The 57,170-nt window shown below is 36.1% G+C and carries 64 protein-coding genes (2 of these 64 cut by a window edge); 26 read left to right on the top strand and 38 right to left on the bottom strand.

Going from position 1 to position 57,170, the window contains the following annotated elements; all coding sequences use genetic code 11:
- The 4 genes from fabF to HNR27_RS05750 all read right to left on the bottom strand — a co-directional run.
- On the bottom strand, positions 1–670 hold the 5' portion of the coding sequence (gene fabF / locus HNR27_RS05765) for a beta-ketoacyl-ACP synthase II (RefSeq protein ID WP_429339084.1). Its footprint begins 566 nt before the window's first position; 670 of the gene's 1,236 nt are visible here — the first part of the coding sequence; the start codon lies at positions 668–670; the stop codon falls past the left edge of the window.
- Positions 671–734: 64 nt separating this feature from the next.
- The gene (locus HNR27_RS05760) at positions 735–1,673 is read right to left on the bottom strand and encodes a beta-ketoacyl-ACP synthase III (protein ID WP_212919268.1); all 939 of its coding nucleotides are present in this window, start codon (positions 1,671–1,673) and stop codon (positions 735–737) included.
- Between the two features lie 117 nt (positions 1,674–1,790).
- Entirely contained in the window at positions 1,791–2,750 is a 960-nt protein-coding gene (locus HNR27_RS05755) for a BMP family ABC transporter substrate-binding protein (RefSeq protein ID WP_429339083.1), read from the bottom strand.
- 25 nt (positions 2,751–2,775) lie between these two features.
- On the bottom strand, positions 2,776–3,390 hold the full coding sequence (locus HNR27_RS05750) for a hypothetical protein (protein WP_429339082.1): 615 nt from the start codon (positions 3,388–3,390) through the stop codon (positions 2,776–2,778).
- 165 nt (positions 3,391–3,555) lie between these two features.
- Here HNR27_RS05750 and HNR27_RS05745 point away from each other — a divergent pair, with 165 nt between their 5' ends.
- Positions 3,556–3,735, top strand: a complete 180-nt coding sequence (locus tag HNR27_RS05745) for a DUF2929 family protein (RefSeq protein ID WP_212919266.1) — start codon at positions 3,556–3,558, stop codon at positions 3,733–3,735.
- 104 nt (positions 3,736–3,839) lie between these two features.
- Here HNR27_RS05745 and HNR27_RS05740 read toward each other — a convergent pair whose 3' ends face one another.
- Complete coding sequence (locus HNR27_RS05740; RefSeq protein ID WP_212919265.1) at positions 3,840–4,223, bottom strand: hypothetical protein; 384 nt, start codon at positions 4,221–4,223, stop codon at positions 3,840–3,842.
- Between the two features lie 98 nt (positions 4,224–4,321).
- On the opposite strand from HNR27_RS05740, the gene HNR27_RS05735 reads away from it, so the two are divergent.
- A complete protein-coding gene (locus tag HNR27_RS05735; protein ID WP_429339081.1) occupies positions 4,322–5,128 on the top strand; it encodes an undecaprenyl-diphosphate phosphatase in 807 nt (268 codons plus the stop codon).
- Between the two features lie 75 nt (positions 5,129–5,203).
- Here HNR27_RS05735 and HNR27_RS05730 read toward each other — a convergent pair whose 3' ends face one another.
- Together HNR27_RS05730 and HNR27_RS05725 are read right to left on the bottom strand one after the other, a co-directional pair.
- On the bottom strand, positions 5,204–5,515 hold the full coding sequence (locus HNR27_RS05730; protein ID WP_212919263.1) for a metal-sulfur cluster assembly factor: 312 nt from the start codon (positions 5,513–5,515) through the stop codon (positions 5,204–5,206).
- Positions 5,516–5,583: 68 nt separating this feature from the next.
- Positions 5,584–6,342 (bottom strand): alpha/beta fold hydrolase, encoded by a 759-nt coding sequence (locus HNR27_RS05725; protein WP_212919262.1) that lies wholly within the window; start codon positions 6,340–6,342, stop codon positions 5,584–5,586.
- A 163-nt stretch (positions 6,343–6,505) separates the two neighbouring features.
- On the opposite strand from HNR27_RS05725, the gene HNR27_RS05720 reads away from it, so the two are divergent.
- The 4 genes from HNR27_RS05720 (at position 6,506) to HNR27_RS05705 (ending at position 8,266) form a co-directional block, all read left to right on the top strand.
- Positions 6,506–7,339 carry a Cof-type HAD-IIB family hydrolase gene (locus HNR27_RS05720; RefSeq protein ID WP_429339080.1) on the top strand — a complete coding sequence of 278 codons (834 nt, stop codon included), beginning with the start codon at positions 6,506–6,508 and terminating at the stop codon, positions 7,337–7,339.
- A 104-nt stretch (positions 7,340–7,443) separates the two neighbouring features.
- Positions 7,444–7,593, top strand: coding sequence for a hypothetical protein (locus HNR27_RS05715; protein ID WP_212919260.1), 150 nt, complete (start codon positions 7,444–7,446; stop codon positions 7,591–7,593).
- Position 7,594: 1 nt separating this feature from the next.
- A complete protein-coding gene (locus HNR27_RS05710; RefSeq protein ID WP_212919259.1) occupies positions 7,595–7,786 on the top strand; it encodes a DUF3813 family protein in 192 nt (63 codons plus the stop codon).
- Between the two features lie 216 nt (positions 7,787–8,002).
- A complete protein-coding gene (locus tag HNR27_RS05705; RefSeq protein ID WP_429339079.1) occupies positions 8,003–8,266 on the top strand; it encodes a NifU N-terminal domain-containing protein in 264 nt (87 codons plus the stop codon).
- A gap of 58 nt (positions 8,267–8,324) precedes the next feature.
- Here HNR27_RS05705 and HNR27_RS05700 read toward each other — a convergent pair whose 3' ends face one another.
- Both HNR27_RS05700 and HNR27_RS05695 read right to left on the bottom strand, forming a co-directional pair.
- Entirely contained in the window at positions 8,325–8,738 is a 414-nt protein-coding gene (locus HNR27_RS05700; protein ID WP_429339078.1) for a hypothetical protein, read from the bottom strand.
- A gap of 8 nt (positions 8,739–8,746) precedes the next feature.
- On the bottom strand, positions 8,747–9,589 hold the full coding sequence (locus HNR27_RS05695) for a YitT family protein (protein ID WP_429339077.1): 843 nt from the start codon (positions 9,587–9,589) through the stop codon (positions 8,747–8,749).
- Positions 9,590–9,687: 98 nt separating this feature from the next.
- Between HNR27_RS05695 and HNR27_RS05690 the strand changes: the two genes are divergently transcribed.
- From HNR27_RS05690 to yppF, 3 genes are all read left to right on the top strand, one after another.
- Positions 9,688–10,548 carry a DegV family protein gene (locus tag HNR27_RS05690; RefSeq protein ID WP_429339076.1) on the top strand — a complete coding sequence of 287 codons (861 nt, stop codon included), beginning with the start codon at positions 9,688–9,690 and terminating at the stop codon, positions 10,546–10,548.
- A gap of 148 nt (positions 10,549–10,696) precedes the next feature.
- Complete coding sequence (locus HNR27_RS05685; RefSeq protein WP_429339075.1) at positions 10,697–12,955, top strand: beta-propeller domain-containing protein; 2,259 nt, start codon at positions 10,697–10,699, stop codon at positions 12,953–12,955.
- Between the two features lie 139 nt (positions 12,956–13,094).
- Positions 13,095–13,280: a YppF family protein gene (gene yppF / locus HNR27_RS05680; protein ID WP_429339074.1), complete on the top strand. Its 186-nt coding sequence runs from the start codon at positions 13,095–13,097 to the stop codon at positions 13,278–13,280.
- Between the two features lie 43 nt (positions 13,281–13,323).
- On the opposite strand, the gene HNR27_RS05675 is transcribed toward yppF, so the two are convergent.
- From HNR27_RS05675 to HNR27_RS05655, 5 genes are all read right to left on the bottom strand, one after another.
- Positions 13,324–13,731, bottom strand: coding sequence for an NUDIX hydrolase (locus HNR27_RS05675; protein ID WP_429339073.1), 408 nt, complete (start codon positions 13,729–13,731; stop codon positions 13,324–13,326).
- 58 nt (positions 13,732–13,789) lie between these two features.
- Positions 13,790–14,206, bottom strand: a complete 417-nt coding sequence (locus tag HNR27_RS05670; protein ID WP_212919251.1) for a DUF1801 domain-containing protein — start codon at positions 14,204–14,206, stop codon at positions 13,790–13,792.
- Positions 14,207–14,310: 104 nt separating this feature from the next.
- Positions 14,311–15,834 carry a PstS family phosphate ABC transporter substrate-binding protein gene (locus HNR27_RS05665; RefSeq protein ID WP_429339072.1) on the bottom strand — a complete coding sequence of 508 codons (1,524 nt, stop codon included), beginning with the start codon at positions 15,832–15,834 and terminating at the stop codon, positions 14,311–14,313.
- A gap of 103 nt (positions 15,835–15,937) precedes the next feature.
- Positions 15,938–17,434: an alpha-amylase family glycosyl hydrolase gene (locus HNR27_RS05660; protein ID WP_429339071.1), complete on the bottom strand. Its 1,497-nt coding sequence runs from the start codon at positions 17,432–17,434 to the stop codon at positions 15,938–15,940.
- Positions 17,435–17,576: 142 nt separating this feature from the next.
- The gene (locus tag HNR27_RS05655; protein ID WP_212919249.1) at positions 17,577–17,942 is read right to left on the bottom strand and encodes a YisL family protein; all 366 of its coding nucleotides are present in this window, start codon (positions 17,940–17,942) and stop codon (positions 17,577–17,579) included.
- Positions 17,943–18,164: 222 nt separating this feature from the next.
- Here HNR27_RS05655 and HNR27_RS05650 point away from each other — a divergent pair, with 222 nt between their 5' ends.
- The 7 genes from HNR27_RS05650 to HNR27_RS05620 all read left to right on the top strand — a co-directional run bounded on the left by HNR27_RS05650 (position 18,165) and on the right by HNR27_RS05620 (position 21,609).
- Positions 18,165–19,358 carry an ornithine--oxo-acid transaminase gene (locus tag HNR27_RS05650; RefSeq protein WP_429339070.1) on the top strand — a complete coding sequence of 398 codons (1,194 nt, stop codon included), beginning with the start codon at positions 18,165–18,167 and terminating at the stop codon, positions 19,356–19,358.
- Positions 19,359–19,616: 258 nt separating this feature from the next.
- The gene (locus tag HNR27_RS05645; protein WP_212919247.1) at positions 19,617–19,829 is read left to right on the top strand and encodes a spore germination protein; all 213 of its coding nucleotides are present in this window, start codon (positions 19,617–19,619) and stop codon (positions 19,827–19,829) included.
- A gap of 15 nt (positions 19,830–19,844) precedes the next feature.
- Positions 19,845–20,045 carry a spore germination protein GerPB gene (locus tag HNR27_RS05640; protein ID WP_212920016.1) on the top strand — a complete coding sequence of 67 codons (201 nt, stop codon included), beginning with the start codon at positions 19,845–19,847 and terminating at the stop codon, positions 20,043–20,045.
- A 96-nt stretch (positions 20,046–20,141) separates the two neighbouring features.
- Entirely contained in the window at positions 20,142–20,741 is a 600-nt protein-coding gene (gene gerPC / locus HNR27_RS05635; RefSeq protein WP_429339069.1) for a spore germination protein GerPC, read from the top strand.
- A complete protein-coding gene (locus tag HNR27_RS05630; protein ID WP_212919245.1) occupies positions 20,742–20,921 on the top strand; it encodes a spore gernimation protein GerPD in 180 nt (59 codons plus the stop codon). It begins immediately after the preceding gene.
- Positions 20,922–20,925: 4 nt separating this feature from the next.
- A complete protein-coding gene (locus HNR27_RS05625) occupies positions 20,926–21,321 on the top strand; it encodes a spore germination protein GerPE (RefSeq protein WP_429339068.1) in 396 nt (131 codons plus the stop codon).
- A gap of 69 nt (positions 21,322–21,390) precedes the next feature.
- Positions 21,391–21,609 (top strand): spore germination protein, encoded by a 219-nt coding sequence (locus HNR27_RS05620; protein ID WP_429339067.1) that lies wholly within the window; start codon positions 21,391–21,393, stop codon positions 21,607–21,609.
- Between the two features lie 50 nt (positions 21,610–21,659).
- Here HNR27_RS05620 and addA read toward each other — a convergent pair whose 3' ends face one another.
- From addA to HNR27_RS05605, 3 genes are all read right to left on the bottom strand, one after another.
- Entirely contained in the window at positions 21,660–25,388 is a 3,729-nt protein-coding gene (gene addA / locus HNR27_RS05615) for a helicase-exonuclease AddAB subunit AddA (RefSeq protein WP_429339066.1), read from the bottom strand.
- Positions 25,381–28,884 (bottom strand): helicase-exonuclease AddAB subunit AddB, encoded by a 3,504-nt coding sequence (addB, locus tag HNR27_RS05610; protein ID WP_429339065.1) that lies wholly within the window; start codon positions 28,882–28,884, stop codon positions 25,381–25,383. The genes addA and addB overlap by 8 nt, the downstream gene beginning before the upstream one ends.
- 75 nt (positions 28,885–28,959) lie before the next feature.
- Entirely contained in the window at positions 28,960–29,616 is a 657-nt protein-coding gene (locus HNR27_RS05605) for a TVP38/TMEM64 family protein (RefSeq protein WP_429339064.1), read from the bottom strand.
- Between the two features lie 281 nt (positions 29,617–29,897).
- Here HNR27_RS05605 and HNR27_RS05600 point away from each other — a divergent pair, with 281 nt between their 5' ends.
- Positions 29,898–30,287, top strand: a complete 390-nt coding sequence (locus HNR27_RS05600; protein ID WP_212919239.1) for a YhjD family protein — start codon at positions 29,898–29,900, stop codon at positions 30,285–30,287.
- On the opposite strand, the gene HNR27_RS05595 is transcribed toward HNR27_RS05600, so the two are convergent.
- The 4 genes from HNR27_RS05595 to HNR27_RS05580 form a co-directional block, all read right to left on the bottom strand.
- Positions 30,235–30,759 (bottom strand): competence protein ComK, encoded by a 525-nt coding sequence (locus HNR27_RS05595; protein WP_429339063.1) that lies wholly within the window; start codon positions 30,757–30,759, stop codon positions 30,235–30,237. The genes HNR27_RS05600 and HNR27_RS05595 overlap by 53 nt on opposite strands.
- Before the next feature lie 119 nt (positions 30,760–30,878).
- Positions 30,879–31,034, bottom strand: coding sequence for a hypothetical protein (locus tag HNR27_RS05590; RefSeq protein ID WP_429339062.1), 156 nt, complete (start codon positions 31,032–31,034; stop codon positions 30,879–30,881).
- 126 nt (positions 31,035–31,160) lie between these two features.
- On the bottom strand, positions 31,161–32,156 hold the full coding sequence (lplA, locus tag HNR27_RS05585; RefSeq protein WP_429339061.1) for a lipoate--protein ligase: 996 nt from the start codon (positions 32,154–32,156) through the stop codon (positions 31,161–31,163).
- A 77-nt stretch (positions 32,157–32,233) separates the two neighbouring features.
- Positions 32,234–32,965, bottom strand: coding sequence for an MBL fold metallo-hydrolase (locus HNR27_RS05580; protein ID WP_429339060.1), 732 nt, complete (start codon positions 32,963–32,965; stop codon positions 32,234–32,236).
- Between the two features lie 100 nt (positions 32,966–33,065).
- Between HNR27_RS05580 and yhfH the strand changes: the two genes are divergently transcribed.
- Together yhfH and pepF are read left to right on the top strand one after the other, a co-directional pair.
- Positions 33,066–33,197 carry a protein YhfH gene (gene yhfH / locus HNR27_RS05575; protein WP_212919234.1) on the top strand — a complete coding sequence of 44 codons (132 nt, stop codon included), beginning with the start codon at positions 33,066–33,068 and terminating at the stop codon, positions 33,195–33,197.
- A gap of 260 nt (positions 33,198–33,457) precedes the next feature.
- Positions 33,458–35,272 carry an oligoendopeptidase F gene (gene pepF, locus HNR27_RS05570; RefSeq protein WP_429339059.1) on the top strand — a complete coding sequence of 605 codons (1,815 nt, stop codon included), beginning with the start codon at positions 33,458–33,460 and terminating at the stop codon, positions 35,270–35,272.
- A gap of 675 nt (positions 35,273–35,947) precedes the next feature.
- Here the strand turns inward: pepF and hemY are convergent.
- From hemY to hemE, 3 genes are read right to left on the bottom strand one after another with little or no spacing between them, the layout of a single operon-like run.
- Positions 35,948–37,354 (bottom strand): protoporphyrinogen oxidase, encoded by a 1,407-nt coding sequence (gene hemY / locus HNR27_RS05565; protein WP_429339058.1) that lies wholly within the window; start codon positions 37,352–37,354, stop codon positions 35,948–35,950.
- A complete protein-coding gene (gene hemH, locus HNR27_RS05560; RefSeq protein ID WP_212919231.1) occupies positions 37,354–38,289 on the bottom strand; it encodes a ferrochelatase in 936 nt (311 codons plus the stop codon). The genes hemY and hemH overlap by 1 nt, the downstream gene beginning before the upstream one ends.
- A gap of 32 nt (positions 38,290–38,321) precedes the next feature.
- Positions 38,322–39,350 (bottom strand): uroporphyrinogen decarboxylase, encoded by a 1,029-nt coding sequence (gene hemE / locus HNR27_RS05555; RefSeq protein WP_429339057.1) that lies wholly within the window; start codon positions 39,348–39,350, stop codon positions 38,322–38,324.
- Positions 39,351–39,801: 451 nt separating this feature from the next.
- Here hemE and HNR27_RS05550 point away from each other — a divergent pair, with 451 nt between their 5' ends.
- Entirely contained in the window at positions 39,802–40,287 is a 486-nt protein-coding gene (locus HNR27_RS05550) for an antibiotic biosynthesis monooxygenase family protein (RefSeq protein WP_429339056.1), read from the top strand.
- A gap of 70 nt (positions 40,288–40,357) precedes the next feature.
- On the opposite strand, the gene HNR27_RS05545 is transcribed toward HNR27_RS05550, so the two are convergent.
- The 7 genes from HNR27_RS05545 to HNR27_RS05515 all read right to left on the bottom strand — a co-directional run bounded on the left by HNR27_RS05545 (position 40,358) and on the right by HNR27_RS05515 (position 45,831).
- Positions 40,358–40,840, bottom strand: a complete 483-nt coding sequence (locus tag HNR27_RS05545) for a thioredoxin family protein (RefSeq protein WP_212919228.1) — start codon at positions 40,838–40,840, stop codon at positions 40,358–40,360.
- A 2-nt stretch (positions 40,841–40,842) separates the two neighbouring features.
- The gene (locus HNR27_RS05540) at positions 40,843–41,271 is read right to left on the bottom strand and encodes a disulfide oxidoreductase (protein ID WP_429339055.1); all 429 of its coding nucleotides are present in this window, start codon (positions 41,269–41,271) and stop codon (positions 40,843–40,845) included.
- Between the two features lie 78 nt (positions 41,272–41,349).
- Positions 41,350–41,988 (bottom strand): response regulator, encoded by a 639-nt coding sequence (locus tag HNR27_RS05535; protein WP_212919226.1) that lies wholly within the window; start codon positions 41,986–41,988, stop codon positions 41,350–41,352.
- A 42-nt stretch (positions 41,989–42,030) separates the two neighbouring features.
- Positions 42,031–43,068, bottom strand: a complete 1,038-nt coding sequence (locus tag HNR27_RS05530; RefSeq protein WP_429339054.1) for a sensor histidine kinase — start codon at positions 43,066–43,068, stop codon at positions 42,031–42,033.
- 11 nt (positions 43,069–43,079) lie between these two features.
- Positions 43,080–43,844 carry a cell wall-active antibiotics response protein LiaF gene (gene liaF / locus HNR27_RS05525; RefSeq protein ID WP_429339053.1) on the bottom strand — a complete coding sequence of 255 codons (765 nt, stop codon included), beginning with the start codon at positions 43,842–43,844 and terminating at the stop codon, positions 43,080–43,082.
- A complete protein-coding gene (locus HNR27_RS05520) occupies positions 43,841–45,100 on the bottom strand; it encodes an MFS transporter (RefSeq protein ID WP_429339052.1) in 1,260 nt (419 codons plus the stop codon). The genes liaF and HNR27_RS05520 overlap by 4 nt, the downstream gene beginning before the upstream one ends.
- 92 nt (positions 45,101–45,192) lie before the next feature.
- On the bottom strand, positions 45,193–45,831 hold the full coding sequence (locus tag HNR27_RS05515; protein ID WP_429339051.1) for a phosphatase PAP2 family protein: 639 nt from the start codon (positions 45,829–45,831) through the stop codon (positions 45,193–45,195).
- Positions 45,832–45,941: 110 nt separating this feature from the next.
- Between HNR27_RS05515 and HNR27_RS05510 the strand changes: the two genes are divergently transcribed.
- The gene (locus HNR27_RS05510; RefSeq protein ID WP_429339050.1) at positions 45,942–47,111 is read left to right on the top strand and encodes a M20 metallopeptidase family protein; all 1,170 of its coding nucleotides are present in this window, start codon (positions 45,942–45,944) and stop codon (positions 47,109–47,111) included.
- Positions 47,112–47,334: 223 nt separating this feature from the next.
- Here HNR27_RS05510 and HNR27_RS05505 read toward each other — a convergent pair whose 3' ends face one another.
- Together HNR27_RS05505 and HNR27_RS05500 are read right to left on the bottom strand one after the other, a co-directional pair.
- Positions 47,335–48,549, bottom strand: a complete 1,215-nt coding sequence (locus HNR27_RS05505; protein WP_429339049.1) for an ABC transporter permease — start codon at positions 48,547–48,549, stop codon at positions 47,335–47,337.
- Positions 48,542–49,285, bottom strand: a complete 744-nt coding sequence (locus tag HNR27_RS05500; protein ID WP_429339048.1) for an ABC transporter ATP-binding protein — start codon at positions 49,283–49,285, stop codon at positions 48,542–48,544. Before HNR27_RS05500 ends, HNR27_RS05505 begins: the two co-directional genes overlap by 8 nt.
- A 564-nt stretch (positions 49,286–49,849) precedes the next feature.
- Between HNR27_RS05500 and HNR27_RS05495 the strand changes: the two genes are divergently transcribed.
- From HNR27_RS05495 to HNR27_RS05485, 3 genes are all read left to right on the top strand, one after another.
- Positions 49,850–50,278 carry an HIT family protein gene (locus tag HNR27_RS05495; RefSeq protein WP_429339047.1) on the top strand — a complete coding sequence of 143 codons (429 nt, stop codon included), beginning with the start codon at positions 49,850–49,852 and terminating at the stop codon, positions 50,276–50,278.
- Positions 50,279–50,426: 148 nt separating this feature from the next.
- Positions 50,427–50,942, top strand: a complete 516-nt coding sequence (locus tag HNR27_RS05490; RefSeq protein ID WP_212919219.1) for a tryptophan transporter — start codon at positions 50,427–50,429, stop codon at positions 50,940–50,942.
- A gap of 158 nt (positions 50,943–51,100) precedes the next feature.
- Positions 51,101–51,460 carry a YtxH domain-containing protein gene (locus tag HNR27_RS05485; protein WP_429339046.1) on the top strand — a complete coding sequence of 120 codons (360 nt, stop codon included), beginning with the start codon at positions 51,101–51,103 and terminating at the stop codon, positions 51,458–51,460.
- 120 nt (positions 51,461–51,580) lie between these two features.
- On the opposite strand, the gene HNR27_RS05480 is transcribed toward HNR27_RS05485, so the two are convergent.
- From HNR27_RS05480 to HNR27_RS05465, 4 genes are all read right to left on the bottom strand, one after another.
- Positions 51,581–52,486, bottom strand: a complete 906-nt coding sequence (locus HNR27_RS05480; protein WP_429339045.1) for a glycine betaine ABC transporter substrate-binding protein — start codon at positions 52,484–52,486, stop codon at positions 51,581–51,583.
- Positions 52,487–52,623: 137 nt separating this feature from the next.
- Positions 52,624–53,547, bottom strand: a complete 924-nt coding sequence (locus tag HNR27_RS05475; protein ID WP_429339044.1) for a glycine betaine ABC transporter substrate-binding protein — start codon at positions 53,545–53,547, stop codon at positions 52,624–52,626.
- 79 nt (positions 53,548–53,626) lie between these two features.
- Entirely contained in the window at positions 53,627–54,484 is an 858-nt protein-coding gene (locus HNR27_RS05470) for an ABC transporter permease (protein WP_429339043.1), read from the bottom strand.
- The gene (locus tag HNR27_RS05465) at positions 54,477–55,676 is read right to left on the bottom strand and encodes a quaternary amine ABC transporter ATP-binding protein (RefSeq protein WP_429339042.1); all 1,200 of its coding nucleotides are present in this window, start codon (positions 55,674–55,676) and stop codon (positions 54,477–54,479) included. Before HNR27_RS05465 ends, HNR27_RS05470 begins: the two co-directional genes overlap by 8 nt.
- A gap of 303 nt (positions 55,677–55,979) precedes the next feature.
- On the opposite strand from HNR27_RS05465, the gene HNR27_RS05460 reads away from it, so the two are divergent.
- Positions 55,980–56,462 (top strand): GbsR/MarR family transcriptional regulator, encoded by a 483-nt coding sequence (locus tag HNR27_RS05460; protein WP_429339041.1) that lies wholly within the window; start codon positions 55,980–55,982, stop codon positions 56,460–56,462.
- A gap of 64 nt (positions 56,463–56,526) precedes the next feature.
- Here HNR27_RS05460 and HNR27_RS05455 read toward each other — a convergent pair whose 3' ends face one another.
- Positions 56,527–56,862: a DUF1878 family protein gene (locus HNR27_RS05455; protein WP_429339040.1), complete on the bottom strand. Its 336-nt coding sequence runs from the start codon at positions 56,860–56,862 to the stop codon at positions 56,527–56,529.
- Between the two features lie 198 nt (positions 56,863–57,060).
- Between HNR27_RS05455 and HNR27_RS05450 the strand changes: the two genes are divergently transcribed.
- Positions 57,061–57,170, top strand: partial view of a DUF3267 domain-containing protein gene (locus tag HNR27_RS05450; protein WP_429339039.1) — the 5' end (the start) only. It continues 433 nt past the right edge of the window; only the first 110 of its 543 coding nucleotides appear in the window; the start codon lies at positions 57,061–57,063; its stop codon lies off the right edge, out of view.

The following is a 57,170-nucleotide window of genomic DNA, read 5'->3' as shown; positions in this document are numbered from 1 at the left end:
TATCAAATGGGCGACTTGCCGTTTTCGGATCCTGATTGAAGGATAGTGCTTTAGCTGAAGAGAACCCAGCAAACGCCATATTTGTAATTGGAGCTTCTGTACCTCCTGCAATAATATAATCAACATCACCTCGTTGTACTGCTTTAAAAGCATCACCTATGGAGTTCGCTCCTGATGCACATGCTGTTACCGTACAAGAGTTAATACCTTTTGCTCCAGTTTGAATAGAAACTTGTCCTGCAGCCATATCAGGGATCATCATGGGAACAAAGAATGGGCTTACTCGGTTTGGTCCTTTTTCCAAAAATTTATGGAACTGTTCTTCATACGTTTTCATTCCTCCGATACCAGAACCAATCCATACTCCAACTCGATGAGCTATATCTTCTGTAATTTCAAGGTTAGCATCTTTTAATGCCATTTTAGATGCAGCAACAGCATATTGTGTAAAGAGATCCATTTTACGTGCATCTTTTTTGTCTACATATAAAGTTGGGTCAAAATCTTTAACCTCTGCTGCAACTTTTGCTGGAAAATCGTCTTTGTTCACTTGAGTAACAAAGTCAATTCCAGACTTACCAGCAAGGAGGTTATCCCACATAGTATTAACATCATTACCAACTGGGGTAAGTGCTCCAAGCCCTGTCACAACTACTCTTCTTTCTGACATGATTAAGTACTCCTCCTAAAAAGTTTTTTCAAATATTGGGAATAGCATGTTCTCGTGCCATAACTTAGCGGCCCCAGCGTAATGCTACTGCTCCCCAGGTTAGTCCTGCTCCAAAACCAACTAATACAACTAAATCATTATCCTTAATTTTACCATCTTTAGCACTTTCTGATAAAGCCATAGGTATAGAGGCAGATGAATTATTACCATATTTTTTAATGGTTTTCGCCATTTTTTCTTCTGGAATACCTAGTTTTTCTCTTGCTGCTTCCATAATTCTAATATTTGCTTGATGCGGAATTAAATAATCCACATCTTCCTTTTTAAGACCTGCCTTCTCAATGACATTTAACGATGATTCCGGCATTTGTCTTACAGCAAATTTAAAGACCTCTCGACCATTCATGTAAATATAGCCTTTATTCTTTTGGTATAAATGCTCGGCACCGGCTCCGTTTGCACCAAGTTCAAAAGATAAAATCCCTTTACCTTCTGAAACCTCTCCCATGACAGCAGCACCTGCCCCATCACCAAACAGCACACAAGTATTACGATCTGACCAATCCGTTATCTTTGAAAGTTTTTCAGCACCAACTACTAAAATATGTTTATATACCTTTGTTTCAATAAATTGCTTTGCTGTTATCATTCCATACATAAATCCTGCACAGGCGGCACTAACGTCCATTGCAGCAGCATTCCAAGCCCCTAGCTTTTCCTGTAAAATGCACGAAACAGAAGGAAACGGAGTATCTGGAGTAACAGTTGCGACTAATATTAAATCTAATTCTTCAGGCTTTACTCCAGCGTTTTCTAACGCACTTAAGGAAGCATGAAGTGCCATATCAGAAGTATTCATATCATCTTCAGCAATTCTTCTTTCCTCAATTCCAGTTCTTGTTCGAATCCACTCATCACTAGTATCTACTATATTTTCTAAGTCCGTATTAGTTAAGACCTTTGACGGAACATAATGTCCTACACCTAGTACTCCTACACCCATGTACCTACATCCCCTTATTTTGTTATCAAATATTATGACTTGGTACTAATTTTAATGCAAAAAAGAAAGACTTGCAAGCTGTTAATTCCCCATGACTATTTCCAAACACCATTCATTTTAATATTGATTAGGTAGCAAGCCTGTCTCTTGATAATGTTCAATGGATTCATTCAATTTGGTTTGAAAGTACTTTGGTACATTTGGACTATACTCCCCTAAAGTAATATAATCATCTTTAAAATCAAAAGACATAATCTGTCCTTGTAATTTTCCTTTGTTAAACATATCCGCTGCAAGTAAATAAAGCTGGTCCACATGCTGAACAGTACTAGTTAAAACAGTATTAGGTTCAACCTTGAATTGATCCGTTACAAAGCCAATTGCATATAAATTATCTATACTAGCTTGCTTAATGATATCCTCATTGAAGGCATCACCTGCTGGATAAAAAACATCAACACCTTTAGCCTTCATCTTTTGGTAGGCATTGATAGCAACTTCTTTATCGTTCCAGTCATAGATAAATTCCATATTGACATTTGTATTTGGATTCTGATATTTTACTCCTTCATAGAAGCCTTCAATTTCTGGTTGCCATTGATATGCAGCTATAATGCCAACCTCATTTGTGGAGGACATTTCACTAGCGAGCATTCCAGCAAAAAAACCCATCGCATTTGAATTAAAAGTCATACTAGTTAAATTAGAATTATAATAATTTCCATTAAAGTAAACAAAGTGTATATCTTTAAAATTCCTTGAAAGTTCATAAAAGGATTCCCCATATGTACTACTATGACCAAAGATTAAGTTAACACCATTATTAACAAGTTCACTAACGGCCTTTGATATTTCTTCCTCTGTTTTTACATTTTCGATAACTTCAATTTCAACCTTAAACTTTTTCTTAACTGCTAATAACCCATCAGACCCTTTCGAATTCCATGGGTTATCATCGATTGAACCTTCTACTATCATCCCTGCTTTATATAGATTACCTTTGTTCTCACTCCCTTGACAGCTACTTAAAAGTAGTCCAACAGCAATTATGAAGGATAAACTGATTATTCTCCTCAAGTCCGGCACTCCATTCAAATTTCGGTTAATATAGATCTTTATAACGCTCATAATGCTCAAATATTTTCTTCATACGCTTCTCTATAGGAATATTGTCACGAATGTAAAGAGAATTTTCAAGTTTTACTGCATCGTCAAGGAAAACTTTTCTTGAAAATACCTTTATCATGGCTTGTGAGGAAGTTTTCTCAAGTAAAGGCAGTGTTGCTTGAATAAATTCTTTAACATGTATCGCAGTGGAACGAAATTCCTCGGAATTGAAAGGTACAGTGCGATTGTCCAAAATGACACCTTCCTCTGTCATGTCCATCCATTCCCCATATAGTATCGGTGTACTTATAGTGACCGTATTTTCTTGTTCTCTCAAAGACTGTATATTGTTGGTGATTCTTATAACTTTGTCCACAGTTATATGATTAGGGATTGGATTATTACCTATTATAATTGCAATCGGAATAGTTAAGCTACTTTGGGGATTCATTAAATGAAATAAACTGTTTCTTCCAAGGAACATTGCCAGGTTTTCTTTCTTATCTGTATCAATATTATCCATACCTACTACTTCTACACCCTGTTCTAGCAAAAAATTAACATAATGAAAACCTATCCAATGAAAACAATTATAAATCAACACCTCCATTGCTGTTCCTCCTTTATAAAAACAGTTAAGCAAGACGTTTAGAGCTATTTAAAGCGTAATAATATTCTTATCGATGTAACGCTATGAATAAATACTTTCCATTTATGTGTTCATTTGGTAAACTTAATAAAGAATTAATGATATGTAAAAAATGAGGTGTAATGTATGCGCTATATTGCTTCAATTTTTTGGGCTATTTTAATTTCCTTTGTGCTTTCATACGTATTATCTAGTATGGCCGGTGCTTCGCTTGATTTAGTTGCTACATTTATTGCAGCAGCTATTATCTCCATCTTTATTTTTATTTTGGGTGATGGTTTATTACGCGAAGAAAAAGAACAATAATATAACATTAGATTTCCTCATAAAGGGAAGTCCCATTAGGGTCTGATTCCCTCATCTTACTACAGCCTTTTTGTAGTAGAGGGCTCAGACCCTTTTTCATTCAATTAATACCAAGGTAATAAGCTTATACCAGTAAGTCCAGATAGAGGTAAAACGAGTCGTCTGAACCTTCTCCTAGGACCATAAAATCCACCATAGGCAGGATAACCAAAACCAGGCGCACCGAATCCACCGTAGGCTGGGTAACCGAAACCAGGTGTACCGAATCCACCATACCCATGCCACCCATAGCCATACTGACGTTGCTCTTGTACATGGGAAGTTATTTGATCAGACATTTCATTTTCTAACGGTATAGCAAAATATACATAATCCTCATCCAAGCCTGTAATGATGCCATCAAATCTTGTGCCATCTTGTAATTGTGCTAACACATAAGCGTGGATATGTGTCTTACATTCATCATACATATTCTTTTCCTGTGCCATTTCTATCAACCTCCTCACATAATAGACTATTCACACGCCTAGATAGAGGTGACAGAAAAACAAATAAATAGCAATCTAGTATCAGGGGGATAATTTTTATGAATCAAGAATTGTTAGAGCTCATTAAATATATTTTCTTAGGACTACTACAAGGATTTACAGAACCAATTCCTATCTCATCTAGTGGCCACCTTGTATTAGCTAGGGAAATCCTTGGTGTACAAGCAAATGGATTATCCTTTGAGATATTGGTTAATTTCGGTTCACTAATTGCAGTCATTCTAGTTTATTGGAATGATATAATACGATTAATCAAAAATGGATTTCGTTACATAATCTCGAGAGATCCTAATACTAAATCTGATTTTCACTTCATTATTATGCTAATAATTGCAACCATACCAACAGGGATTATTGGACTCCTCCTAAAGGATAAAATTGGTGATTTAAGTAAATCCTTTGTGGTTGGAATTACGTTACTAATTACCGGAATTGCGTTATGGACTATTCGTAATTTAAAAGGAGAAAGGGGAGACAAACAGATTCGGTTAAAGGATGCATTAATTATTGGCCTTGCACAATCTGTTGCCCTAATGCCAGGTATTAGTCGTTCTGGTGCAACCATTGTAGGAGCAATGCTATTAGGATTGAAACAGGAAACAGCCTTACGCTTTTCATTTTTGCTATATATACCTGTGAGCCTAGGAGTCGGTATTCTTGATATTGGTGATTTAGTTCGCGATGAAAACTTTAATACAATCCCATATTTATTAGCATTTATTTCCTCAATAATTGCTACATACTTTGCACTTAAGTGGTTTATGAACATCATGGCAAAAGGGAAATTAAAATATTTTGCTTTCTATTGTTTCATTGTCGGTACACTAGTTGTACTCTTTCTTTAATTAATAAGGGACTGCAGCTACAAATTATTGTAGCTACAGTCCCTTTATTCATAACTATTTTGCTTTACTAATAAATTAATCTGGTATCCCTAAGGCAATTTTTGCATAACGTGACATTCTTTCTTTGCCCCAAGGTGGATCCCAAACTATATTCACTCTAGTTTCCTTTACCTCTGGAATATCATATAGTGCACGTTGAATATCTGCTTCGATATGTGCAGATAATGGGCATCCCATAGCAGTAAGCGTCATCGTAACTGTGCAAATACCCTCATCATCCAAATCTACATCATATATTAAGCCAAGGTTAACAATGTCAATTCCTAGCTCTGGGTCAATTACATTTTCAAGAGCCCCCATGAGATTTTCTTTTAAAGCTTCATCCATGGTTTTCCCTCCTCCTATCATCATATTTTCATTTAAACATATTTCCATTGTTTTTTAAATAAATTTAGTTACAGATGTGAATCAAACCATTTAACCGTTTCTAATATAGCGAACCTGCTCACTTTATGATCACGATTTTTTTCCCTTAAAAATTTCAAATTTTCCTCATTTGTATAGTGATCTTTCACCTGTTGATAGAAGGAATAGGAATGGTCAAATGGAACGGTTTGATCGTGATCGCCATGCCAAAATAATAAAGGACGATCCTTCAATTTTTCTTTTTGCTCTGACAAATCGTATGTAAATAATAGATCATATAGCTCTTTTACTTCTTGTTCTGATAAAGGAAGCTCGCCTGATTCAACATAAACATCTACTAATTCTCTAGCAAAAGTCGTGATTTTGGGAGAGCCCATGAGAACTGCGGCAGCTTTTATCCAAGGATATTGTGTTAAAGCAGATGCTGTTGTTATCCCACCCATGCTCGTACCTGCAACACCGATTCTTCCATCTAATAACAGGTTTTGTTTTTCTAAATCATTCTTTATCTCATTAAGCTCTTTAATATTTTGTATAACAATGTTAAATAAGTAATAACGTACATCAGGAATTTCATTTGTTTGTCTTTCTCCATGATATAGACTATCAGGCAAGATGACACGATACCCCTTCTCTGCAAGTAAAAAAGCAAGTGGCAAATTATGCTCCTTTGCACTTGTGATTCCATGATAATAAACAACAGCCGGCAACGCAGAATGTTGCTTCTCTGAATCAACAACAACTAAGCTTGGTATTTCACCAACATTCTGCTTCAATATTCCAATCATTCGCAAAAATCCTCTCATCCAATATTTTGTAATACTTCTATGATAGTATCTTTCATGTAAATGTTAAACTAATTTAACCGATATTTTACGGAAAATTTATTACCTTATGCTTTACAGATGTTGAAAACATGAATACACTAGGATTTAAATGAGGTGAGGAAAAATGAGTAAACAACATTTAATAGCTTTAGACTTAGATGGAACGTTATTAACTGATAAAAGAGAAATCAGTAACAAAAATAAGGAAATATTAATGAAGGCAATGGAAGATGGTCATATTGTTGTAATTGCTACGGGAAGGCCACATCGAGCAAGTATACAATATTACAAAGAACTCGGTCTAAATACTCCTATGGTTAATTATAATGGAGCATTAATTCACCATCCAACGGATACAAAATGGGATGTCCTGCATAATCCAATGCCAAGGCGAACTGCATTAAATATTGTACAGACCTGCTATGATTTAGACACATACAATGTTGTAGCTGAGGTTCAGGACAATGTCTATTTAGATAAGTTTGATCAAAAAATCATTGATATCTTTCATCAAGCATCCAATGATTCTCCATTTATCATTGGAAGCATAAAGAGCAAGCTTACAGAAGATCCAACCAGCCTATTAATCCATCCTAAAGAAGACCATATTTCCTCATTACGTAAACACCTTGATGAATTTCACGCGGAGGTCATCGAACATCGTAAATGGGGTGCACCATGGAACATCATTGAGATTGTAAAAAAAGGAATAAATAAGGCTGTCGGTCTTCAAAAAATTGCCCATTATTTTCAAATCCCACAGGAACGGATTATTGCTTTTGGTGATGAAGATAATGATTTAGAAATGATTGACTATGCAGGAGTCGGCGTTGCCATGGGGAATGCAATCGATCCACTAAAATCAATCGCAAACCATGTTACCGTTACAAATGAAGAGAGTGGAATTGGTTTATTTCTAGAAGAATATTTAAAACTAAACGTAACAAATGTAAAGTAACGGCTTGCATGCCGAATTTTTCCTACTATATTATGATTAGAATTTTTCCATACTACAAGTGAACGGATTACAAAACGTTCACTTTTTAGTTGGGAGGAATCGTCTTGGGCAAAGGGAGTAAGTCAAGAAGATTTAGTCAACTAAGTACTGATGCTGTGAAAAAACATGATGAAAAATTCCCATATCGCTCGAACTTCACAGATGCAGAACGTAAACGGGAAGAAGCAGATAATCATACAGTAGGAGGATTTTAACATGGCGAACAATCTTTTCCAACAAGCTAAAGATGCTGTTACACAATTTGCTAATAATATGACTGGAACGAATGAGCAAGATAAACAAGCTGCACAAAACGCAATTCAAGCTGCTATGAATGAGGCAACTCCTGAGGAGAAGCAACAATTACAGCAGTTACAAAATCAGCTTGAACAGCAAAAGCTTAGCTAACCTCCGTTAGCATGGCGGTAACTCCTTTTTTCAAAATAGAGTGCTTGTGATGGTAATAGCTGATTCATTCCAAAGGATGAGAAGGGATTACTGATGAAACAAGCATTCACAAGGTGTTCCAGGATAAATTCTTGGGACACCTTTTCCTTTAAGGCTTTTTAATTATGTGCTTTTCTGCTAATATAGAGGTAAAGCACGCTTATGGGAGGTATTGAAATGGGAGTTCGAGCTGAAGCTACGCCAAATCCTAATGCAATAAAATTTACAACTGATAAGCTAATTTTCGAAGGGACTAATAGTATTTCAGTAATGCCAGGTACAATTAGCGAGCACGAAATTATGAATGACCTGATGAAACTCGAAGGGGTTGATAATGTCTTCGGTTATCAGAATTTTATTACTGTAAACAAAAGCTTTGATGCCGAATGGGATGATGTTAGTCCACGGGTTAAAGAAGTATTTGAAAAGCATGGATACTGATTGATTAGGCTTTTAAAGGTTAAAGTAAGCTTGCAGAGAAATTCTCCTGCAAGCTTTTTTATTCACTCTCCTCAGACATTTCCATCTGTAGGTCTATAGGAACATAATTAGGATTAATAATCTCACCTTTAGAACTTCGAGTATACAGATTAACAATAACTACCTCATCTAAGTTAATCATTTCTTTCATAATCGGAATCTCAATAATAAATTTACCCCATGTCTTATCTACTCGTACTTCCTTTTCTCTACCAATTTCCTTTTCAGCTTGAACTACAGAGTAATAAAATTTATTATCCGATGCATCCGCTTCACCTGTAATTATGATTTGATTCTTGTCTATCTGAATATCTAAACTTTGAAATTTCGCATAAGTCGTTACCTGCTCTACTTGTTGCTCCTCCTCTGCCTCTCTCCCACATCCTACTAGGATGAGAAACACACTAAATAATATTATTATTTTCTTCTTCATGACATCCCCTACTCTTTTCTAAAGGTACCAAATACACCTGTTGTTTGCACGATATTTACAAAAGCCGATGAATCATTTTCCTTAATTATTTTTTCTAAGTCATATAATTCATAGCGAGTAATGACGAGGTACAGCATATTTTTCTCTTGATTTGTATAGGCACCTACAGCAGGTAGAATAGTTATCCCTCGAACCATTTTGCTTTGAATAGCTTTCTGCAGTTCTTTTGCCTTTTGTGTCACAATCATGACAGTAAGCTTGTTATAACGAGTATGGATGGTATCAATGACACGGGTTGTTACATATAACGCTACCATCGTATAGAGTGCATTTTCTGGTTCATAAAGAATCCCTGCCAGTGCAATAATCACTGCATTTAAGGAAATTATATAAATACCAATAGGTTTATCTTTCATACGCGATAGAACCATCGCGACAATATCCATCCCTCCTGTCGATGCTCCTACCTTCAATGTAATACCAACACTGATCCCCGCAACTAATCCACCGAAGACAGCATTTAAAATAATGTCATTAGAAAGTTGCATTACCGGTAAAAATTGCAGGAATATGGATGAACATATAACAGAAATAATGCTATATACAGTAAATCCCCTTCCAACTTTAAACCAACCTAAGATGAACACTGGAATATTTAATAGAAATAATAGAATTCCTGTTGTTATATGAAACCCTACAAAATCAAGAAAAACACTTGAAATTAACTGAGCTGTACCTGTAAATCCACTTGCATACACATTGGCACTAATAAGGAAGAAATTTAAGGAAATTGCATTTAAAAATGATCCTATAATAACGACTATAATTCGTTTGGCTTCGATTAAAAACATAACAGTCTCCTTTTTGAATCGCAATTATTTTGACTATATCTCATTATAGCTATAAACTAAACTTAATATAATTATTTATAGGGAATGAAGGTGATAAGATGAGTATTAAAATTATGGCAGATTCGGCAAGTGATCTTACAAAGGAATACTTCACGAAATATGACATGGAAATGGTCTCACTAACTGTTCATCTGGATGACAAGGATTATGAAGACGGTATTACGATTTCGCCTAAGAATGTTTTTGATGCAATGCGTGTTGGTAAGTCACCAAAGACATCGCAGGTTTCGCCACAGACGTTTAAATCTATTTTCACCTCTTATGCAGAGTCTAAACAAACATTGATTTATTTGGCTTTTTCATCTGAGTTATCTGGTACATATCAAACAGCAAAAATGATGGAGTCAGAAGTAAAGGAAGAATATCCAGATGCAGATATCCACGTAATTGATACCAAATGTGCTTCCATCGGCTATGGACTTGTGGTACTTCATGCTGCTAAAATGGCGCAGGATGGAAAATCAGCTGCGGAAATTATCGAAGAAGTAAAAAACCACTCAGTAAATATGGAGCATATCTTTACTGTGGATGATTTAGAATATCTATATCGTGGTGGTAGAGTAAGTAAAACAGCTGCATTTGTTGGTTCTTTATTGAATATTAAACCAATCCTCCATGTCGAAAAAGGAAAATTAATTCCACTAGAAAAAATGCGAGGGTCAAAGAAATTATTAGGACGTATGATTGAAATCATGGAGGAACGTGGCGGAGATTTTGAAAACCAAGTTATTGGAATTAGCCATGGTGATGATTTAGAGCGTGCTGAAAAGCTTGCAGACATGATTAAAGAGAAGTTCGGTGTAAAAGAATTTGTTATCGAATTTGTCGGTTCAGCGATCGGTGCTCACTCCGGTCCTGGAACACTTGCACTATTCTTTTTAAATAAAAATTATAAATGATTACGCATTACTGATTCATTTGCTAAAAATGGATCAGTTTTTTTGTCGAAAGAATCTACTATTATGCAAAGGAAATTTGAAACATATTATAATAAAACTTCGTCTTAAGGTTATAGGAAAACAATTCCTTATTAAATGAGGTGAAAACATGAAAAAAATCGGGTTAATTAGTATATTTGGTATTATTGGTATTTGGGCAATCTGTTTTTTTGTCTTTACAGATAAAATAGTTGCAGAGATTCCTTCCTCTACAAGCTACGTATCAACTCAGAAGGATTTTACAGTGCATTTTACCAAGCCAATGGATCCAGACACCTTTACAAATGAAACTGTGATAGTAAAAAAGAAAAACGGTGAGCGTGTAGCAACCGATATAGAGTGGAACGATTCTTACACAGTTTTAATTATAAGGGCACCTAAAAGTGGCTACAGTATAGATGAAGAATACACGATTACCATTTCCGAAAATGTCAAAACTGCATCAGGGAAAAACCTGTCTAAAAGATTCTCATATGATTTTACTGCGGTAGCTGAACTAACGCAGATAAAGGATAAAAAACAGCTTGTCTCTTTATTAAAAGACCAAATAAAGAAGGATCAGCAAATAGGGGTTGAACTTTTTGATGTTAATAAAGAATCTGCAGGTAAAGAAGCAAAGATGGATACCGCTAACTCTGAAGAAAGTGCCAATGATAGCGCTGATACCTCATCCACTAACGTCCAAGTAGCTGGTGTAGATGAAGCAGACATTATCAAGACAAATGGAAAGTCTATATTCTTTGTCAGGGATGGCGATATTATTATTACCTCTGCAAATAAAGAGAATAGTAAGGTTCTTAGTATGATTAAAACAAACGGATTTTCTCCACAAGATATCTATTTACACAATGACCTATTAATTGCGATTGGGCAAAAAGCTGAACCACTTAGAGAAACACCCGAGCCAAAAGATACCCAAGACGGTTCAACTAAAAGTATAGGTATACCAGAGCCAATCTACTACAGTCAAACCGCAATATATATTTATGATATTAATAATCCTAATGAGCCAACAAAATTACGTGAGGTAAGCCTTGAAGGGTATTATAGCAATTCAAGAATTCTTGATGGATATCTTTATTTGATGGCAAATGAAATCCCACCCTACCATATTTTAGAGACACGTGAGGATATTGAGATTAGGCCATATATAAAAGACAGTACTATAAATGAGGAAAGTAAACCAGTTGATTTTGAAAATATGTATTTCTTTCCTGAAAGTAACGACGAACAGTTTTTAATCTTAGCATCTATTGATTTAAATAATTTGGAAAAGGAAGCACATATAGAAACCTACTTAGGAGCTTCAGACCAAATCTATATGTCCCAAAAGAATCTATATATCGCAGTAAATAAATATAAAGAAATCGAAAAGAGTACAAATAATACAACCGATAAATCTGCAGAAATTATGATTTGGCGTCCTCAAGACGTGGATACCGAAATAACTCAATTCCAAATTAAGAATGGAAAATTGAAATACAACGCATCCACTGTAGTAAAAGGAACCTTAATTAACCAATTTGCTATGGATGAGCGAGATAACACCTTTCGTGTAGCAACGACAAAAGGGGAAACGATAAATGAACAACAAAAGTCAACCAATAATATATACACTTTTGATATGAATTTAAAACCATTAGGATCTGTTGAAGGTTTAGCAGAAGGGGAACGCATTTATAGTGTGCGTTTTATGGATCATGTAGCATATATGGTTACCTTTAAACAAGTAGACCCGTTATTTGTCATTGACTTAAAGGATCCTAAAAATCCTACGGTACTTGGTGAACTAAAGATTCCTGGGTTTAGTAACTATTTACATCCTTTAGATGAGAACCATGTCATTGGATTTGGGCAAGATACAACACTTTATAAAGAGAAAGGTATGCAAGAACCATTAATTCGAACAGAAGGAATCAAAATTTCAATTTTTGATGTGAGTGATCCAACGAACCCTAAGGAAAAATATAGTAAGGTAGTTGGTAAGGGAGGCTCGTACTCTGAGCTGTTACACAATCATAAGGTATTATTCAAGCATCCAACTGAAAACCTCTATGGTTTCCCAGCTTCCCTATCGGAAACAAAGCTAGTTACCAAAGATGGTTATGCTTTTGAGGAGTACTTCCCTACATTTGAAGGTGCACTACTCTTCAAAATTACACCTGAAGATGGAATTGAGCTAGTCGATACAATTACACACCAAAAGAATGCAGAAGAATATCCGGAATGGGAAGCTGAAATTAGGAGATTAGTTGCTGTAGATAATACCTTATATACCTTCTCCTACAATCAAATGAAAGCTTTTGATTTAAAGCAAAAACAAGTAATCCAGTCTGTTAATTTACCTGATATAAGCTATGATCGATAATTTAAATAGAGGATGCATAAATAGCATCCTCTATTTTTTATGTACTTTAAAACTTGTTTACTTAGCATGATTTTTCCAGTTGATACATATATTTTTTATAAGTTTGTAATTGGTTATTATACATGAGGGAGGATAGGATATGCTAATACACGAATTAATCACAATATACGAGGCTGAACGCAAAGAATCACCGAAGACATTAAACGACCTACTAGATTACTTCCAAAGAAAATATATTGCAGAAGAAATTGATATAAAATCATACCGTGAAATATTTAATCTTCTTCTTCAAGAAGGTGCAACCTCGGCTCATGAATTAATATAATTGCTATAAATAAACTGGTATAGACAATCCTAACTGCCAGATGTTAACCATGTAACATCTGGCTTTTTACTATGTTCGCTAATATTTTTTCATCTTCAGCATACGTAAGTTTATGGTTTACTATTTCGGATAAGGATTTCCAGTCTACTTCATCTATTATTTCGTCCGGATCCTCTATGCCAGTACTTTCACCAACTATTTCTACTAGAAAATAATGAGCTTTGACATTAACTTCCTCTATCACGCTTGTTTTAACAAATAATAATTTTTTTACCTCAACTGTATATCCAGTTTCCTCTCTTACTTCACGTACACAGCATTCTTCAGGGGTTTCCCCCTCTTCTATACTACCCGATGGGACCTCCCAAGAATCGGATTCTTTTGCTCTTACCATCAAAACTTCATAATTATCATTTACACAAATCGCTGCTGAACCAAACCATTTTTTCATTAGCACACTCTCTACTCAGACATAGAATTTTAATAATAACTATTAGAAAACCAAGTACTTAGGAATACGTATCCTGCAATAATTTGACGGAATGCTGGATTAGTTTCTCCAATACCTTCGTGTCGATATCAGCAAGCTTATTAATATATATACAACCTTTACCACTCGTGTGCTTCCCTAATTTCTCCAGCAACTCACCACGATTCTGGTCACCCGGAGCTAAATATAGACTAATTTTAGCTTTGCGTGGAGAATAACCAACCAGTGGTGCATCTCCCTCATGTCCCGAAGCATATTTATAATGGTATGCGCCAAACCCAATTATGCTTGTTCCCCACATCTTCGCTGGATATCCTGTTGTATTTGTGAAAATATCTAATAATTGGTAAGCATCTTCCCGTTTTCTCGGATTTTCAACTGCTTCGATAAACTCTATTACGCTTCCATCATTTTCTTTTGTTTTTAGTTCGTACATCGTAATCCTCCTAGTTTTATACTTTCCTTTTAACACTCTCCTCCAGCTCTTTTCTGAAACTTCTTACCTACTCGATAAGACCTGTGAGTTATTTCTTTATTAATCTATATATCTTCCATTGTTAGCCCTTTAGGTGATTCCTCCCAGTATTCTTGCTCAGGATTATACCCTTCTTTCTGCCACTTTAATAGGACACTCTGATCCACAATCGTATTCGGTAATAGACGTAAAGCCTTAGGATTCTTAGCTGCTAAGTAATTTTTTGCATCATTAAAATCCTTTATTTGTGACTTTAACACCACCATTTCTGAATAGGTATAGGATTCACCTTGTTTCCCATTGAGGATAAGATACTTTCTTCTTAGAGTCGGTGCATCAATCTCCTGTGATGGTAAAACATATTCCTCTTCCAGTAGAACACGATAAATCTTATCAGTTAGAATAGAATATAATACATGTTCTTCTTCCTTCTGGATTGGTGCATAACCCGTTTTTTCTACGATAGTCTGTCCCTGTCTAGACAATATCCACTCCTTGAAAGGTTGTATATTTGAATTTGTACTTCCAGCTGTCACAGCATATATCTGATAAGTAATTGGATACTCTCCAGTCTTTATTGTTTCTATTGTTGGATATACATCATCAATAGCTAGATGGCGAATCGATTTATTTTGTACCATTTCCATCGAAAAGTTTCGAAAAGAATATCCTATTGCATTTTTAAAATTTTTATAATCTGCTGTTTCCTCAATGATCCCACCCATTAAACTAACAATATCATCTTTTGGCGGATTCATAATCGCTGTATCTCCCATCAATAATTGTAGAGCCGTTTGACTACCACTGTTTGCTGGTCGTTGAAACGCTCTAATAGAATCATTTTCTCCCCCTAATTCTCTCCAATTCTTTATTTCACCTGAATATATTCCTTTTATTTCCTCTAATGCTAAGTTGTCTATTCTATTCTTTGAATTAACAAAGAAAACAAACGCTTCCATTCCAATTGGAGTTAAGGTTAGGTTTACCCCGGAATTAAGGGCCTGTTCAATTTGCTCAGCGGACGGAGCTAGTGCAAAGATTATATCAGCGTCTTGATAAATTATATTTTCATAGGCATAAGGGGTCCTATTGGACATGATTTCACTATCGTACACATCATAATCCTTCTCTGGATAAGTAGCTTGTGCAAAGGCAGCGTATACGGGATAAATAGCAGTTGCTCCGTCAATTATCGGAAGGTCCCCTTCTATTTGAAAGAAAGAAGGTTCGTCTAAGGTTACCGCCTTTGTACCATTCTTAAATGGCTGATAATCATACAGATCAAGATCCGTGTTCATGGTAGGGATTCCTCTAACATATGCATTGATCCCTTCATTAATAACAACAGAAATTACTGCAATCGTAAAAAAACTAATGACATATTTTCGGAGCCTTTTCCCTTGCACAAATGGAAAGAATCCATTAAAAATAAAACATAAGATCCCTATTGCGAACAAGATAAAAAAAGGTATGTAAAAATTGCCCCCACCCAAAACCATTGAAATGAAAGACAACATGTACATGAAGATAGATATTGCAGTAGTAACTAGTATAAATAGAAATATTCGTAAACCAATAGAATCCTTCACATATAATCCCCCCAAAAGTATTGCATAGCGTAAATCAATTATACAGAATGTTCGTAACACTTACAATATAAGATAAGCAGCATCATTACAATGCTGCTCTCTCTTAATCATTCTCCTGTTTCCTTTGTTTCCATCCTAAATAAATAACTGCTACAAGAAATAAAACAAGAACAATGGCAATTGGAGCAATAAAAGCCCAATTTATTCCACTATTTTCCTCAACTATGTATACATCAACTGATTCCCGTTTCAAGCCAATCTTATATTCGCCATTATCTAATTGTCGGACAATATCATCGCCAAGAAGTCCTCGTAGTTGTAAGTTTGAATCCAAATCTGTAATAGAAACAGAGCGAAGTACACTATCATTATTAATAGCAATATACATCGTTTCGTCCTTATAAGTCCGTTTAAATACGAGCATCCCATGATCTGATCCTACTAATTCGGTATCCCCGTATTGGAGAGCTGGAAAATTAGTTCTTAATGATAATATTTTCGAATAGACTTCCTTTAGATCGGGGTCTCCACTGTTGAAATCTACCAGCTTCTCTGTTTCCTCTAAACCAACACCATACATTGGAATCTCTGAACCCTGAAAGATAGAAGTTACACCAGGACTAGTTAACATGTATGCTAAGGCAAGCTGCCACGTATTTACATCATCTCTTCCATTCATACCAGCAACTTGTGCAAATCGATCCATGACTTTGTTATCAACATAAATAAGTCCGTTCCTATTCCCAAGTTCCTGCCAAGTATGAAAAATGTCAGAAACGGGAGAATCAACATGAGATAATACCTCTACGATTTTCTTCGATAGCTCCGGATTTTCTACCACGTCTATTGAAGGTATTTGAAGGAGAGCATCGGGTGTCTTATCCAAGAGAACATTCGCAACTATGTACAGATCCTGTTTCTCTGTCTTAAGTTCATTGGTGAGTCTCTCCAAAAAAACAGGATTCGATTGGTCTGCTGCATGTAAGGTAAATCCATCTATATCCGTTTCATGAAGCCAATATTTTGCCACATCAATTAGCATATTCTGAACCTCTGGATTAGATTGATTTAATACAATGACACTATCAAGCCACGGTTCATTCGTTGAATCAACTCTCTTGTTTGATACTATCCAGTCTGATTTAGCAGTGTCGGTAACAATTGGGTTTGTGCTCGCCACATAATTGTTCACAAGCTCAATCATTACTTTCATATCTCGTTTATGTGCTTCACGTACTAATGCTTTCAGGTCCTCAATCGTCCCGAATTGTTCTTCGACAGAATAGAAATCTTCCACCCAATAACCGTGATAGCCATCTGTTGCATTTTCCATAATTGGAGATAAGGATATTGTTGTAAAACCTAAATCCTTTAAGTCATCGAGTTTTAATTGTATCCCCTTTAAGTCCCCACCATGAAAAGCATATGGATCATCTAAACGAACCTCTTCACTAAATGCATGGTCACCATTATTAAATCGGTCTACCAAAATGGAATAGATTATTTGTTCCTGTATGTCATTACCTTTCGCATATCCGATAGTTGGAAATATATATGTAAATAATAGAATTGCTGATGTTAGCATAATAAATTTCTTCATTTTTTTCCTCCAACTTTTTTGTCATTCTTTTCTATTATTAACCTTTCAGACAAATAGTCAATGATAACATCTAATTTGTAAAAAATTCTCCATAAAAAAACAGTCTCTTCAGACAAATAGCTGAAAAGACTGTTCCATTTTTTTACATAAAACCGCCTGGTAATCGGAAGAATCCTAAAGCAATAGTAATTGCAAACGCAATAACTAATTGAATCCATCCAGCCGTAGCGGAGTCACCATCTTTCGTTTTACCTAATGTCATCTCCATTGCAGCAATTACCCAAATACCAGCCAACCCTTTGATAATTGCCTCTACCATCATCGGGCTACCATTAAAGTAATTCTTGATTAGTAGTCCACCAGAAATTAAGATTATTAAATAATCTAAACGAAGTATCATTTGTACAATTTTTGCTGCTTTGTCTTTTCCTTGTTTATGTAGAACTAATGTAACAAAAAACAGTATGAATGCCAGAACCCATGCAGTAACATGTAAATGTGTATTCATTCTATTCCTCCTATGTATTATGAAATTTAGGGTCATACTACTTCTAATCTATCATACCATGTCCGTTAACTAATACATATGAAAAATTATTGACAAATACTGACGTTTTTATTCATGAGGGAGATGGATTAGACACGTGATCCTTGCTTCCAACAGGAACAACAAAATCTGTTTAATAAATCTCATAGTTATGTTACATTTTTAATATAGGAGGGATTTTTTATGACGTTAAGTGAATCTATTATGAAACAAACGGATACTTACGGTGCTAAAAACTATCACCCACTTCCGGTAGTAGTTTCAAAGGCAGAGGGTGTTTGGGTTGAAGATCCTGAAGGAAATCGATATATGGATATGCTTAGTGCTTATTCAGCAGTAAACCAAGGGCACAGGCATCCGAAGATTATTGATTCGTTAATCGAACAAGCAGGAAAAGTAACACTCACTTCCCGTGCATTCCATAACGACCAGCTTGGACCATGGTACGAAAAAATATGTAGAATTACAAATAAGGATATGGCATTACCAATGAATACTGGTGCAGAAGCTGTTGAAACTGCAGTAAAAGCAGCACGTAGATGGGCTTATGATGTCAAAGGTGTTCCTGAAGGTAAAGCTGAAATTATTGCCTGTGAAGGAAACTTTCATGGTCGAACAATGTTAGCGGTTTCGCTTTCTTCAGAGGCTGAATACAAACGTGGTTTCGGGCCAATGCTACCAGGTATCAAACTTATTCCTTATGGTGACATCGAAGCATTAAAGGCTGCAATTACTGAAAATACAGCTGGTTTCCTTTTTGAACCAATTCAAGGAGAAGCTGGTATCGTAATTCCACCAGAAGGTTTTCTAAAAGAAGCATATGAAGTATGTAACGAAAATAATGTTCTTTACATTGCCGATGAAATTCAAGCAGGTCTTGGCCGTACTGGTAAAATGTTTGCTTGTGATTGGGAAGCCGTTGAACCAGATATGTATATACTTGGTAAAGCACTTGGTGGTGGTGTAATGCCAATCTCCTGTGTAGTAGCAAATAAAGATATCTTAGGAGTATTCAATCCTGGATCACACGGTTCTACATTTGGTGGAAATCCTCTTGCATGTGCAGTGTCCCTTGCTTCCCTAGAGGTTCTATTAGAAGAAAATTTAGCCGAACGCTCACTTGAGCTTGGGAACTATATGATGAGTGAATTGAGAAGCATTAACAATCCAAAGATTAAAGAAGTACGAGGAAAAGGCTTATTTATTGGCGTTGAACTAACCGAATCTGCAAGACCTTATTGTGAAGCGCTAAAGGAAAAAGGCCTATTATGCAAAGAAACGCATGAAAACGTAATTCGTTTTGCACCTCCATTAGTTATTGAACAAGATGATTTACAATGGGCAATCGAACAAATTAAAGATGTACTAAAGGGTTAACTGTATGATGCCGCATATATACTATGTGCGGCATATTTTCATGTACTTTTAATTTTTGGATTCATCGTTTGAATTATTGACATGCATTCTATATTTGGAGGTATCTCTTTTATTTCTTGGGGTGCATACTTTCCTTAGTCTGGCGTAATCTCCCGTTTAACAGGCTCATCACTCCTGATTACTAGATGAATGATTATCTCATTCACACCCTTCAACAATTCCCCAATCCAACATAAACTAACTATGAGGAGGATTCATATGCCAGCGAATGTAGGAGCTGTAAAAGTAAACAACGTTTCATCATCTGCAGTATTTAATATTGGTGATGTATTTTCTATAAACCCAGTGAGTTCAGCGAAGACATATACTGGTGGTGGATCTTTTAATACTGGTAATGGGACACGTGTTCAAATCAGTAATTCTTATAATTATGTATACGATAAAGATATTATCGACCAGGAGACCAAATAAATTGGAGTGAATATGATGAATATTACGGTTCACCAATCCATCCATATCAATCTAATAAAGGTTGGATCCATAGCTAACTCATCTGTTTTACAAATTGGTAGTAGTGGAGCAATTCAGGCAAGGTCCGAGCTTTATAACACTGGTGGATATACGGAACCTGCTGAAGCAGCAGAAATAGAGGAAGAAGCAATTCCAATAGTTCCCCTAGCAAGGTAAAAATTGCACAACTATTAACATACTGCATAAGATAATCTTAGGCATTAGCCCACATAACAGAAGGGCTAAATGGTACTAGTGAAGGGGAATAAAGAAATGAATATGTATGGATGGAACAACAACTATAATTATGTCTACGAACTGCAGCAAATTGCAGCAAATCAGAATCAACAAATTAAATTACTTGAAGAGAGAATTAATGAATTGGAGAAACAAATACAAGCAAATAGTGGTACTTCAATTGACAGGATCGAATACCATTTTGATCAGCTAAAAATTGAACGTTTGGAAGGAACACTTCATATCGGATTATCTCCTCAGGAGCTTGCAAATATTGATGATTTAAATATACCAAATCCAACTGTACAGAATAACCCAACACTACCAGCAATTTATCAGCAATCCCTTATCCCTAATCTTTACGGATTTGTCAATGAACAAGGTCCAGCAATCATACAACGTCTTTCTAAACAGTACAATAAACCAGTTGATAAAAGACTGGAAGGAGATATGATCCATGATATGTTAGGTCAAATTCCTGACAGGGTAAAGTTTTATGATAAAGAGGCTAGAGAGCAACAATTGACAGATCCAAGTCAAATCGAGAGTTATATAGCTGATCAAATAAAAAAAGAGATTTACCTTTCTCTAGAACGATTCATGGCAAAATCTAATACTGAAAAAGGAGAGGACTAGATGAATATTGAGGTGCATAACTGGGGAATATGTGTTGGAAATGTCGGTATTGAAGCAGTTGCCTCATCCTCTGTTTTCCTAATAGGAGATAATAAGGAAATGAAATTATCTTCTTTTTTTGATACTCCCCCAGAATCGTATATTGTTGGGGCTTTAGTTCCACTAGCTCCTCAAACATAATGGGGTGATACCTATTCTACACCGGCTAGTTCAAATTAAAGAAGTAGATTTAAATACGATGACCTTTAGTGGAATATTTAATATTGGAGACACCGTTAATTTTTCCCCAAGGTCAAAAGCTATCGCTGTACAACGTGAAGGAAATGTATGGAATACAATGTATGATGTCCATTATCATTATTATCCCATTTTTCAGCTACCAGCAAAGTGGATAGAGAACCCGATACCAGTAGTCTCAAAAAACAACCATCATGACGGTATCATTTCTGTAAATTGTGTATCGATCCAAGCGGTAACTCAAGCAGCTGGAGTCCAATTTGGTGGAATTGATTATATTAATGCGGAATCGAGAATAAAACATATTCGAATAATTAAACAAGAAGAGGAAAATATGGACTAGAGTATACACGCATTTTCATCCTTTATCATATTTTAAAGTAAATTCTTATTTTTTTAGTAGGTGTATTACATGCCATCAATTGTCGGGCCAATCAAAATTAATAATGTAGGTGGCGGTGTTGTAAATTTTGGGGATGCTTTTTATCTTTCTCCAAAGAGCTCGTCTAAAACATCTGCTGGCTCAGGATCTTTGAACACTGGGGACTTCATTAATACGAATACAGGGGCAAACCTAACAAATCCTATTGACCCAGATGTCAATGATCAAAATCAAACAGCCAATGCATAAGAAATCCGTCTCTAAAAGGAAAGGATCTTTTGAAGAGACGGATTTTTCTTTTATGATACTTTTACTAATAATTGTTTGCTAAAGAAGTATAGATACGTTTCCTTTACTGGGGCTTTCCATATGGTTTCAAGTGCATGCCGGTATAGATCTAGCTGGACCTTATATCGGTTCACCAATTTTTGTATAACTGCATCAGTGACCTCTTGTTCAATAAAGTCTGTCTTATAATCTAAGATTATCCAACCATTATTAGATGGTATTAACACATCAAATACTCCCTGTACTAGCACCTGCTCATCGGTCTCGCTTTGCCAATTAGCATAGACCTCACTGGCAGGAAGTGTAATACTAAATGGAACTTCACGATATAGTGTTTCAACGGTAAGCATATGTTCAGCAATTTCTGTATCAAAAAATTCCACTATTGCCTTCACATCAATTCCGTCCGCTTCTGGTCTTCTCAGAATCTCCCGTTCTACTAGCTTTTCTACAAATTCAAAAACTTCCTCTTTAGACATCTTTCTTTTAAAGGGAAGATGCTGCATTACCGTATGCATTGCTGTACCTTTTTCAGCGGCGGAAAGTGTCTTTTCCTTTTGCAAAAATAATGGTTTTCTTACTATAGGTGTCTGAAATGGTTGTAGTATTTGAGTTGCACTATACTCATCCTTTATTTGTCGCTGGCGCTTAATCTCTGTGACACTTTGCTTTGCTCTTGACTGTGCTGCTTCTGTATAAGGGTATTGGTAAGACAATCGTTCATTAACAAAGTGATCCATGGTTGAACTATCTAATTCTACCGGTTGCCACATGTTAATTCTTTCTTTTAACTTTACGTCTTCCTCCACTAATTCCTCTTCATAATTCGTTAGTTCACTTCCATGAAGAATTGTAATTTCCCATTCAGATGGATCAACACGAATTTCTTCTAATACAGCATCCAACACTTCCTCTGTACGTAAAACCTCTGTTTGGTGATGTCGCATGAGTGCAGGGCCAACCCAATCTAGATAAGAGGTTGAACGGATACGAAAATGAGCTGGAAGTATCCACTCTGAATGCTCCATAATGGACTCCCATTTTTCCTGTTTCTTTGTAAAGGAGGCAACATTTCCAACCATAACAAGCTTTTCTCTTGCCCTTGTTAATGCTACATAGAGTACACGCATTTCTTCGGCAAGTAGCTCTCGCCTTTTTTCTTCTTTTAACGCATGGTAGAACAAGGTTGGGTATGTTATTCTTTTCGCGGGATCAATGTATTTTGAAGCAAATCCTAGGTCTTTGTGCAACAAATAATTTTGTCTTAAGTCTTGCATATTAAATTGCTTATCCATTGCCCCAACAATAACAACCGGGAATTCTAGTCCCTTACTTTTATGAATCGTCATAATCCGAACGACATCTTCCTGTTCACTTAATGCCCTTGCTGCTCCAAGATCATCTCCCTTTTCCTCCATTCTCTCTATAAAACGAAGGAAGCGAAATAATCCTCTGAAGGAAGTATTCTCATAGCCTCTTGCACGGTCATATAATGCTCTTAGATTTGCCTGCCGTTGTCTACCACCAGGCATTCCCCCAACAAAGTCATAATATCCTGTCTCACGATAAATTTGCCAAATCAATTCCGACAATGCTCCTTGTCTTGAAGCAAGTCGGAATTGATCGAGCAGTTCTGTAAAACGAACTAATTTTATCGATATTGGATCCTCGTTCTCTTGAAGATACTTCTCTACAGCCGCGTAATACGAATTGCGTCTGTCTGCTAGTCGTACCTTAGCTAGTTCATTTTCGTTTAGCCCAACAATTGGTGATTTCAGAACAGAAGCAAGTGGAATATCCTGTCTAGGATTATCAATAACCTTTAAAAGATTCATCATAATCTTCACTTCGATTGCTTCAAAATATCCAGTTGAAAGCTCTGCATAAACAGGAATTCCTTGTTTTTTTAGCTCATCGACAATTGTAGGTGCCCATGTCATGGAACGTAAGAGAATAACAATATCTCGATATTGTACATCCCGGAGCTTTTCCGTTGCTTTATCTACAACCTGAAGAGGTGCTTTACCTTGCGTTCCAATCCATTGCTTTATCTTCTTCGCATATACCCTCGCCTCAAGCTGAGCATACTCTAGATCCTGATAATTTTCCTCTGCATCCTCATCTTCCTGCATAATTTCTTCAGGCATCTCTCTGTCAATTATAATAAGCTCTGGATTTGGTTCTGCCAATGGCAAATTGTCATACATTTTATTAGCGTAAATTAACTCTGCATCCTGGTCATAGTTTATTTCTCCAAGATTCTCATCGAGTATCTGTCTAAAAATATAATTAGCACCTATCAATACAAGTTCACGGCTTCTAAAATTACTAGCCAAATCAATTCGAGTCCTTGAGCTACCTTCCATAGCAAAACGTTTATACTTCTCGATAAAAAGAGATGGCTCTGCATGTCTAAAGCGGTAGATGCTCTGTTTTACATCGCCTACCATAAACATGTTTCCAGATCCTACCTGATCACTTATCAAAGTTAAAATAGTTTCTTGTACTAAGTTTGTATCCTGATACTCATCTATTAATAGTTCACTAAATTGTTTCTGCAAATTTTTTGCTACATTCGATGGCTTTGGCGCATCTATCGTAGATGGCTCTCCTTCGATTAATAGTTGCAAACATAAATGCTCTAAATCTGAAAAGTCTACAACAGCTTTCTCACGCTTCGCCAAAGTAAATCGTTCCATGAAATCCTTCACAATTTCTGTAAGTGATTTAACCACTGGAGCTAATTCCCTCATGTCCTCTATATGTGATACAAGATTACGATTAAACCAGTTACTTTTCACCTTGTTCCAGCGAGCCTTGTAGCTGTCACGCAGCTTTTTCACTTTACTTTTTTTATCTTCATTGCAATCTTGTTTTTTCGTAGAGAGTCGAGAAAAATCATTAGTTGTCATAAATACTTGAAGCTCTTCCCATTTATCTAATAAAGAAGTTGCTTGCTTAAGCATTTCCATATCAGCTAATATCGTTTCCGTATATTGATATGGGCCGTCATTTTCCTTCGTTAATTTAAGCGCATGAGTCATTTCTTGTTCTATACCGCTAAACGTATCCTTTAGTTCCCGTTTAATAATTTGTAACCAGGGTAACTGATCCTCTGACCAATTTTCAGGAATCTGATAAACTGCAGCTAATTCATCGAGCCATGCATTTGGCCATGGGCTTTGAATTGCAAAATTATAAAGGGATAGAACTAGCTTTTCTACATCCACATCGTTTCGATCTCCAGAAAAACGATCAACCACTTGAAAAAATTTCTCCTGGCCATCCCCTTCTTTACCATACCAGTCCTCAAATAAATCATCGAGAACATCTTGCTGCATAAGATCTGCTTCCATATCATTTGCAATGCGAAAACTTGGATCAATGTCGAGTAAGTATGCATATTGTTTCACGATATCTAAGCAAAAGGAATGTAGTGTTGATATCGATGCACGCTGTAAAAGGGATAATTGCTTTTTTAAATGAACTGATGTTGGATCTTGTTCTAATGCTTTTTCTAGGGCAAGTCCAACACGATTTCGCATTTCCTGTGCAGCAGCATTTGTAAACGTTACAACGAGAAGGGAATCAATATCAACTGGTTTTTCTTTTTTTAATAGCTTTTGAATAATTCGTTCTACAAGTACTGCCGTTTTACCTGAACCTGCCGCTGCTGCAACTAATACATCACTGCCTTCCGTATAAATAGCTGCTTCTTGTTCTTTTGTCCATTTAACCATTGATATCCCCCTCCTTTTCTCTTAGTTTCTCTAATACCTCATCCTCTTTCATTTCGGACAATCTTCTAAAATGATTGGTTTCAAGGGAGGTGTCAAACTGACATACAGATAGAAACGGGCAGAATGTACAAGCTACCTTTTGCTTTCTTTGATACGGATTTAAGTGAACAGCTCCACTCGTAATATCAATCCCAGCATGTAACATGAGATCATGAATATGATTCCGTAAGTCTTGAAATGTCTCATTACTTGCGATTTTAGAGTCAGATCGGAATGCTCCGTCCTTTTTCAAACCAGCTGGGATAATTTGACTAAATCCAGTATTCAGAGATGTATCCATCATCTGAATAACTTCTTCGTTATTAATCAATAAGCCTTTCATTTTGTAACTCTTAAATATTTCTTCCTCTAATTTTTCATCAGACAATCGGGAATCACCTGTGATCATCGGATTGTGTACATGAAAATAAAGTACACCAGCTGGTGTCGCTTTTTTTCCTAACCAGCTCTCCGATTGGGATAAGACAACATCTAGATAAGTAAGCATCTGTAAAGCAATTCCATAGTATACATCTACCATGTCTAGTCCTCTTGCACTAGATTTATAATCGATGATTCGCAAATATAAATCCTCTTGATTGATTGCTTTATCTACCCTGTCAATCCGACCGCGAAGCCTAATTTCATATCCGTTTGGTAATGTCAATGTTACAGGCTTTAATCGATCTTGCTTAGAACCAAAGCCAAGCTCTAAACCAACAGGTGAAAAATGACTTAATCTTGCCTGTTCACTGAGGACATAGGCTGCTCGTGCAATTACCTGCTGTAACTTGTATTGAATATATTGATACCTATTGGTACTATGCAAAATTTGATGCTGTAATATTGGAGCAAGAGTCGTAACGGCACGTTCTGCATAAGCATCGGTATCCTTTTTAGATAAAATGGCAAAATCTCGTCCCTCTTCTTGTATCCATTCGGTAATCATTTTCAATGCCTCATGAAAAAGGTTCCCAATATCTGGTGCATCTAATTTATATGTTCTTCGTTCATTTAACCCTAAACTATATTTTGCAAAATGCTGATACGAACAGCTGTAATAAGTTTCTAATCGAGAAACACTTGCCGTTAGTTCTCTCGGATATAGTTGTTCAACTGTTGCTGTATCCATGTTTGTTGGTGTATTTTCATAATATAAACTCTGTAATATGGTGTACGTTGTATCATACTTACTATGATTCTCCATGTACCAATTTAAGACATGCCACCATACAGGCTTTACAGGGTATCCTTTTCTACTTCTAGCTAGCTGAGTTGTGAGCGCAGATCTTGTTTTAATAGGCGTAGTAATAAAACGGTCTGCTTCAAATAACTCATCCGGATCCTGCAATAGAAGATGCTCTTTACAGGATGGAAACATATCCTCCATCCGTTTGATTAGCTGAGATGGCATTTTCGCTTTTCCTTCCTCATCACTTAGCGGATAACTAACCCACAAATAATCAGAAGCAGATGTAAAGGCTAAATACATGTAGAACCAGTCATCTAAAAGCTGTCTTTTACTTGTATCCGCAAGCTTCATTCCGCTCGATGCTAATAATTCACGCTCCACCTCGTTAATCATTCCATCTGATGGGGGCTTTAATGGCCATACCCCTTCATTAACACCTACTAAGAATGAGCATTTGATTCCACTAATTCGCGAACGGTCAATGGTTCCAACAATTACATGGTCGATGCTTGGAGGTACGTGGGAAAACTTTAACGTTTCTAGCCCTGCATCTAGCGTAACACGGAAGGTCGATAAGGACATCCCTTCACTTCCTGACAACTCCACCATTTCATCCAATAGATCAATGATGGCATTCCAGACCTGCTCCTGTTCACGTCCCTTTTCTAGTTGACCACTCTCATCAAAGTAGGTTCTCATTTCCTCAAGTTTTGCTGATACCCCTATGTTCTCTAATAAGGTAAACAGGACTAAACAAATTTCCTGTATAGTTTCTGCGGCTCTAATAGCTTCGTCAAAGCTACCTAGAGCTTGTATCACCTGCTTACGATAGCGATTGATTCGTATTTGCATTTCCTTTTCAATATCTGTCTGTGTTGCTTGTTCAAAGCCACGGAATCGCTGGAAAATCCAATCATCCTTACTTAGCCACTGCTTTCTTGTCCGAATTCCATATTCTAAGCAATAGTTTTCTAGCTCATCAATTGCATCACTGGTTAAAGGATATTCTTTATCAGTAGCTGGAATAAATCCCGTCTTCAGCATACGAAAAACTGCATCATACCGCCAGTTGGCCTCCACTACTTCTAATACAGAACGTATAAACTCTATCAAGGAATGGTTTAACATCGTCCGTTTTTCATCAATGAATACAGGGATATGGTAATCCTCAAAAATAGTTGAAATAATATCCTGATATGTTTCTGTTTGACGGATCAATACTGCTATATCCCGATAGCGGTAATTTTCTTCACGAACTAATCGCAATATCTCCTGTGCAACCCCTTCAATTTCCGCACGTGGATGTACTGCTTCTGCAAGGAGTATAGGAGCATCACCATGAAAAGCTCTCGCCGGACGTACATCAAAATAACGCTCCAAATGAATGAAATACGGTCTATTCTGAAATCCACTATCCTCAGGGTATAGAACTACGTGATCCTCTATTTTAATGTCATTCAATTCAGCAATTTGCTTTAAGGTTTGATAGGTTTCCTTTGTCTGATGAAATAAATCTAAATCAGAAATAATTGGACTATCCACATGGTCTACTGTTAATGATACTGTCACATGCTTACATTTTTTTAGTAGTGTTTCTACTACTACTAATTCTTTTGGTGTAAACCGGTGGAATCCGTCAAAATAGATTTCCGCACCTTCTAGAGATTTTGCCTCTTCTATCTTCTCCGCTAAAAGACTCAATTGATCCTCACTATCAACATATTGACCGGATAATGCTTGTCCTAATTTTTCATAGATAAAATGGAGGTCATCTAGTTTTTGTACTAGAGAAACCTCCCCTGGCTCCTTATGAGCATATTGATTTATCCAATGTCTTTGTGCAAGTAAAGCCTCTGGAGATATGTCATATCGCTTGAATTCCGTGATGATTTTCTCAAGCTGATTCAAAAAGCCCTGTTTCTCAACTGCTTTTTGGAAAACCTGCCAATCCCCTTCTTTTTCCTCAATAATTTTTCGGAGCATCATCTGTATTCCTACAGAGCTAATAAATTTCCTTGTAGCACCTCCCGTTTCCTGTAAAATTATCCAAGCTAAACGAGAAAAACTTGTTACTTGTGTTCGAATACTCCCTTGAAATCCTCGGTCTCGGAACAAGGCATACTCCTGTTCAAAGGTCATTTGATCTGGAACAATATAAAAAATCGGCGGACCCTGGGGGTTACCTATTGATTTTTCTTTTATTTCTTTGTATGCATAGTTACTTTTTTCAGTTCCTGACCTACCTATAATAAATCGGAGCCCCATCTAAACGCCCTCCTCACTAATGAAAAAAACTCCTGACTAATTACATGTTCAAGACAGAAGTTTTTGATTTTAAATTTATTCTTTCTCAGCGTCAGTAGTTTCTTCTTTTTGCATTGATTTAGAATGTAACTTTTTTTCTATGAATTTACCTACTAACCAGAAAAGCGCAATACATATTCCTACTACAATTGTTTTCGTTGGATTTTGAGCAAATGATACAATACTAGATCCTATATAAGAAATTGAAAATATCATAACAGATTTACCAAGCAATACCGCTAAAATAAACTGATACATATTTATTTTCGATAAGCCTGCTACAACATTAATAACAGAGGATGGCGAAAACGGAAAGCACAAGAGCAAAAACAATGGTCCAAATCCGTGTCTTTCTAGCCAGCCTGTTACTCTATTTACTTGTTTATTCTTGCGGATCTTCACAAAGATTTTTTTGTCCCCTAAATTTCTAACAATCAAGAATACAATTATAGCACCTGCACTAGAACCTGCCCATGAAAACAAAAAACCTTCCAGTAAACCATAAGCTGCAGCATTTGCCATTACAAATACAACTAACGGTAAAAAGGGAAGAAAAGCTTCTATAAATGGTAACAATATTCCGGGTAATGGCCCTAAGCTTTCATAATTCTTTAGTAATTCCATTATGTACTGATCGAGTTCATCATTTCTAGCAGCATTCTGCCAATCTGTTATAATACTAAACAAATTCATCCAGTAAATCTCCTCATCAAGGCCTTTATATGTACTAACTTTATTTTAATAGAATTTCCCTGTTATGAAAAGCTTTAACCAAGTTTCATTCACTTATAAACGTTTTTAACACAAAAAAATAAGCCTCTACCCTTCCTTAATCAATTAATTAATATACATTCCTGTTTATTATAGTACATTAGCATACGTTAACGTTTCTCCACATTTTTTTGCTTTTCAGTGTATTTTTTGCTTATTTTGGCGTATAATAGAACAAACGTTCCTAAAATGGAGGGTAACATATGCGCTATCTGACAGATGAAGAATTAAACATAGCTACTCGCTTTCTTTTTCTCTCGATGGCAATTGTCGTGATACAGCAAGATATAGGAAGCATCCAAAAGGGTCCCTTTAAAATAAAGGAACCATATATCCAGCTTTTGGAAAAGATGAATTCCAATGCCTTGACAGAGCGCCGACAATTACGTTCTACAATGGAAAAGAAAAAGCTTAAGGTAATGCTTTTAAATAAAAATGATTCCTTTTCTTCCTACCTTTTTATATGCAAAGGAAAAGAGGAAAAGCGAAATTACTTTAACCCAGCTATTCGAAAAAAAGTGCAAGAAATAGTACAGGAAATTATGTGGAAGTCCTTGTCCCCGGAACAGTCTTTGGTTGCTGCAAATGCCTGATTCGATTGTCTAATAAGTAACGAAATTGTGCGGTTCGATGTATTTGATTCATTACTGATCCATAGGAAGCGTCTAAAATAATCCGCTTTCCATTCCTGAAGATAATTTCAGTAGTTTCATTGGTCGCACGGCTGACATGTTCAATATGGGAATGGGCAATCCATGAGCATTTTGCATTTGTTGGAGATGTTGTCGGGAAGAAATACATGCCACTGGAAGGATCAATCGATATTGGGGCCTTATGGGTAATTCCACAAATATCTCGCGTCCCGTCTTGTCTGCCCTTAAGACTGGAACCGAAGAACTTACAGGCATGATCGATGAGTTTGCTAGGAGGTTGTTCTACCATATATTCTGCTTCTTCCTCTAGAACAACAGTATGTACAATTCCTTTTGCACCTTTTTCTGCAACAACTGCAAGGGTGCATGGGGTAATTTCGTGTAACGGGGAGTAAAATTCATCTATTAGCATGATAATCATCCTTTCATTTCGATATGAAAGGGTGAGGCTTATATGTATTAATGTAGCAAATAAATCACTAAATTGATACATATAACAGCCATTTTTCAACAAAATTCACTTTTAAAGCTTTATTCCTTCTCATTTCCATGATTTTCGGAAATATTTCCATATACTGCTTCTTTTTCTAGCTTCAAATCCCTGTGATATGTCTCTTTTGCTAGGAGAAAATCGGGATTTAAAAACGTAAATGTATTTAATTCTGGGATATCTTCTTTTCTAACCATTTCGTCCCTCCTTAGAATAAAGTATGGAGTATTTTCCATTTTTTCATACAAGTATACTAAAAACACTTCAAAGTTAGATACTGACACTAACGTTTGAAGTGTTTTAACTTTAGGGATATATTTTTATTAATAAAGTAAGTTAACGAGGTCTTCTTTCGTAATTTTACCTAAATAATGTGCTACATCAATCTCTTTTAATGCTTCTTCAATAGCATTTTTATCATGACGTACACCGATTAATTTATTTTCTAGATCTTTTACTTCTCCAAGACCAAAGAAGTCTCCATAAATCTTACAGTTTTCAATTATACCTTTGTTCACATCTAGGCGGACATCCAATAAACCAGATGGAAACTTATGAGATGCTTGTACATTAAAGGCAGGTGATTTTCCATAATTCCATTCCCATTTTTGGTAACGTTCTTCTGAGATTTTGTGAATATTATTCCAATCTTCTTCTGTTAATTCATAGCGTGGAACATCCCTCACATCTTCTACCTGGAAAATATGCTTTAATATACGCTCTTTAAATTCTTCCATTGAAATGTTCTCTTCAAGAAACTCAGAAATATTAGCAACACGGCTTCGGATAGATTTAATTCCTTTGGATTCAATTTTCTCCTTTTTCACCTTTAAAGCTTTAACGACATTTTCAATTTCTGAGTCAAGCATCAATGTCCCGTGACTGAACATACGTCCTCTTGTTGAGAACATCGCATTACCAGAGATTTTACGCCCTTCTACAACGACATCATTTCGTCCTTGAAGCTCTGCGGGAACACCCAATTCATTTAACACCTCAATAACTGGCTTTAGGAACTTTGCAAAGTTATGAAAGCTTTCTCCATCATCTTTTGTAATGAAACTAAAGTTTAAGTTTTGTTCATCATGGTAAACTGCTCCACCACCCGAAAGACGACGAACTACTTTAATACCGTTCTTCTCTACGTATTCTGTGTTAATTTCTTCAATAGTATTTTGGTTTCTGCCAATAATGATAGAAGGCTTATTAATATAGAACAGTAGGTATGTATCCTTCTCACCAAAGTTTTGCAAAATGTATTCCTCTATTGCTAAATTTATCATTGGATCTGTAATACCTTGGTTATCTATAAATTTCATGATAATCCCCCTTCTAATAATCACTAATTTCTACATTAAGTTTATCGAAAAAGAATATTGTAAGCAAAGATTAACCCTTAACTCTCCCAGGTAACTCCCTCTGCTGCTAAACGAATTTTCCCACTAAAAATGGCTGATGCCTGCTGTACTAAATCTTGATGATTACCGTACTGTGGTAAATGACTCAAAATAAGCTCTTTCACCTTTGCTTCCTTGGCTATAGAGGCTACTTCCACACATGTCATATGCCCCGCTCCTGAACCATCTTGGTCAGCATAGAAATTGCTATCTGCGACTAACAGATCAGCATCTTTACAAAATGGAATCCATTCATTCTGGTAGCTAGTATCTGCTGTATAAACAATAGATTTCTCTCCATCGGTTATCCGCATTCCATAGCATGGAACAGGATGCTTTGTTTTCAAAAAAGTAATTGAAAATGGTCCGATGTCTATTGAGCCGGTTGGATCATATGCAATGCCCTTTGTATAGTCATGTGTTAATTTGGCAAAAGCATCTTTATCTTCGGTATGTCCATAAATAGGTAAGATATCTTTCTGATTACGGACAAGCGATTTTACAAGCCTACCATATTGCAAGACACCAACATCAGCAATATGGTCCTCATGATAATGTGAAAGAATAACAGCATCAATATCCATAATATCCTTATATTTTTGTAATCGTGATATAGCTCCACTTCCAACATCTATCAGAAGTGTGAAGTCATCCTTTTCCAATAGATAGGCTGATGTTGCACTTTCTGGAGCTGGAAAGGCTCCCCAATAACCAATAATTGTTAACTTCATTTTCTAATCACCTCAATAATTAAAATTGTTGTAACACAGAATTGACCTGAAACATACTGTTATAATACAATGAAAATACCAAGTAAAAGGAGGAACACATATGATTACGAATATCCTTGAGTTTTTCCGAAATCTTCCACCTAAAAAATGTCAGCAATGTGGAAGAAAAATAAATGAGCAAGCTGATTGTTACATTAACATTTGCGAAGAATGTGATCATCCAGCTAGATAACTCAGACTAAGGATGACAACCATTTGTATTCCTACACAATTGTACGCCTTTCACAGATTGGAAACAACCTTTGCGTAATGCTAGGTTGTTAATTTTTTTGTTAAGAGTCCCCCCTACTCTTTGTCTTCTAACTTTTCTCCCTTAAATCAACCAAAAGTTACTCTATTAAAAAATATCTGAAAAAATAATACCCATCTTCCTAAAATTGTATTATAATATTTAGATTACCGAAATATTATTTGGGGAAAGGGGATTTATATATGACAACTGCAACATCTAAAAGACTATTACGTGCCGAGGTACCAGAGGAACAAAAGTGGGATTTAACAGATTTATTTTCGAGCACGGAAGCTTGGGAACAAGAGCTACAAGCAGTGCAAGATGAAATTACCGAGGTTACACAATATAAAGGGAAACTTGGTTCTAATGCGAAAACTTTATTAAACTGTCTAACCACTCTAGAAAACTATCAAGAACGTTTAGTTCGTGTTGGTACATATGCAAGTTTAAAGTCTAGTGCTGATGGAAGTGATCCAGAAAACCAGCGAGATGCTGCAAAAGTATCTTCTGCCATGGCTAGTATTGGTGCCAAGCTCTCTTTTATTAAATCCGAACTATTAACTTTATCCAAAGAAAAAATTGAAGAATTTTTAAATGACGAAAAAGAATTACAAACATATCAAAAAATGCTTGAGGATATTTTGGAAGAAAAGCCTCATACATTAGCTCCAGAAATAGAGGAAACGCTAGCCGCCTTAAGTGAAGTCCACGGCTCTCCATATATGCTATACAGCCGTAGTAAAGCATCTGATATGGTGTTTGACTCCATCTATGATGAAGCGGGCAATGAACTTCCAATGTCTGCCGCATTATATGAAGATCGTTATGAGCTTGAAGCAAACACAAAGCTAAGACGTGACGCATATGAATCATTTACAAAGACATTAAACCAATATAAAAATACATTTGCTGCAAACTACGCAACTGAGGTTACCAGACAAGTAACTATGGCTCGTTTACGAAACTATAATTCTGTTACAGATATGTTATTAGCACCACAACAAGTTACAAAGGAAATGTATCAAAATCAATTAAAGGTCATTCAAGCAGAGCTAGCACCGCATATGCGTCGTTATGCAAAGCTAAAAAAAGAAAAACTAAACTTAGACGAAATGAGATACTGTGATTTAAAAGCACCACTAGATCCAGAATTCAATCCAAAAACAACTTATGAAGAAGCAAAAACGGTAATTTTAGATGCACTTAAGGTGATGGGTCCAGAATACCTAGAAATCATGGAAAAAGGATTAAATGATCGTTGGGTAGATTTATCTGACAATGTAGGAAAAGCAACAGGTGCATTCTGTTCTAGCCCATACGGAGTACATCCATATATTTTAATTACATGGACAGATACAATGCGAGGCGCGTTTGTACTTGCACACGAATTAGGCCATGCGGGACACTTCTATCTTGCAGGAAAAAATCAATCCTTAGTAAATACGAGACCTTCAACATACTTCGTTGAAGCACCATCGACACTGAATGAATTGCTTCTTGCCAATCATTTGATGAATGGTACCGATGATAAGCGAATGAAACGTTGGGTTATTACGCAGCTATTAGGTACATATTACCACAACTTCGTTACACATTTGCTAGAGGGAGAATATCAGCGTCGTGTTTACGAATTAGCTGAAGCTGGTACTCCTTTAACTGCAACAGTATTAAATCAACAAAAGCGCGAGGCTCTAGAAAACTTCTGGGATGATTCCGTTGTATTTGATGAAGGTGCTGGTTTAACCTGGATGCGCCAACCTCATTATTATATGGGACTTTATCCATATACTTACTCTGCTGGATTAACTGTATCCACTGCAGTTGCAAAGCGTATTCAAGAAGAAGGAAAGCCAGTAGTTGACAGTTGGTTAAACGTTCTTCGAGCAGGAGGCACATTAAAACCACTAGAACTAATTAAACAAGCTGGAGTCGATATGTCAAAACCGGATGCTATTCGAGAAGCAGTTGCTTTTGTCGGATCATTAGTAGATGAACTAGAGAATAGTTACGAATAAAAATATTTTTGAAATAGCCTAGTCGAGGACTAGGCTATTTTTTGTGTAATTATTGGATTGATTACATTTTCAAGTATATGTAGATGCTTAGTGAACTTCTATGGTTCATTTCATTCTCAGTTTCCTTCTGAAATGATGTTTATTGCACTTCTATGCTTCGTTTCACCCTTAGTTTCCTTCTAAAATGATGCCTAGTGCACTTCTATGTTTCATTTCAATCTCAACTTCCTTCTAAAATGATGCCTAGAGCACTTCTATGTTTCATTTCATTCTCAGTTTCCTTCTGAAATGATGCCTAGAGCACTTCTATGCTTCATTTCATTCTCAGTTTCCTTCTGAAATGATGCTTAGTGCACTTCTATGCTTCATTTCATTCTCAGTTTCCTTCTGAAATGATGCTTAGTGCACTTCTATGCTTCATTTCATTTTCAATTTCCTTCTGAAATGATGCCTAGAGCACATCTATGCTTCATTTCATTCTCAACTTCCTTCTGAAATGATGCCTAGAGCACATCTATGCTTCATTTCAATCTCAACTTCCTTCTGAAATGATGCCTAGAACACATCTATGCTTCATTTCATTCTCGACCACCTACCGGAAATGATGTTTAGAGCAAATTACAAAAATAAAAAAACCACGGTATCAACAATCTCCGTGGTCAACTGTAACATTATTTATATAGATAAATATTTCCGAACTTGCTCTACTGCCTTTTCTGCTTGCTCTATACAATCTGGAATACCGACCCCATTGAAGGAACTACCTACAAAATAAACACCTGGTAGATGTTCACTGGCCTCTTTACGGGCTTTGGCAATTCGTTCCATGTGACCAACAGTGTATTGGGGCATTACATTCCTCCACCGAGAAATAACACTAAACTCTGGCATAGCTGTTATATTCATTGTTTTGTTTAAATCTTTTAGTACTAGTTCAACTAAGTCTTCATCAGGTAGATCTACTACCTCTTGATCACTTGGTCTACCTACATAACAACGGATCAATGCTTTACCTTTTGGTGTGCTGGAAGGCCATTTTTTGTGTGTCCATGTACAAGCGGTAATTCGGAAATCACTATTCCGTGAAACAACGAATCCTGTTCCATCGATATCCTGTTTAATAGCCGATTGTTCAAAGGCTAGCGCAACGTTTGCTACAGAGCTTGAAGGAACATTTGAGAAACCCTGTAGAAAATCGTACTGGCTAAACATTTTGGGTAATGTTTTATGTGGCGTAGTAGCAATTACCGCTACTGCTTTTATCACATCACCACTACTTAATAAAACATGGTAACCGTTATCCTTTTTCTCGATATGGTCTACAGCATTATTTAACAAAATGGTCCCCTCATCTAACTTCTCGACTAATTTGTGAACCATTGTTTCTAGGCCATTTTTGAACGAAAAAAATGCACCAGGGGGGTTACCTTTTTCTTTTGTTTTCACAGGCTTTGGCATCGTTTGTTTTAATCCTTTGATTAAACTACCATAGTTTTGCTCTAATTGATAAAAATGCGGAAATGTTGCCATTAAACTCATCTCATCAATATCGCCGGAGTAAATTCCAGATAATAATGGTTCAATTTCGTTTTCCACTAATTCATTTCCAAACCGACGTCGCATAAAAGCCCCTAAGGATTGATCTACACTTGCATCCCCTTTTCCTTTAACAAGATCAAGTAATGCTCTAAGTTTTCCAAATGGAGATACAAGTCCTGTTTTTAAAAAAGGACCAATTTGCATTGGCACACCCATAAATGCTCCTTTTGGCATTTTATGTAGCTTTCCTTGAACTAAAATATAGGATTGTCCAGTTCCATTACGAATGACTTCATCTTTTAACCCTAGTTCTTCAACAAGCTTCATACCTGGCTTCTTTCTTGCGATCATGGAATCTGGACCACGTTCGATGGTAAATCCATTCTGTTTATGTGTGATAATCTTACCACCTAAGCGATCACTTGCTTCAACCAGTTTCACTTCGTAAGGCAATGCTTCTTCTTTTAACGCCTTTTGCATATAGTAGGCAGCGGTTAAACCAGTGATCCCACCGCCTACTATAACAATTGTTTGCTTATCCATTACGCATCACGCTTTACTCGATTTTGAACAACCTTTGCTAATGTCTCAATAAATAGTGGATGTGTATTTGGCATAGGAGGACGATAGTAGCTCGCTCCTAGTTCATCACATACAACTTTACACTCGTAATCATTATCGTATAGCACTTCTAAATGGTCTGCGATAAATCCAACAGGGGTATAGACAAATGTGCGGTATCCTTTTTCTTCATAAAGGGAACGAGTAAGGTCTTGTACATCAGGTCCTAACCATGGATCAGGAGTATTTCCTTCACTTTGCCAACCTAGCTCATAATTCGTAATACCGGCTTTATCTGAAATTAATTTCGCAGTTTCTGCCAATTGATCTGGATATGGATCGCCATTTTGTAAAATTTTCTCTGGAAGACTATGAGCGGATACTACTAATACTGCTTTTTCTCGCTCCACGTCAGACATTTTTGCATAAACTTCCTGAATCCGATCAGCCCAATATTGAATAAATCCTGGTGCATCATACCAGCTTTCAACAGATTTTATTTCAATACCGTATTTAGCTGCTTCCTCATGAGCACGCGTATTATAGGATTTTACGCTAAATGTTGAATAATGCGGTGCTAGTACAATAGAAACAGCCTCTTTAATACCATCTTTTCCCATTTCCGCTACAGCATCTTCTATAAAAGGTGAAATATGTTTTAGTCCAATATATGCTTTAAACTCATATTCATCTTGTATTTCATTTAGTTTTGCTTCTAGTGCTTTTGTTTGTTCTTCAGTAATTTTAGCAAGAGGAGAAGTACCTCCAATCGCTTTATAGCGATCTTTTAAATCCTGTAACTGTTCATCAGAAGGCTTTCTTCCGTGACGAATATGCGTATAATAAGGTTCAATATCTTCTTCCTTATACGGTGTGCCATAAGCCATCACTAGTAGTCCTATTTTCTTTTTTTCCATTTTCTACACCTCTTCATGTCAGTTTTAATTTATTATCTTGCTGAATACGTGTGAATTAAATCTGTAAGTTTTTTCAAAGTCTCTGGATGAATATCTGGTGTGACACCATGTCCAAGATTAAATACATGACGACCATCTTTCATTGATTGATCAAGAATCTCTTTTGTACGCGATTCAATCGTAACCCAATCAGCTAGTAAAATTGCTGGATCAAGATTTCCTTGTAACACCTTTGTAACTCCAAGCTCTCTTGCCTCTTTTATGGATGTCCTCCAATCAAGACCTATTACATCGAGAGGTAGCTCATTCCATTCTAATAAAAGATGACTTGCCCCAACACCGAACATAATCAGTGGTACACCCTCATTTTGTAGTTCACTAAAAATTCGATGCATGACTGGTTTTATATAAGTACGATAATCCTTAGCATTTAAAGCGCCAACCCATGAATCAAAGATTTGAACTGCTTTAACACCAGCCTTAATTTGGGCCTTTACATAAGTAATCGTCATATCTGCAAGCTTATCCATCAATGCAAACCAGGCATCTGAATGAGCATACATAAATGCTTTTGTCTTGCCATAATTCTTCGATGGACCACCTTCAATTAAATAGCTTGCGATCGTGAAAGGTGCTCCACTAAATCCAATAAGAGGAACCGTCAACTGTTCAGTAGTAAGTAGCTTAATTGTGTCCAATACATATGGTACATCCTTTTCAGGATCAATTGTACCTAAAGCTTCAACATCGTGAAAACTCTTTATCGGATTTGCTATGACTGGTCCGATCCCTGCCTTAATGTCTACATCAATACCTATTGCAGGTAAAGGAGACATAATATCCTTATACAGAATAGCAGCATCCACATTGTACATTTCTACAGGTAATCTTGTAACATATGCACAAATTTCGGGCTGATGTGTAATTTCAAACAAAGAATATTTTTCCTTAAGTTTGCGATATTCAGCCTGTGATCTGCCCGCCTGTCTCATAAACCAAGCAGGTGTGTAGTTTGTTGCTTCACCTTTATAAGCGCGAATAATAGTGTCATTTAGCTTCATTTTCTCACCCTTTTGGAAGTTCTAGCAGTGAACATTCCTTATTCCTTTATGTATTTGCTATTACTTAAAATTAGTCCTAAATACGATTAATTCCATCCTCTACTATACCTATTTAAAGGTTTGATGTATAGCAAGATACCTACTTTGTCATGAATTTGTCTAATTTGCGATTACTACAGAATAAGAATGAAACAATGTTATTATTACCTGGGAAATAATGTCCAATTTTGTCGAATAGCTAACATTATAGAAGCGAGTGATTACTTGTAAACATTCTTTAATTGTTTCTGTTATAATTGCAACCATAGTTCGGTAAAATAAAGGAAGAGAATAACAATTTGGACTGCCGCTTATTTACGTCTGCATCATACATATTATACGATAATTAAATACAATACCCAAATGATAGGCATTACTAAATAATAATTAATACAAAGAGGGGAGAGGTTATATGAATGCCTATATGACAAATGGAACAGTTGATTTCCTAAAAAAAATAGAGGAGAAATATCCCTCTATACGCTTTCACTTTATGTCTGGCTCTGTCAATGATGTTGCATATTATGAAGGTAACAAAAAACTATTTGTTGCTGGGAGAGAATATGAAATTATCATTCAAACAGGAGAAATAAGAGATAAGGGGTATATTGTCATGAATCATATCCCTGTTACAGATGAAGGTAGACCTGTCTTTGAAGATAACTTTAAGAAAAGAAAGCATGCGGCTGAACATTATGATGGATTCCAAGCATTCCGTCTATTAAAGCCTAGGAAAGGTAATACATATGTTGTACTTACCCAATGGCAATCTAAGGTGAGCTACGAGCAGTGGAAAAACTCAACAGACTTCCAAAAGTCACATGTCAATATCAAACCACCTGCTTACTTCGCAGATCGCCCTTTTGTCCATACATACAATATGATTGAAAAAGACTGACATGTTTCTAAAAGAATAGAAGAGACAGCACCTTAACCTTTTGTTGTTTAGGTGTCTGTCTCTTCACATGCTACTTGTTCTTTAGCACATATTCCTCAAAAAACGCTTTATATTCCTCTTCTGTTTTTTGCCCCTCTAATCGACGTACCTCTTTACCATCCTCATAATAGACAAGAGTTGGTGTTGACTTAATCCCAAATTGGGGAACGGCAGTAGAAAATTCTAACAGATTTAGCTTTTTCATATCAACATTCATTTTCTTAGCTAGCGGGGCTAAATATGGTGTTGTTTTTTGACAGTAAACACAAGTTGGGCTGTAGTAATAAACTGTCATTGGCTTTCCACTCTCAACTTCTGCTATTAAATCTTTAGGCAAAATTTGATTATCGTAGTTTGGATCTTTTAATTGGTCAATTGTTGCTTGTTCCAAATCAGTCGTTCCATATGGGTTATTTGCTTCTAAAGCTTTATCATTTTTATAATCTATCACAAAATATAAAGCAAAAAATAACACGACAATAACACCGATAATAATGAGCATTTTCTTTTGCATGGTTATTTCCCCCTAGCCTGTTTAATTAATAGTATATGTAAAACAAAAATCAAAATAAAGGCTGTCCCTGCCAAAAATGGAATGGTTATAAAACCAAAATAATTCACATATTGAAAGTTACAAGGAACAAGTCCACAAGCTCCACCAGTTTCACTTAGAGCTGGTAATTTCTGAATTAGATAATGATATGTAGAAACACACATGCCTATTCCGCTCATAATTAACCCCGGAAGTGCTATGGATATATTTTTCTTTAGTATTGCGGTACCGTAGATCACGATGAGTGGATACATTAATATCCGCTGGTACCAGCATAGCTCACATGGTTCATATCCCATCACTTCCGAATAAAACAAACTACCTGCTGTAGCAATAATTGCTATACCCCATATTCCAAGCAAGATATTTTCTTGTTTTTTCGTTTGATTCATTTAGGAATCTCCTCACCCTTGTTTTGATTTTTCCCTAGTATTATACTAGGAATTTTTACAAAAAACAAAAAAGAGGGCTTACCCCTCTTGCTTCAAAAGATGATTTTTGTGCACATAAACTGCTGCCTGTGTTCTATCATGCACCTCAAGTTTTGCCAAAATATTACTTACATGCGTTTTTACAGTCTTAATGCCGATATACAATTGTTCACTAATCTCTTGATTTGTCATCCCATTTCCAATACATAAAAGAACTTCCATCTCACGATCTGTTAATTCATCATGTGGTTTACGCTGTTCTTTTCGAAAACTGGTCATCATTTTACTAGCAACCTTTGGCTCTATAACATTTTCACCTTTCGCCGCTTTCTTTATAGCGGAAACAATTTCATCTGCTGACGAGGTCTTTAATAAATAACTAAAAGCGCCAGCCTCTAATGCAGGGAATACTTGTTTATCATCATAAAAACTAGTAAGAATAATAATTTTACAAGCTGGATATTCTTTCATTACTTGTTTAGTAGCATCAATACCTGTACCATCATCCATCATCAAATCCATAAGCACCACTTCTGGTCTTTCACGGAGTATTAATTTCGCCCCTTCATTCCCACTATCAGCTTGACCAATTACTTCGATTTCTGGATCTGTATTTAAATAGGCGATAATCCCTTTTCGCACTATTTCATGATCATCTACTACAGCAACTCGAATCATTTACCATTCCCTCCCCCTCATATTCATTTACTATCATATTTTTTAACAAGGTATCCGTATATCAATATATGTTCCTTCATCGACATTAGATCGAATTGTGAAAGTACCGCCAAGCTCTTCACTTCTTTCTTTCATGGTTTTTAAGCCATAGGAAGTCTTCTTCTCCTGATCCTGTAGTAAGTCAAAGCCTTTGCCATTATCGGCAATATGGAGGAATAACTCTTCACCCTTTTTATTTGCTTCGATCTTCACCTCGGTTGCATAGGCATGACGGAGTATATTGGATAAGGATTCTTGAATGATACGAAATACATGCTCTTCCGTTACAGCGGGTAGTTTTAGTGTATCCTCAATGGAAACTTGAAAGCGGATTTGCGATTTTTGTTGTAGTTCTTCAACAAGCTTCTTAATCCCTATTGGTAATGGGTTCCCTGATAAATGAACAGGTCTTAGATGGAGTAATAATGCCCTCATTTCTGTTTGTGCCTGATTAGCAGCACTTGCTACTTCAATCATTTGCTCCTTAGCAAGGGCAGGATTGTTTTCAATTTGCCTTATTGCAGCTTCGGACATCATTGCTAATGCAAACAACTGTTGACTTACTGCATCATGCAAATCCCTGGCTATTCGCTGTCTCTCTTCAATCACAGCGGATTTATGTGCTGATTTTGCAAGCTCGGCATTTTCATCTGCCAACCTTTGTAAAGATTTCACTTGATTCTGTAACTTCTCCCCAAGCTCGTTTAATTCTTTTCCAATTCTATTAAGCTCATCTCCTTCATCAATATAGATGCGAGATTGATAATTTCCATTCGCATACTGGGTAATAAGAACAGAGAGATAATCCATCTTCTGTTTTAAATCACCACTGGAACGAAAGCCAACATAAATGGAAACGAAAAAAGCAATAACAATATAAAGTCCGATAAATAGAAAAATACTATTTGCTGTTAGCCATTTAGGGCTAATTAACACAAAAATTGATAGTAAAATTGCTAATATCGTCACAAAGGTTAAAAACAACCCATTAAGATGTGACACAATATAACTATATCGGATACTGGAAAACCGTTTCTTCACCTCATATCCCCCTATACAAGATCAACTCGTATTGATCCAGCCTTTAATTTTAATGTGAAGTTTAATTTTCTTGTTGCAGTATCATAATTAGGTGTTACATAACTGAGAGATCGATTAATGCCATCAACAGTTTGACCAACAATATCAATATCTCCCGCTTTAACTGATGCCTTAATTTGGAATTCTATGTTTTCAGGTATTAAGATATGCACATCGCCAGCAAGTGCATTAACAGTAATTGGAATTTCCTTTTCAGGTATATATGCTTTAGAGAAATCATAATAGAAATCCCCCGCCAATGTCTTAATTGTTGTAGGCTCTACTTTCCAGTTCGGCTTATTAAACTCATGATTTCCTACTGTAAAAAAAGAACTATTACTATATTCGGCATCAATTACTTCTTCATGATTACCCTTTTTCTGAATTATTACCTTTGGTTTAAACGAATTTCCGATAAATTGAAAGCCAAAATAGATAATTAGAAGTGGCCATAACTTAAATACATCACCAAAGGTAAAAGTGATTATGTCAAATCGGTCCAATAAAAGCAATGATCCAAAGATGAAGAAGAATGATCCCCAGGCGTAGCTTCCACCACGATGCTTCATGCGGTCTATCATCCATTTTATTCCAAAAAGGATAAATAATGAAGGATAAATATACCCCCAAGCGTCTCTTCCGTTAAAATCCATTACACCTATATTTTCTAAAACTAAAACGACACCAAAGCCAATTAGTAATACGGCTATTAGAAATCGAAAGAATCCAATTTTCACCCTTGTTCTCTCCCTTGTGATAATGTAAAGCTAAGTAACTTTTTATTTTTTAATAAGTTATAAACGGCAATTAATGTTACAACTAAACCACTAACAACAATAATCGCTTGTATTGATACATTTGCTGCAATTAAGGATGATGTAACAATATAGGATACTGGAGTCAATCCAGTCGAAACGGTCATAAACATACTCATCATTCTACCTAGCATATGCTTTTCCGTAGTTTGCTGTAGCATGGTAATTAAAGGTATATTGATAATTTGCGTCAGTACTGACATAAGGGCAACAAGTCCTGCCATCATAAAAGTGTTAACAGATAGCCCAGTTATACTAAACGATATTCCTAACCCAATTAAACTCATAATTACTGCTTTACCTGGTCTCTTTAATTTCCAGCTAGCGAGTAAGATTGCTCCTGCTAGTGCACCAACACCCATCGATGTCTGAATCGTTGCGAGGCTTGCTGCATTTCCGTCAAATACATCCTTAACAATAACCGGCATTCCAATTGCTATTGGTCCAGAGAAAAAGAAGTTTAGGAAAAACGCCATGATTACAACTGAAATAACAAGTTCGTTCTTCCGCGCATATTGAAATCCTTCCTTTAAATCGGTTAGTGGTGCAGGCTTTCTAAGCTCCTCCTGCCTTTCTATCTTCAAACGAATGAACAATACTGCTAAAGAAGAAATAAATAACATGACAAACGCTACGGAATAAACACCAGCAAATCCTAATAATGCAATTAATGTACCACCTAAAGCAGGACCCAAAATTGGACTTATTTGATTTGTCATCTGTATAAATGAATTTCCACGTTGTAGCTGATCGTCTTCTAGTAATGTCGGAACTAATGAATTCATTGCTGGATAACTAAAAGCATCAGATATTCCAAATAATCCAGATAACACCAACAAATGCCAAACAGCTACAGAATCAGTCCAAATTAGTAAAATTAATATTCCAATTAATAATGCCCTAGAAAAGTCAGACCAGAATAAAATAGTACGTTTATTCAGCCGATCCGCAAATAATCCTCCGACAACAAGTAGAATCAATCGTGGAATGGCTGCTACAAAAAACAACATCCCAAAATAAAAACGATTATCTGTAATGCTTAGCATCAGCCATTCCGTACCTATTAAATATACAAAATAACCTGGTGATGAAAATATCGCACTTATTAATAGTAGAACAAAGTTACGATTATGAAATATGGGGACCTTCACATTCTCTTTCTTTACAACAGCATTCATTTTAAATGCTCCCTTCTCCTAAGGTTGTTAACTATATAGTAGACAATTTTGGAGAATGGAAAAACCATCTCTGGAATGCTTTTCACTCCGTCTCAAGACGGATATCTCTTTTTTTGGATATATTCAAAGAAATAGATAACACTTACCATGCACATATACCCAAACACGAATCCTGCTATCACATCTGTTAAATAATGAACATTAATCACATACCTACTAATGCCAATTAAAAATGTGACAAATGCAAAAAATACTTGAATTGTAAATGATATCATTTTCGATTTTATCTTTTGTACTAGAAAATATGCCAGGAGACCATAGCAGACAATCGAAACCATTGCATGTCCTGATGGAAAACTCTCCCCCACTGCATTTGCTGCTACTAGTATAGTAGGTCTCTCTCGATGGATGAATAATTTGAACACCCCATTTAATTCATGTGTCACACAAATAGCTGTAAAATATAATATTCCTGGGAGCCAATCTCTATATATAACGATGAGAACAATTGCCATGATACCAGCAAAAGGATAGACAAACTCTTTAGAGCCTAGATTCGTTACAGAAAGGAAAAAATAATATATTTCAGTATGAGCGAGCCTATGAACTAGCTCTCTTGACATCTGGTCAATATAAGGTACTTTCCCATGAATAATATCCATGATCCATACGCCAATCATCATTATTACCATGATAAAGAAAATTACAGAGATAATTTTCCGCTGAGCCAAATACTAATCCTCCCATTACTATGTATTCTTAATTACCATGATAGCCTATTTAATCATTATTAAAAATCATTTTTTCATATATAATAGTAAAAAAGAAAAGGGGTGGAGTAATGCTACAAGAAATACATAATGCGATTGATGCTGTATATCCTGAGATGGTTGAAACTCGACGGTATCTCCATCAATATCCAGAACTCTCCTTCAAGGAATTTAAAACAGCGAAGTACATAGCGGATTTTTACGAGAAAATAGGTATTCCATATCAAAAAAATGTAGGTGGTAACGGTATTGTTGCTACATTAAAAGGAAGGAAGCCTGGAAAAACCATTGCACTACGAGCCGATTTCGATGCTCTACCAATTCAAGACGAAAAGGATGTGCCATATAAATCTAAAATTGATGGGGTGATGCATGCTTGTGGACATGATGGACACACCTCAACTCTACTATATTTAGCAAAGGTTATGAAATCCTATCAAGAAGAACTACCTGGTACCATTGTGTTTCTTCATCAGCATGCCGAGGAATATGCACCAGGGGGCGCCAAACCGATGATTGATGCTGGAGCCTTAAAAGATGTTGATGCCGTTTTTGGCACCCATTTATGGGCCACTACCCCTCTTGGTGTTATTCAAACAGCTAAGGGAGTTCTAATGGCTGGAGCGGATCGGTTTGAGATTATTATACAAGGCCAAGGGGGACACGGTGCCTATCCTCATGAAACAAAGGATTCCATTGTCATCGGATCGCAAATCGTTACACAGTTACAACAAATAATCAGCCGAAGACTAGACCCACTAGAGACAGCAGTTATAACAGTAGGCATTTTTGAGGCGGGTAATGCTTTCAATATTATTGCAGATACAGCTAGATTAATAGGTACTGTGCGTTATTTGAATACGGAGATCCAAGATAGAATAATTAAAGAAATGGAGAAAATTATTAAAGGAATTTGTATAGCCAATGGATGCAACTACACATTTAACTATGAAAAAGGCTATCCGCCAGTGATTAACCATGATAAAGAAGCTGAATTAGTAATGAAGGTTAGTCAAAAACTTGCTGAAGTTGAAACGGTGGAAGAAATAATTCCTGTTATGGGTGGAGAGGATTTTGCCTATTATTTACTTGAGAAGCCAGGAGCATTTTTCTTCACAGGTGCAGAGAAGGCAGGAAATCGTTATCCACACCACCATCCACACTTTGATTTCGATGAACGAGCAATGCCTATTGCAGCGAAAACGTTAATTAGTGCTTATTATGCTTATCAAGAAGAATAATTGCCTCGTAAATTAGTTTATACCCAAAAGTCAGCATCAATAATCTGACTTTTGGGTTTCAAGACGGAAAAGTATTTATGTTGCTGAGAATGGTTTCCTATTAAATTACCATAATCAACTCTTTGATAAATTTAAGGATAACAGCATTGAATATACTTTGAAATAGTCACAAAACATAAAAGGGTGGCCCTTTATTCTTCTCAAAAGGACTACCCTTACTGTATTATACAAGCTTGTGCTTTACATACCCATTCGTAAACAAATATACAAATAGAATTCCACCAACAAGTGTTATGGCAAATCCTAAAAATGCTTGCGTAAAAAGAAAGACGATTGCATAGAGTATAGTCTGAATCATTGCTAGCTGAACAAGCCATTTTATTAGTGCTGTCTTTCGTTGTTCGACGTCAACTGGATATAAATCTAACCACATAATTGTACGATGATGCTGATATAGTGTCATCATTTGGAAGCTACTCATATATAGAAATAAAATCGCAAAAAGAATCTTGATCCAGATATTCGGAATGTAGTAAATAAATAGCCCACCAATTACAATTAAACGAAGATACATCGACATATAATCGCCACCGCGAATAAAGGTAATACGGTACAAATAGTCATACGTATTCTTCCTATCAAATGGGATTCTCTTTTCAACGAAGGATACGAGCCAGTGTCGTGGTCTAATTCGATTTTTCAAATGTGGTACATCTGTGAAAAGATTGGCAAATCGATAAAAGGACTGCATACGATGTTGATCCTTTTCTACTAATAATTCCCAAGCAAGACCAGCTTGTTTTCTAGAAAGACCGAGGTCATAAAGAAAAATAATGACAAAAAGAATCGTTATTATTCCCGCGATAACCATTTCCCCACTTATAAGAAAGTAAAATACGGCAACATTTAATATAAAGCGTGCAGCTTGATCTGTGTAACGGATATTTTTATCCCGTATCTTTAACATCCACCAATTTGCGAATAAATTCCACAATTTAAAAATTAGCACAACCAAAATAGTAAAAAGATATACTCTTCCCTCACGCTCTGGAAATGATGCAAAATATAATGGTCCAAATGCTGCAACTACAAGTGCAACAATATATAGTTGAATGACAAAGCTATAGATAAGGGCATTTCGAAAATAAGCACTCATTTTATGCTCAGCAGCAATTAAAAAGACGAGATCTGGCTCTTTTAACAAGGTTCGTACAGGACTATAACTTACAACAATTCCGAAAACGATTCCCATTAACCAAGATGTTGGGAAATTTTCTGGTATATTAGCTAACCATTGCTGATAATAATATGCTGCTGCTGCAATGAAAAACAGCATGGCGAAAGCAATATGTCCATTAAAGATATATTTTAAATATCTACTAGTGTCCTTTATATGAATGCTAAATCGCTTCATAAAAAAGTCATGTGAGTTAAACATGGCTATCTTCCTTTGTTAGCTGAACATAGAGGTCATCCAGCGTAGCCTTTGGCATATCAAATTGCTCTCGTAAATCCTCTAATGTTCCATAGGCTCTTATTTCCCCATCATGAAGAATTACAAACCTATCACAATATCGTTCAGCAGTAGCTAATATATGAGTAGACATAAGGATACCAGATCCATTTGCTTTCATCTTATTCATTAAATTCAAGTACGATTGTATACCAAGCGGATCAAGTCCCACAAATGGCTCGTCCACAATATAAAGTGGTGGTTCAATAAGAAATGCACACATTATCATCACCTTTTGACGCATTCCCTTGGAAAAATGCACCGGAAACCACTTTAGTTTTTTCTCCATTCGAAATTCCTTTAACAATATTTCAAGCCTCTTCTCAAACAGTTCCTCAGGAATATCATATGCCATTGCCGTTAAACGCAAATGCTCATATAAGGTTAACTCATCGTAAAGAATTGGCATTTCTGGAATATATGCTAATTGATTTCGATAGATTGTCGGGTTTTCCTTGAAGGTCTTACCATTAATAGATATTGACCCTTTTTTCGGCTGCATTAACCCAATGATATGTTTAATGGTTGTACTCTTCCCAGCACCATTTAATCCGATTAAACCAACTATTTCTTTTTGGTTCACATCAAAAGAAATGCCATGAAGAACATTTTTATGGGTATAGCCCCCAACCAAATCTTCAATATGTAATAATGGTTCCACAAAGCTCTCCCCCTAGATTTTCACTTGTTAAAATTTTATCATTAATACATTTAAAATCCAAAAGAAAATCCCATTAAGATTTTCGACATTTTTCTACTGTAATGCATAGAATTTTGATATTTGTTCAAAATAATAGTGTAGGGTCGAGGATTATTCACTGTAATCCATTTTGTTCAACAAAAATGAGGTGTTAGCGTTGGAAAATATTGAAGATGCTTCACTAAAAAATTTGTTATAAAACAAATGGGGTGTTGGTGAAAGATAATCTAATGCTATAAAACCCTTTTGTTAGAAGATATCTCAACGCCAAGGGATACTAACAAAAAGGTTTTTGTAAAAAAACCAGTAATTTGCATAAGCGAATAACAAGGTCATTTACAAGTCCCCACATTAGTATTATCCCCGACTCTACACAAAACAGGCTTGCCATTTAGGCAGCCTGTTTCTTTTTTTGTTTTAGAAGTTGGGTTTGAAGCAAATGTTCTTTAACTAAAACAACATACTTTCCTTTACTTTTACACGCCCAACTAATTACAATAGAAGAAAAAGTCAGGAGTTGGTAATATGGCACATGAAGATTGTATATTTTGTAAAATAATTGCCGGAGAAATTCCTTCTGCAAAGGTGTATGAGGATGATTATGTGTTTGCATTCCTTGATATTAGTCAAGTAACAAAAGGACATACATTAGTCATTCCAAAGGTTCATACGAAAAACATTTATGAAACTCCTAGTGAAATAGCAAGTGAGCTATTTGCACGCATTCCCAAAATTGCAAATGCAATTAAAGAAGCTTATCAACCAGCTGGATTGAATTTGTTGAATAATAATGAACCAGCTGCAGACCAATCTGTCTTCCATTTACATATTCATTTAATTCCTCGTTATGGCGAGGGAGACGGCTATTCGGCAAATTGGAAAGTTCATACCAATGAATATAAGCAAGAAGATTTACAACGAATTGCGGCAGATATTAATAAGGAAATTAAGTAGTCAAAAATAACTAACAATTATAAAATTGTACTTTTTATTTTAAATAATGTTTGATATAATTTAAGTAAGTTTCTGCAGCTGACAACGAGTGTACAGTTGAGGAACTAAAACAAAGAGCTTAGCAAAGCTTAGTTGAGGAGAGATACAAATGAATACTAGGATTTTAGTAATTCTATCACTTTTAGTGGGGATTGGTGCAGTGCTGCACTTTATCATGCCTCCAATTTATGGTGTTACACCAGACATGATGTTGGCCATGATGTTTATAGGAATTATGCTGTTTCCTAAGCTAAAATATGTGAGTGTACTGGCCATTGCAACAGGTATTTTATCTGGATTAACTTCGAATGCACCAGGTGGACAAATTGCTAACATCATTGAAAAACCGGTAACGGCATTGATTTTCTTTGCTTTATTTCTATTAGTGAAAGATCGGTTAAATAGTAATATCGCTGCACCTGTGCTAACTGCGGTTGGAACCTTGATAAGTGGGTCAATTTTTCTAAGTCTCGTATTTTTTGTTATTGGCCTAATGGATGGAGCATTTTTATTTGCTTTTACAACTGCTGTTTTACCAGCAGCCGGACTAAATACTGTCTTAATGGTAATTATCTATCCGGTCGTCCAACAAATATTGAAACGTTCAAAGCCAATTACAGTTTAATGATTTGTACGTTAATCCTCTGGCGTTCACTTGTCAGAGGATTTTTTAAACCGATAGTAATTTATCCATGCGGCAAATTTCCGTACAGACTAGAATACTAAACATAAAATAGAGAAAACCAGGAAAAAATATAGTAAGTGGGAAAGGAGCGGTAAAGTATGGCAAGTGGTAAATCATTGTTTTTAGGAATTTTAGTAGGAGGTGTTGTAGGTGCCACCGCAACATTATTAAGTGCGCCTACATCTGGAAAAGAACTACGAGCCAAGGTAATGAATCAAGGTATTGAGTGGAAGGAATTATTAGAGAAGCTAAAGCTAGACAGTTTACGTTTGAAAAATCAGCTTGCAGCAACATCTAAGGAAGGCGTTTCCCTAATTAAAGAATTAACACAGGAAATGAAAAGCTCCGTTGTCGAATGGAAGGAATCAGTTGAACCACATCAACATAATATCCATCAATACTTAGAACAAATAGAATCCAGTTTGAAGGATTTGGAAGAAAAAGTACAAAAGGGTTAAGTTTACACAGCATAACTTAACTTTAATGAGGTTCCACACTACTGTTACAATAACATTATAAGTTTGATTCAAGATAAAAGCTTTCCCGAAATTAGTTTCGAGAAAGCTTTTTTTATCTTATTATTCATTCGGTTCTAAGTCTTCAATGGAATCAATGTCCATATAAGCAGGAACCACTAAACCAATTTTAGCTCCTTCTAGGTTTGCACCTAAATCATCAAAGTCGTCCTTATAGCTATCATAGAAATCCTTATGTGTGATTGGTAGCCAAGCAGCTAAAGTAGCGTCACCATCACCACCTGCAATAGATTCAAACATTACAGCAACGTCAACAGGAGTAATTGATACCTGAAAGCCCTTTTGTTCCATCACTTCTTTTAGAACACTTGCAGAAGCTCGTTCAGAATCCCATGGTGTCGATACTAATTCAATTTTAACACCATCAACATCATTTATCCCTTCTGTCCATTCCTTAACCTTATCTGAATTATTTGCTACCCATTTCTTTGCTACTTCTGCAATATCCTCACCTGTTTCATTTGACTCATACATGATTTCTTCCATATCCTCTACTTCCCAATGGAATTGGTCTAAGATTTTGTACGCTTCAGGCTTATCTTCCTGTAAGCCTTTACGAGCCAAAGTTCTTATTTCTTCAACGCCACCATATATCCCTTTTGGATCTTCTAAATATTTCATATCCGGATACTTGGCAAATGTCCAATGCGGGTTCCAGCCAGTGATAATAATTGGCTTTCTAGCTTTCATCGCTTTATCCAGCTCTATTGCCATCGCTGCAGTTGAGGATTGTTCAAGTGTCCATCCATGTAAGCTATCATATGCTTCAATTGCCTTTTCTGTTGTAACTGTAATACCTGCCCCTGGCTCAATACCTGTTATTGTATAATTGACTGCCTTGCTATAGCCTGTTTCATTACTGTCATTCTTTTGTTCAAAAGAGCTATCACCACAGCCCGCTAGTACGAGTGCAGCAATTAATCCAATTACTAAAGAGAACCTTTTCATTGACTTAAAAACCCCTTTACATCTTTTTTCAAGCTAGTCTCTCATTACGACTATTAATCAAGTTTTTTGTATTTTCTAATTAGCTATTCTAAAAACAAAAGCAGACAAAATGAATTGCCTGCTCTATTATAATGACATTATTTCGCTTCCAGATCTTCGATAGAATCAATGTCCATATAAGCTGGAACTACTAGGCCGATTTTTGCACCTTCAAGATTTGCACCAAGGTCAACTAATTGATCTTTATACTCTTCATATAAGTCCCCATGTGTACCAGGTAACCATGCGGCTACCATACCATCAGCCTCACCATTAGCAACTGCTTGCCACATTACAGCATTATCAAGTGGTGTAAGCTTGACCTTAAAACCTAGATCCTCTAAAACTTTTCCAACAACATGAGTAGAAGCAACCTCTGTATCCCATTCTACATACACTAATTCAATTTCTTGATCATCAACTTTTTCTGCTCCTTTAGTCCACTCTGCAACTTTATCGGCATTTTTTTCAACCCAATTAGCAGCAACTTCTGAAGGGTTTCCGCCATTCGAAATTTCTAGCATAACAGCATTCATATCCTCTTCTGTCCAGAAAAATTGATCAAGTACTTTATATGCGTTTGGCTTATCTTCTACCAGCCCTTTACGAACCATCGTAGAAATAGTCTCCTCATCACCAAATGTGCCCTTCGGATCCTCTAGATATTTAAGGTCATATTTAGCAAATTTCCAGTGTGGTGACCACCCAGTAACAATGATAGGCTCTTTATTTTTTATGGCTTCTCCTAATACGGTTGCCATTGCTCCACTTGATGATGCTTGTACTTCCCAGCCATCAAGTCCATAATCCTCTACTGCTTGTTCTGCTGCCTTAAATACACCAGCACCTGCTTCAATACCTGTAATCGTGTAATCAACTGCTTTACTATAATTAGTTTCTCCATTACCATCAGTTGCAGTTCCATCAGATGAATCCTTATCACCTGATCCGCATCCTGCTAAAACTAAGGTAAGAGATAGACCTAAAGTTAAACAAAGACTCTTCCATTTCCGTTTCAACATATGTGTAAACCTCTCCTCTTTAATGATTTATATGGAACTTCTCATCTTTGAAAAGATACCAGCTCTATAAATAAGGGTATTAATGTTTTTTAGAATTTGCACTTTGAGTAAAGCGATCAATAATGATTGCTAAAATTACAATTCCAATACCAGCTACAAAACCTGTCCCTACCTGGGCACGTTGGAGAGCAGATAATACTTCTCGTCCAAGGCCGGGTGCCCCAATCATCGATGCAATAACTACCATCGAAAGTGCTAGCATAACCGTTTGGTTAATTCCTGCCATAATGGTGGCTTTAGCCATTGGTAGTTCAACCTTTAAAAGCTTCTGCATTCCCGTACTACCGAAAGCTTCTGAAGCTTCAATGAGCTCTTTAGAAACCTGACGAATTCCTAGGTTAGTAAAGCGTACGGTTGGTGGTGTTGCAAAAATTAGTGATGCAAATATACCTGGTACCATCCCAATACTGAAAAAAGCTACTGCCGGAATAAGATAAACAAATGCCGGCATAGTCTGCATAAAGTCCAAAATAGGCTTTATGATTGATTCAGCCGTTTTACTTTTAGACATAAGAATCCCTACAGGAACCCCAACAATAACGGATAATAAACTTGCAATCAGAACTAATGCAAATGTGTTTATTAGGTGCTCCCAAAATCCTTGATTATAAATTAACCATAGACCTAAAATTGAAAAAACTGCTAAACCAAGTTTTTTTCCACTCAAGAAAAATGCTACTAAAGCAACAATGATAATAATAATCACTGGTGGTACTAACAATAGATTATCTGTTGTAAAGTCCATGAAATTGCCTAAATGCTCTTTTATAGGATCAAATAAGAATGAAAATTTTTCTGTAATTTGGTCTGTCAACCACTCCGTACCCTCTGCAATGGGTATACCATCGATAAACCAATCTTTTAACGTATTAAACATTTTCGTAATTCACCTCGCTATCCCCTGCAAGTGCGGCAATCACAGCACCCCGAACAATAATTCCTACTAATCTTCCATCTTCAACGACTGCAGTAGGGATTGGTGAACCATTAATGATAGTAAAAATTTCATGCATGGAAGTTCCCTTTTCAACCCGCTTAATATCGGTCCTTAATATTTCAGAAATATCACGAATATCTTTCTTCTTCGCCTCTGATGCATCATCAGCCGTAACATACCCCTTCAGGTTTCGTTTACTATCTACTGCTAATATACTAGATATACCAGCTTCCTTCATTCGCTCTAACGCTACTCGCGGGCCATGTTTATCCGTATTAATTGTTTCAGGTCGCTTCATAATATGTTCTGCCGTTAACACCTTCGTACGATCAACATCCTCTACAAAACGCTCTACATAATCATTTGCAGGGTTCATTAGAATTTCTTCTGGTGTCCCAATTTGTACAATCGTACCATCCTTCATTAGTGCAATCCTGTCACCAATACGAAGTGCCTCATCTAAATCATGGGTAATAAAAATGATTGTCTTTTTCATTGTGGATTGTAAATCAATTAATTCATCCTGCATATCCTTACGAATGAGTGGGTCAAGCGCGGAAAAAGCCTCGTCCATAAGTAGAATTTGGGGATCATTAGCAAGTGCTCTTGCTAAACCAACACGTTGTTGCATGCCACCTGATAACTGATTAGGCTGCTGATCGAGATAACCACCAAGTCCAACCATTTCTAAAGCTTCGGTAGCCTTCTTCGTTCTTTCCTCTTTAGATACTTTTTGAATTTCTAACCCAAATTCTGTATTTTGCAATACTGTCCGATTTGGAAATAATGCAAAGCGCTGGAACACCATTCCAAGCTTTTCTCTTCTAACCTGACGTAACGCCTTTTTATCCATTTTTGCTAGGTCCTGGCCATTAATCAATATACTTCCTTCTGTAGGTTCAATAAGTCTATTAATCAACCGAACTAATGTTGATTTACCACTACCGGATAAGCCCATGATGACAAATATTTCACCAGGTTCAACGGAGAATGATGCACGATTAACACCAACAGTACTCCCAGTCTTTTTTAGAATTTCTTCTTTAGAAAAACCCTGTTCCAGTAATTCTAATGCTTGTTTTGGATTTTTCCCAAAAACCTTGGTGAGGTTTTTAGCTTCTATAACAGGCATTCCCTTCACCTCTTTCGATATTTTCAAGTAGTATCCATAATCCACTAGAGTTATAGATTTACAAAAACAAGTCCTACTCAATTGCAATACACTTTATTACTATACACCTGTTTATATGAACTGGACAAACTGTGTATTCCTTAATTTTTGTTTATATTTTTCATACAGTTTAAACTGTACATGTTTATGAAGTGATTTACTTAAAAATGCTCTTGAATACTCGAAAATACGTATTACTTTACCATTTTTATATTGAATGGAAGTATTGTAACCTTATGATAGGTTAGGCTTTGGGAGGTTTGTATGTTGACAAACAACAGCGAAACAATTAGGAACGGAATACTTATGGAATTTGCAAAAACGGTAGAGTTATTTGATTTATCACCAATTGAGGCAAGAGTATTTACCTATTTATATATAGAAGGAAAAGCCCTAACATTAGATGATCTTAGTGAAGCACTTGGAAAAAGTAAAACATCGATGAGCACAAGCGTACGTAGCTTAGTAAATTTAAATTTAGTAAAGCGGGTCTGGAGAAAAGGTGTTAGGAAAGATTTATTTCAGGCAAATATTCAATTATTTAAGCACTTGATGAATTTATATTTAAAAAAATGGAATGATGCCACTTCTGATCGTACAGATGCATTACTAGATTTTAAAAAACAATTCGAGCTGCTTTCCAATGAGGAAAAAGATGAAAATATTAGTAAAAAGCTTGATGAATTATTGGAATTCCACCAAATGCTAGAAGATTTCTTTCAAGAAGCACTTCATATGAAAAGATAGCTTTCAATAAACACAAAAACTCTCAGAATAAGCGATTGATTCTGAGAGTTTTTCCACATTTTTATTATAGAATGTCTTTTTCCATGAGCTGGGTAAATTCTTCCATTAGTTTTGGAAAATACCCTTCTTTTTTTAGTCCATAAATTGTTTCAGCTGGCGCTAATTTTTCAGTTAATAAACCAGCAAATTTTACTAAAAGAGAAGAATAATCCAAGAGCCCTTCCTCTTTTTGCTCCATGAATTCCTGATTCAATACTTCGAGTAAATGAAATAGCCCATCATATTCCTCAGGAGAAACATTTTTTTCGATGACAAGCTTAGTAAAAGGGAATTTCTCTATGTCTATTATTTTTGTTAACAATTGTATTTGAAATGTTGCTAAATTGTCATTTTGAAACAACCTAAACCCCCCTCTATTCCCCCACTCGACAGATTAATATCAGAATATAATCGTTATTATCAGTATTAAAATATATATTTTTTTAGTAAAAGCTATTGCTTTTTTCGTTGTAAGGTACTATCATCAAAAAAGTCTTTGCTGAAACAGTAAAGGCATATAATAATGTGAACAATATGTCTAGAATGGAGCGAACTTTTAATGAATTGCTGGAAATCCATTAATTTGGATAAACAATATGGTTTCAGATGGATTAATCTAATCTCTATCCTTATTGGAATAATGACTTTTATCGTATTATATATCCCGTA

The sequence above is a fragment of the Ornithinibacillus bavariensis genome, from assembly GCF_050433565.1.
GTDB lineage: Bacteria > Bacillota > Bacilli > Bacillales > Amphibacillaceae > Ornithinibacillus > Ornithinibacillus bavariensis.
The sequence above is the reverse complement of the archived record's forward strand: the minus strand, read 5'-3'. Positions and strand labels throughout refer to the sequence as shown.

What these genes read in the sequence shown, in the direction of transcription:
- HNR27_RS05730 (WP_212919263.1), bottom strand. Translation starts at nt 5,515, where the DNA reads ATGGATGAAGCTTTAAAAGAAAATCTCATGGGGGCTCTTGAAAATGTA.
- HNR27_RS05685 (WP_429339075.1), top strand. Translation starts at nt 10,697, where the DNA reads ATGAAAAAAATCGGGTTAATTAGTATATTTGGTATTATTGGTATTTGG.
- HNR27_RS05550 (WP_429339056.1), top strand. Translation starts at nt 39,802, where the DNA reads ATGAATGCCTATATGACAAATGGAACAGTTGATTTCCTAAAAAAAATA.
- HNR27_RS05660 (WP_429339071.1), bottom strand. Translation starts at nt 17,434, where the DNA reads ATGAAGAAATTTATTATGCTAACATCAGCAATTCTATTATTTACATAT.
- hemH (WP_212919231.1), bottom strand. Translation starts at nt 38,289, where the DNA reads ATGGAAAAAAAGAAAATAGGACTACTAGTGATGGCTTATGGCACACCG.
- HNR27_RS05710 (WP_212919259.1), top strand. Translation starts at nt 7,595, where the DNA reads ATGGCGAACAATCTTTTCCAACAAGCTAAAGATGCTGTTACACAATTT.
- HNR27_RS05465 (WP_429339042.1), bottom strand. Translation starts at nt 55,676, where the DNA reads ATGCCTGTTATAGAAGCTAAAAACCTCACCAAGGTTTTTGGGAAAAAT.
- HNR27_RS05650 (WP_429339070.1), top strand. Translation starts at nt 18,165, where the DNA reads ATGACGTTAAGTGAATCTATTATGAAACAAACGGATACTTACGGTGCT.
- HNR27_RS05475 (WP_429339044.1), bottom strand. Translation starts at nt 53,547, where the DNA reads ATGTTGAAACGGAAATGGAAGAGTCTTTGTTTAACTTTAGGTCTATCT.
- HNR27_RS05480 (WP_429339045.1), bottom strand. Translation starts at nt 52,486, where the DNA reads ATGAAAAGGTTCTCTTTAGTAATTGGATTAATTGCTGCACTCGTACTA.
- yppF (WP_429339074.1), top strand. Translation starts at nt 13,095, where the DNA reads ATGCTAATACACGAATTAATCACAATATACGAGGCTGAACGCAAAGAA.
- HNR27_RS05485 (WP_429339046.1), top strand. Translation starts at nt 51,101, where the DNA reads ATGGCAAGTGGTAAATCATTGTTTTTAGGAATTTTAGTAGGAGGTGTT.
- HNR27_RS05460 (WP_429339041.1), top strand. Translation starts at nt 55,980, where the DNA reads ATGTTGACAAACAACAGCGAAACAATTAGGAACGGAATACTTATGGAA.
- HNR27_RS05620 (WP_429339067.1), top strand. Translation starts at nt 21,391, where the DNA reads ATGCCATCAATTGTCGGGCCAATCAAAATTAATAATGTAGGTGGCGGT.
- HNR27_RS05580 (WP_429339060.1), bottom strand. Translation starts at nt 32,965, where the DNA reads ATGAAGTTAACAATTATTGGTTATTGGGGAGCCTTTCCAGCTCCAGAA.
- HNR27_RS05690 (WP_429339076.1), top strand. Translation starts at nt 9,688, where the DNA reads ATGAGTATTAAAATTATGGCAGATTCGGCAAGTGATCTTACAAAGGAA.
- HNR27_RS05740 (WP_212919265.1), bottom strand. Translation starts at nt 4,223, where the DNA reads ATGGCACAGGAAAAGAATATGTATGATGAATGTAAGACACATATCCAC.
- yhfH (WP_212919234.1), top strand. Translation starts at nt 33,066, where the DNA reads ATGATTACGAATATCCTTGAGTTTTTCCGAAATCTTCCACCTAAAAAA.
- HNR27_RS05535 (WP_212919226.1), bottom strand. Translation starts at nt 41,988, where the DNA reads ATGATTCGAGTTGCTGTAGTAGATGATCATGAAATAGTGCGAAAAGGG.
- hemE (WP_429339057.1), bottom strand. Translation starts at nt 39,350, where the DNA reads ATGAAGCTAAATGACACTATTATTCGCGCTTATAAAGGTGAAGCAACA.
- pepF (WP_429339059.1), top strand. Translation starts at nt 33,458, where the DNA reads ATGACAACTGCAACATCTAAAAGACTATTACGTGCCGAGGTACCAGAG.
- HNR27_RS05675 (WP_429339073.1), bottom strand. Translation starts at nt 13,731, where the DNA reads ATGAAAAAATGGTTTGGTTCAGCAGCGATTTGTGTAAATGATAATTAT.
- HNR27_RS05540 (WP_429339055.1), bottom strand. Translation starts at nt 41,271, where the DNA reads ATGAATCAAACGAAAAAACAAGAAAATATCTTGCTTGGAATATGGGGT.
- HNR27_RS05700 (WP_429339078.1), bottom strand. Translation starts at nt 8,738, where the DNA reads ATGAAGAAGAAAATAATAATATTATTTAGTGTGTTTCTCATCCTAGTA.
- hemY (WP_429339058.1), bottom strand. Translation starts at nt 37,354, where the DNA reads ATGGATAAGCAAACAATTGTTATAGTAGGCGGTGGGATCACTGGTTTA.
- HNR27_RS05520 (WP_429339052.1), bottom strand. Translation starts at nt 45,100, where the DNA reads ATGAATGCTGTTGTAAAGAAAGAGAATGTGAAGGTCCCCATATTTCAT.
- HNR27_RS05510 (WP_429339050.1), top strand. Translation starts at nt 45,942, where the DNA reads ATGCTACAAGAAATACATAATGCGATTGATGCTGTATATCCTGAGATG.
- HNR27_RS05505 (WP_429339049.1), bottom strand. Translation starts at nt 48,549, where the DNA reads ATGTTTAACTCACATGACTTTTTTATGAAGCGATTTAGCATTCATATA.
- HNR27_RS05695 (WP_429339077.1), bottom strand. Translation starts at nt 9,589, where the DNA reads ATGTTTTTAATCGAAGCCAAACGAATTATAGTCGTTATTATAGGATCA.
- HNR27_RS05645 (WP_212919247.1), top strand. Translation starts at nt 19,617, where the DNA reads ATGCCAGCGAATGTAGGAGCTGTAAAAGTAAACAACGTTTCATCATCT.
- HNR27_RS05745 (WP_212919266.1), top strand. Translation starts at nt 3,556, where the DNA reads ATGCGCTATATTGCTTCAATTTTTTGGGCTATTTTAATTTCCTTTGTG.
- HNR27_RS05590 (WP_429339062.1), bottom strand. Translation starts at nt 31,034, where the DNA reads ATGGTTAGAAAAGAAGATATCCCAGAATTAAATACATTTACGTTTTTA.
- HNR27_RS05490 (WP_212919219.1), top strand. Translation starts at nt 50,427, where the DNA reads ATGAATACTAGGATTTTAGTAATTCTATCACTTTTAGTGGGGATTGGT.
- HNR27_RS05670 (WP_212919251.1), bottom strand. Translation starts at nt 14,206, where the DNA reads ATGTACGAACTAAAAACAAAAGAAAATGATGGAAGCGTAATAGAGTTT.
- HNR27_RS05705 (WP_429339079.1), top strand. Translation starts at nt 8,003, where the DNA reads ATGGGAGTTCGAGCTGAAGCTACGCCAAATCCTAATGCAATAAAATTT.
- HNR27_RS05735 (WP_429339081.1), top strand. Translation starts at nt 4,322, where the DNA reads ATGAATCAAGAATTGTTAGAGCTCATTAAATATATTTTCTTAGGACTA.
- addB (WP_429339065.1), bottom strand. Translation starts at nt 28,884, where the DNA reads ATGGGGCTCCGATTTATTATAGGTAGGTCAGGAACTGAAAAAAGTAAC.
- HNR27_RS05720 (WP_429339080.1), top strand. Translation starts at nt 6,506, where the DNA reads ATGAGTAAACAACATTTAATAGCTTTAGACTTAGATGGAACGTTATTA.
- HNR27_RS05640 (WP_212920016.1), top strand. Translation starts at nt 19,845, where the DNA reads ATGAATATTACGGTTCACCAATCCATCCATATCAATCTAATAAAGGTT.
- gerPC (WP_429339069.1), top strand. Translation starts at nt 20,142, where the DNA reads ATGAATATGTATGGATGGAACAACAACTATAATTATGTCTACGAACTG.
- HNR27_RS05655 (WP_212919249.1), bottom strand. Translation starts at nt 17,942, where the DNA reads ATGAATACACATTTACATGTTACTGCATGGGTTCTGGCATTCATACTG.
- lplA (WP_429339061.1), bottom strand. Translation starts at nt 32,156, where the DNA reads ATGAAATTTATAGATAACCAAGGTATTACAGATCCAATGATAAATTTA.
- HNR27_RS05725 (WP_212919262.1), bottom strand. Translation starts at nt 6,342, where the DNA reads ATGATTGGAATATTGAAGCAGAATGTTGGTGAAATACCAAGCTTAGTT.
- HNR27_RS05600 (WP_212919239.1), top strand. Translation starts at nt 29,898, where the DNA reads ATGCGCTATCTGACAGATGAAGAATTAAACATAGCTACTCGCTTTCTT.
- HNR27_RS05470 (WP_429339043.1), bottom strand. Translation starts at nt 54,484, where the DNA reads ATGTTTAATACGTTAAAAGATTGGTTTATCGATGGTATACCCATTGCA.
- HNR27_RS05605 (WP_429339064.1), bottom strand. Translation starts at nt 29,616, where the DNA reads ATGAATTTGTTTAGTATTATAACAGATTGGCAGAATGCTGCTAGAAAT.
- HNR27_RS05630 (WP_212919245.1), top strand. Translation starts at nt 20,742, where the DNA reads ATGAATATTGAGGTGCATAACTGGGGAATATGTGTTGGAAATGTCGGT.
- HNR27_RS05595 (WP_429339063.1), bottom strand. Translation starts at nt 30,759, where the DNA reads ATGCTAATAGATGAATTTTACTCCCCGTTACACGAAATTACCCCATGC.
- HNR27_RS05760 (WP_212919268.1), bottom strand. Translation starts at nt 1,673, where the DNA reads ATGGGTGTAGGAGTACTAGGTGTAGGACATTATGTTCCGTCAAAGGTC.
- HNR27_RS05495 (WP_429339047.1), top strand. Translation starts at nt 49,850, where the DNA reads ATGGCACATGAAGATTGTATATTTTGTAAAATAATTGCCGGAGAAATT.
- HNR27_RS05750 (WP_429339082.1), bottom strand. Translation starts at nt 3,390, where the DNA reads ATGGAGGTGTTGATTTATAATTGTTTTCATTGGATAGGTTTTCATTAT.
- HNR27_RS05545 (WP_212919228.1), bottom strand. Translation starts at nt 40,840, where the DNA reads ATGCAAAAGAAAATGCTCATTATTATCGGTGTTATTGTCGTGTTATTT.
- addA (WP_429339066.1), bottom strand. Translation starts at nt 25,388, where the DNA reads ATGGTTAAATGGACAAAAGAACAAGAAGCAGCTATTTATACGGAAGGC.